Origin of the sequence: Streptomyces sp. NRRL B-3229, from assembly GCF_000719505.1 — a bacterium.
Lineage (GTDB): Bacteria > Actinomycetota > Actinomycetes > Streptomycetales > Streptomycetaceae > Streptomyces > Streptomyces griseorubiginosus.
Map to the genome: position 1 here is coordinate 56,210 of NZ_JOGP01000019.1, position 57,671 is coordinate 113,880.

General features: G+C 71.9%; 44 protein-coding genes (2 of these 44 running past the window's edge). 27 read left to right on the forward strand and 17 right to left on the reverse strand.

Annotated features, from left to right (window positions below; translation table 11 throughout):
* Positions 1 to 83: the 5' portion of a DUF1330 domain-containing protein gene (locus IF54_RS0127930; RefSeq protein WP_030323563.1), read on the reverse strand. 262 nt of this gene lie to the left of the window's left edge; only the first 83 of its 345 coding nucleotides appear in the window; its start codon is at positions 81 to 83; its stop codon lies beyond the left edge, outside the window.
* A gap of 212 nt (positions 84 to 295) precedes the next feature.
* Here IF54_RS0127930 and IF54_RS0127935 point away from each other — a divergent pair, with 212 nt between their 5' ends.
* Positions 296 to 781 carry a hypothetical protein gene (locus IF54_RS0127935; RefSeq protein WP_037820699.1) on the forward strand — a complete coding sequence of 162 codons (486 nt, stop codon included), beginning with the start codon at positions 296 to 298 and terminating at the stop codon, positions 779 to 781.
* A 41-nt stretch (positions 782 to 822) separates the two neighbouring features.
* Here IF54_RS0127935 and IF54_RS0127940 read toward each other — a convergent pair whose 3' ends face one another.
* Positions 823 to 1,293, reverse strand: a complete 471-nt coding sequence (locus tag IF54_RS0127940) for an ATP-binding protein (RefSeq protein WP_030323567.1) — start codon at positions 1,291 to 1,293, stop codon at positions 823 to 825.
* Positions 1,294 to 1,463: 170 nt separating this feature from the next.
* Here IF54_RS0127940 and IF54_RS0127945 point away from each other — a divergent pair, with 170 nt between their 5' ends.
* Positions 1,464 to 2,249: a helix-turn-helix domain-containing protein gene (locus tag IF54_RS0127945; protein ID WP_234439071.1), complete on the forward strand. Its 786-nt coding sequence runs from the start codon at positions 1,464 to 1,466 to the stop codon at positions 2,247 to 2,249.
* Positions 2,246 to 2,446, forward strand: a complete 201-nt coding sequence (locus tag IF54_RS0127950) for a DUF397 domain-containing protein (RefSeq protein ID WP_030323573.1) — start codon at positions 2,246 to 2,248, stop codon at positions 2,444 to 2,446. The genes IF54_RS0127945 and IF54_RS0127950 overlap by 4 nt, the downstream gene beginning before the upstream one ends.
* Before the next feature lie 27 nt (positions 2,447 to 2,473).
* Here IF54_RS0127950 and IF54_RS0127955 read toward each other — a convergent pair whose 3' ends face one another.
* Entirely contained in the window at positions 2,474 to 2,770 is a 297-nt protein-coding gene (locus tag IF54_RS0127955) for a hypothetical protein (protein ID WP_030323576.1), read from the reverse strand.
* A 146-nt stretch (positions 2,771 to 2,916) separates the two neighbouring features.
* On the opposite strand from IF54_RS0127955, the gene IF54_RS0127960 reads away from it, so the two are divergent.
* Entirely contained in the window at positions 2,917 to 3,696 is a 780-nt protein-coding gene (locus IF54_RS0127960) for an intradiol ring-cleavage dioxygenase (protein ID WP_030323578.1), read from the forward strand.
* Positions 3,697 to 3,758: 62 nt separating this feature from the next.
* Here the strand turns inward: IF54_RS0127960 and IF54_RS0127965 are convergent, their stop codons facing one another.
* A complete protein-coding gene (locus IF54_RS0127965) occupies positions 3,759 to 4,409 on the reverse strand; it encodes a DUF4360 domain-containing protein (RefSeq protein ID WP_030323580.1) in 651 nt (216 codons plus the stop codon).
* Between the two features lie 193 nt (positions 4,410 to 4,602).
* Positions 4,603 to 5,061, reverse strand: coding sequence for an RrF2 family transcriptional regulator (locus IF54_RS0127970; RefSeq protein ID WP_028809423.1), 459 nt, complete (start codon positions 5,059 to 5,061; stop codon positions 4,603 to 4,605).
* Between the two features lie 120 nt (positions 5,062 to 5,181).
* Between IF54_RS0127970 and IF54_RS0127975 the strand changes: the two genes are divergently transcribed.
* Entirely contained in the window at positions 5,182 to 8,178 is a 2,997-nt protein-coding gene (locus IF54_RS0127975) for a beta-galactosidase (protein WP_030323582.1), read from the forward strand.
* A 54-nt stretch (positions 8,179 to 8,232) separates the two neighbouring features.
* On the opposite strand, the gene IF54_RS0127980 is transcribed toward IF54_RS0127975, so the two are convergent.
* Complete coding sequence (locus IF54_RS0127980; protein WP_030323584.1) at positions 8,233 to 9,747, reverse strand: alpha-N-arabinofuranosidase; 1,515 nt, start codon at positions 9,745 to 9,747, stop codon at positions 8,233 to 8,235.
* Positions 9,748 to 9,949: 202 nt separating this feature from the next.
* On the opposite strand from IF54_RS0127980, the gene IF54_RS0127985 reads away from it, so the two are divergent.
* Genes IF54_RS0127985 through IF54_RS0127995 form a run of 3 tightly spaced genes read left to right on the forward strand, consistent with a single transcriptional unit; the run spans position 9,950 to position 13,174 of the window.
* On the forward strand, positions 9,950 to 10,540 hold the full coding sequence (locus IF54_RS0127985; protein ID WP_030323587.1) for a hypothetical protein: 591 nt from the start codon (positions 9,950 to 9,952) through the stop codon (positions 10,538 to 10,540).
* The gene (locus tag IF54_RS0127990; RefSeq protein ID WP_030323588.1) at positions 10,537 to 11,769 is read left to right on the forward strand and encodes an MAB_1171c family putative transporter; all 1,233 of its coding nucleotides are present in this window, start codon (positions 10,537 to 10,539) and stop codon (positions 11,767 to 11,769) included. Before IF54_RS0127985 ends, IF54_RS0127990 begins: the two co-directional genes overlap by 4 nt.
* Positions 11,762 to 13,174: an NAD(P)/FAD-dependent oxidoreductase gene (locus IF54_RS0127995; protein WP_030323590.1), complete on the forward strand. Its 1,413-nt coding sequence runs from the start codon at positions 11,762 to 11,764 to the stop codon at positions 13,172 to 13,174. Before IF54_RS0127990 ends, IF54_RS0127995 begins: the two co-directional genes overlap by 8 nt.
* Before the next feature lie 7 nt (positions 13,175 to 13,181).
* Here the strand turns inward: IF54_RS0127995 and IF54_RS0128000 are convergent, their stop codons facing one another.
* Positions 13,182 to 14,036 (reverse strand): SMP-30/gluconolactonase/LRE family protein, encoded by an 855-nt coding sequence (locus IF54_RS0128000; RefSeq protein ID WP_030323591.1) that lies wholly within the window; start codon positions 14,034 to 14,036, stop codon positions 13,182 to 13,184.
* A complete protein-coding gene (locus IF54_RS0128005) occupies positions 14,033 to 14,806 on the reverse strand; it encodes an IclR family transcriptional regulator (RefSeq protein WP_030323592.1) in 774 nt (257 codons plus the stop codon). Before IF54_RS0128005 ends, IF54_RS0128000 begins: the two co-directional genes overlap by 4 nt.
* Before the next feature lie 254 nt (positions 14,807 to 15,060).
* Here IF54_RS0128005 and IF54_RS0128010 point away from each other — a divergent pair, with 254 nt between their 5' ends.
* Positions 15,061 to 17,115, forward strand: coding sequence for a TerD family protein (locus IF54_RS0128010; RefSeq protein WP_199821256.1), 2,055 nt, complete (start codon positions 15,061 to 15,063; stop codon positions 17,113 to 17,115).
* Between the two features lie 22 nt (positions 17,116 to 17,137).
* Here the strand turns inward: IF54_RS0128010 and IF54_RS0128015 are convergent, their stop codons facing one another.
* Both IF54_RS0128015 and IF54_RS43095 read right to left on the reverse strand, forming a co-directional pair.
* Complete coding sequence (locus IF54_RS0128015; RefSeq protein WP_030323596.1) at positions 17,138 to 18,361, reverse strand: PucR family transcriptional regulator; 1,224 nt, start codon at positions 18,359 to 18,361, stop codon at positions 17,138 to 17,140.
* Positions 18,362 to 18,364: 3 nt separating this feature from the next.
* Entirely contained in the window at positions 18,365 to 18,517 is a 153-nt protein-coding gene (locus IF54_RS43095) for a hypothetical protein (RefSeq protein ID WP_020136392.1), read from the reverse strand.
* A 203-nt stretch (positions 18,518 to 18,720) separates the two neighbouring features.
* On the opposite strand from IF54_RS43095, the gene IF54_RS0128025 reads away from it, so the two are divergent.
* The 10 genes from IF54_RS0128025 to IF54_RS0128070 all read left to right on the forward strand — a co-directional run bounded on the left by IF54_RS0128025 (position 18,721) and on the right by IF54_RS0128070 (position 30,631).
* Positions 18,721 to 19,710 (forward strand): DUF3068 domain-containing protein, encoded by a 990-nt coding sequence (locus tag IF54_RS0128025; RefSeq protein ID WP_030323598.1) that lies wholly within the window; start codon positions 18,721 to 18,723, stop codon positions 19,708 to 19,710.
* A gap of 192 nt (positions 19,711 to 19,902) precedes the next feature.
* Positions 19,903 to 21,117 (forward strand): glycosyltransferase family 4 protein, encoded by a 1,215-nt coding sequence (locus IF54_RS0128030; RefSeq protein WP_030323600.1) that lies wholly within the window; start codon positions 19,903 to 19,905, stop codon positions 21,115 to 21,117.
* A 101-nt stretch (positions 21,118 to 21,218) separates the two neighbouring features.
* The gene (locus IF54_RS0128035; protein ID WP_037820706.1) at positions 21,219 to 21,896 is read left to right on the forward strand and encodes a class I SAM-dependent methyltransferase; all 678 of its coding nucleotides are present in this window, start codon (positions 21,219 to 21,221) and stop codon (positions 21,894 to 21,896) included.
* Positions 21,893 to 26,023, forward strand: coding sequence for an alpha-(1->3)-arabinofuranosyltransferase (locus tag IF54_RS0128040; RefSeq protein ID WP_030323604.1), 4,131 nt, complete (start codon positions 21,893 to 21,895; stop codon positions 26,021 to 26,023). The genes IF54_RS0128035 and IF54_RS0128040 overlap by 4 nt, the downstream gene beginning before the upstream one ends.
* Positions 26,020 to 27,285 (forward strand): condensation protein, encoded by a 1,266-nt coding sequence (locus IF54_RS0128045; RefSeq protein WP_030323606.1) that lies wholly within the window; start codon positions 26,020 to 26,022, stop codon positions 27,283 to 27,285. The genes IF54_RS0128040 and IF54_RS0128045 overlap by 4 nt, the downstream gene beginning before the upstream one ends.
* Complete coding sequence (locus tag IF54_RS0128050) at positions 27,282 to 28,055, forward strand: class I SAM-dependent methyltransferase (RefSeq protein ID WP_234439072.1); 774 nt, start codon at positions 27,282 to 27,284, stop codon at positions 28,053 to 28,055. The genes IF54_RS0128045 and IF54_RS0128050 overlap by 4 nt, the downstream gene beginning before the upstream one ends.
* 24 nt (positions 28,056 to 28,079) lie before the next feature.
* Positions 28,080 to 28,985 (forward strand): hypothetical protein, encoded by a 906-nt coding sequence (locus tag IF54_RS0128055; RefSeq protein WP_030323616.1) that lies wholly within the window; start codon positions 28,080 to 28,082, stop codon positions 28,983 to 28,985.
* Positions 28,982 to 29,239 carry a Trm112 family protein gene (locus IF54_RS0128060; RefSeq protein WP_030323618.1) on the forward strand — a complete coding sequence of 86 codons (258 nt, stop codon included), beginning with the start codon at positions 28,982 to 28,984 and terminating at the stop codon, positions 29,237 to 29,239. Before IF54_RS0128055 ends, IF54_RS0128060 begins: the two co-directional genes overlap by 4 nt.
* On the forward strand, positions 29,236 to 30,069 hold the full coding sequence (locus tag IF54_RS0128065; RefSeq protein WP_030323620.1) for an FkbM family methyltransferase: 834 nt from the start codon (positions 29,236 to 29,238) through the stop codon (positions 30,067 to 30,069). The genes IF54_RS0128060 and IF54_RS0128065 overlap by 4 nt, the downstream gene beginning before the upstream one ends.
* Positions 30,044 to 30,631, forward strand: coding sequence for a hypothetical protein (locus IF54_RS0128070; protein WP_199821257.1), 588 nt, complete (start codon positions 30,044 to 30,046; stop codon positions 30,629 to 30,631). The genes IF54_RS0128065 and IF54_RS0128070 overlap by 26 nt, the downstream gene beginning before the upstream one ends.
* On the opposite strand, the gene IF54_RS0128075 is transcribed toward IF54_RS0128070, so the two are convergent.
* Positions 30,542 to 31,237 carry an O-methyltransferase gene (locus IF54_RS0128075; protein ID WP_030323624.1) on the reverse strand — a complete coding sequence of 232 codons (696 nt, stop codon included), beginning with the start codon at positions 31,235 to 31,237 and terminating at the stop codon, positions 30,542 to 30,544. The genes IF54_RS0128070 and IF54_RS0128075 overlap by 90 nt on opposite strands.
* A 20-nt stretch (positions 31,238 to 31,257) precedes the next feature.
* A complete protein-coding gene (locus IF54_RS0128080) occupies positions 31,258 to 32,334 on the reverse strand; it encodes a MerR family transcriptional regulator (protein ID WP_030323625.1) in 1,077 nt (358 codons plus the stop codon).
* A gap of 123 nt (positions 32,335 to 32,457) precedes the next feature.
* Between IF54_RS0128080 and IF54_RS0128085 the strand changes: the two genes are divergently transcribed.
* The 4 genes from IF54_RS0128085 to IF54_RS0128100 all read left to right on the forward strand — a co-directional run bounded on the left by IF54_RS0128085 (position 32,458) and on the right by IF54_RS0128100 (position 37,431).
* Positions 32,458 to 33,327, forward strand: a complete 870-nt coding sequence (locus IF54_RS0128085) for an ATP-grasp domain-containing protein (RefSeq protein ID WP_030323626.1) — start codon at positions 32,458 to 32,460, stop codon at positions 33,325 to 33,327.
* A gap of 95 nt (positions 33,328 to 33,422) precedes the next feature.
* A complete protein-coding gene (locus tag IF54_RS0128090; RefSeq protein WP_030323627.1) occupies positions 33,423 to 34,868 on the forward strand; it encodes an acyl-CoA synthetase in 1,446 nt (481 codons plus the stop codon).
* Positions 34,861 to 36,186: a carboxyl transferase domain-containing protein gene (locus IF54_RS0128095; protein ID WP_030323628.1), complete on the forward strand. Its 1,326-nt coding sequence runs from the start codon at positions 34,861 to 34,863 to the stop codon at positions 36,184 to 36,186. The genes IF54_RS0128090 and IF54_RS0128095 overlap by 8 nt, the downstream gene beginning before the upstream one ends.
* 207 nt (positions 36,187 to 36,393) lie before the next feature.
* Complete coding sequence (locus tag IF54_RS0128100; RefSeq protein WP_030323630.1) at positions 36,394 to 37,431, forward strand: rod shape-determining protein; 1,038 nt, start codon at positions 36,394 to 36,396, stop codon at positions 37,429 to 37,431.
* Positions 37,432 to 37,474: 43 nt separating this feature from the next.
* Here IF54_RS0128100 and IF54_RS0128105 read toward each other — a convergent pair whose 3' ends face one another.
* A complete protein-coding gene (locus IF54_RS0128105) occupies positions 37,475 to 38,413 on the reverse strand; it encodes an anti-sigma factor RsbA family regulatory protein (protein WP_030323632.1) in 939 nt (312 codons plus the stop codon).
* A 329-nt stretch (positions 38,414 to 38,742) separates the two neighbouring features.
* Here IF54_RS0128105 and IF54_RS0128110 point away from each other — a divergent pair, with 329 nt between their 5' ends.
* On the forward strand, positions 38,743 to 39,414 hold the full coding sequence (locus IF54_RS0128110) for an ANTAR domain-containing response regulator (RefSeq protein WP_030323635.1): 672 nt from the start codon (positions 38,743 to 38,745) through the stop codon (positions 39,412 to 39,414).
* 628 nt (positions 39,415 to 40,042) lie between these two features.
* Positions 40,043 to 41,587 carry an APC family permease gene (locus IF54_RS0128120; protein WP_030323636.1) on the forward strand — a complete coding sequence of 515 codons (1,545 nt, stop codon included), beginning with the start codon at positions 40,043 to 40,045 and terminating at the stop codon, positions 41,585 to 41,587.
* A gap of 185 nt (positions 41,588 to 41,772) precedes the next feature.
* Here IF54_RS0128120 and IF54_RS0128130 read toward each other — a convergent pair whose 3' ends face one another.
* Both IF54_RS0128130 and IF54_RS0128135 read right to left on the reverse strand, forming a co-directional pair.
* A complete protein-coding gene (locus IF54_RS0128130) occupies positions 41,773 to 43,347 on the reverse strand; it encodes a hypothetical protein (RefSeq protein WP_159002219.1) in 1,575 nt (524 codons plus the stop codon).
* Positions 43,348 to 43,559: 212 nt separating this feature from the next.
* Complete coding sequence (locus IF54_RS0128135) at positions 43,560 to 45,038, reverse strand: ricin-type beta-trefoil lectin domain protein (RefSeq protein ID WP_030323639.1); 1,479 nt, start codon at positions 45,036 to 45,038, stop codon at positions 43,560 to 43,562.
* A 425-nt stretch (positions 45,039 to 45,463) separates the two neighbouring features.
* Between IF54_RS0128135 and IF54_RS0128140 the strand changes: the two genes are divergently transcribed.
* Positions 45,464 to 47,749, forward strand: coding sequence for a glycoside hydrolase family 36 protein (locus IF54_RS0128140; protein WP_420790633.1), 2,286 nt, complete (start codon positions 45,464 to 45,466; stop codon positions 47,747 to 47,749).
* Here IF54_RS0128140 and IF54_RS0128145 read toward each other — a convergent pair.
* Together IF54_RS0128145 and IF54_RS0128150 are read right to left on the reverse strand one after the other, a co-directional pair.
* Positions 47,746 to 48,297: a hypothetical protein gene (locus tag IF54_RS0128145; protein WP_030323644.1), complete on the reverse strand. Its 552-nt coding sequence runs from the start codon at positions 48,295 to 48,297 to the stop codon at positions 47,746 to 47,748. The genes IF54_RS0128140 and IF54_RS0128145 overlap by 4 nt on opposite strands.
* On the reverse strand, positions 48,297 to 56,651 hold the full coding sequence (locus IF54_RS0128150; RefSeq protein ID WP_159002221.1) for a DNRLRE domain-containing protein: 8,355 nt from the start codon (positions 56,649 to 56,651) through the stop codon (positions 48,297 to 48,299). The genes IF54_RS0128145 and IF54_RS0128150 overlap by 1 nt, the downstream gene beginning before the upstream one ends.
* A 487-nt stretch (positions 56,652 to 57,138) precedes the next feature.
* On the opposite strand from IF54_RS0128150, the gene IF54_RS0128155 reads away from it, so the two are divergent.
* Positions 57,139 to 57,671, forward strand: partial view of a class II glutamine amidotransferase gene (locus tag IF54_RS0128155; RefSeq protein WP_030323648.1) — the 5' portion only. Its footprint extends 304 nt past the window's final position; 533 of the gene's 837 nt are visible here — the first part of the coding sequence; it begins with the start codon at positions 57,139 to 57,141; the stop codon falls past the right edge of the window.

The window sequence follows — 57,671 nt, forward strand, 5'->3', positions numbered from 1 at the left end:
GTCCCGCTGATGCGCTCGATGTACTCGGCGACCTCGGGGTGCGGGGTGGCTTCGCGGAGGTGGGCGATGGCGTAGGCGGTCATGGTGTCCTCCCTCGTGGACCGGCTGGCTACGGGGACGAGCCTGGCACGGGGGTACGGCGGGGGCGATTACCGCGGAGGTAAGGGGGTGCGAGGTGAGCCCCGGAGCAGGGACGGAACCGGCCATCGACGAGCGGGCCGCCTTGATCGCCCTGCCATACTGCCCGTCGCCCACCACTCTGGCGCGGATCCCGCCGCACCCCCTGGAGCCGTAGATGTGGTCCACGATCGTCGCCGTCCTCGGCACTCTCGCCGGTGTCGCCCTGGCGGGGTACGCCCAGCGGTCAGGAGACCGGCAGGCCCGGGAGCACGCACACCGCCAGGACGTGACGCACGCCGTCGCGCAACTGCTGGAGGCGATCGTCCGGCACCGTGAAGTGCACTGGCTGTCCGTCGAGTCCCGGCGCACCGGCGCCGCCGAGACAGCGGAGGACCGGACCGCCCTGGCGACCACGCGTAGCGCGGCCACGGTCGCCCGCGACCGGGTCGGACTCCTCGTCGACTCGGACCCGGCGCTGCTGACTGCCGCCGAGACCGCGTGGCGAACGGCCGTGAAACTGCCGGACCTCGTCCTGGGCCCGGTGACCGACGGCCGGTTCTCGCCCGAGGTGGAGGTGGCCCTGGAGACCGCCCGAGAGCAGTGCCGGGCCGCCCACACCGCGCTCCGGATCGCGGGCTCCGCCTACGTGCACGGCCGTTGAGCGTGCTCGTCGAAGCGCGAACCGGCGAACGGCCTTCCGCACTACGACCGCACAACCGGCGTGCGCACTGCACCGACCAGGCCCAGCCACCCCGTCACGTCCACCTCCGCCCGCACTGTCTTGCCCGGCGGCGGTTCCCGGTCGAGCACCTCCCACCGGTCGGCGAGCGCCTCCACGAGGACGAGACCACGACCGCCGTCGCCCAGGGGATCCGACGACCGTACGGCGGGCAGCGGTTCGGCCCGGGTGTCGGTGACCTCGATCCGCACGCTCCCCGTGACCAGGGAGAGCCGTAGCTCGAAGTCCCGCCCCGGAACCCGGCCGTGGGTCACCGCGTTCGCGGCCAGCTCGGCCACGATCACCGCGACCGCTTCGGCGACCGGGGTGTCGTACGGCAGCCCCCACGTGCGGAGTTGGTCCAGGGCGAGGTGACGGGCCAGGCGGGCGCCTCTCGGGGTCGCGCTGAGTCGCTGGGTGAACGTACGTACGGTCACCGGAGGTCGTGCAGTCATGGGGCCCAATCTGGCGCCTCCGAGGGCGACTTCTCCAGGTCGGCACCGCGTACGCTGCGGCAGCGTACGCGGTCACGGGCTGGACAGTACGCGTGACGGAACGTGACCATGGGTCCGGGAGGTGACCGACTGTGGTCGATGGTGGCGGTGAGCCGGAGTCCTCGGACAGCATGCGGACGTTCGGAGCGGTACTTCAAGCCCTGCGGGAGCATCAGGGGTTGAGCCGGGAGGAGTTCGGCGATCTGGTGCGGTTCTCCAAGCACACAGTGGCGTCGGTGGAGTTGGGCCGCCGGATGCCCGACTCGGTGCTCGTGGAGCGGGCGGAGGAGGTGCTGGGGAACACGGGTGCCTTGCGCAGGGCGTTCCCGAACCTGGCTCGACAACCGGGGCTGGCGGCCTGGTTCCGGCGGTGGGCGGGGCTGGAGCAGCTGGCGATCACCCTGTACACGTACGAATGCCATCTGATTCCAGGGCTGTTGCAGACCGAGACGTACGCGCGGACGTTGTTCACGAGCCAGCTGCCACCACCGGACGACGAACAGATCGAGGCTCAGTGGATTGCGAGGGCCGAACGCCAACGCCTGCTGCGGGAGCGGCCGAACACGGCTTTCGACTTCATCCTGGAGGAGCATCTGTTCCGACGACACACGGGCGGAGTCGAGGTCACACGAGAACTCATCGACCATGTGCTGGAGATGGCCGAGCTACGGAACGTCGAGATCCAGATCATGCCGACGAAGCAGGAGAACCACGCCGGGCTGGACGGGCCCATGCAGTTGCTGGAGACACCGGAGACCCAGTGGTTCGCCTACTGCGAGGGGCAGCGGGCCGGCCTGCTCCTCTCCGATCCCAAAGAGGTCAGCGTCCTCCAACGGCGATATGCCAGGATGCGTTCACAGGCTCTCACTCTCCCGGACTCGGTGAGCCTGTTGCAGCGGATGCGAGGGGACCTATGAGCAGCACCGAACTGGCCTGGTTCAAGTCGAGCTACAGCAGCGGCGGCGACGGCGACTGCGTAGAGGTCGCCCTCACCTCGCCCACCATCCACATCCGCGACTCCAAGAACCCGCAAGGCCCCCGCCTCACCACCTCCCGAACCCCGTGGACCGACTTCCTCGCCCACCTCACGGGTGACCCGGGCGCAGGAGCCTGACGGCGCCCGCGCCGGTTCACCCGGGCGTCACTTCTCCGGACCGAAGTCCGCCTCCAGTCGCTCCTTCCATCCCGAGTCCGCCAGTCCCGCCCCGACGAGGACGTCCCGCCAGTCCTCCTTGGCCAGCTGGACGGCGTCGAGCAGGCGGTCCACCCGGCCCTGGCCGCACAGCAGGGTCGCCGCGGCGATGCGCTCCTTGTCCTCCTGGTCACCCCGGTCGGTCAGGTGGTTGACCAGCTCGGTGAGGAGATCGCCCACCACCTCGCCCTCCCGGCCGGGAAAGTCCTCCGCGATGCGCCGTTCGACCCGCACGGTAAGCCCCATTTACCCTCCTTGTCGGCATACGCCCCGGTACGGTACCGCGCCCACGCCTCGCGACGGCGCAACCTGTCTCGCAAGAAACTTGACCGCCCCTCTTTTTGCCGAACTGACAGCTCATCAACAGCGAGCCCTCCTACGGTGCCGTGTTCATGACAGACACCCCCATGAACGAGACCCCGTCGAACGCGACCCCCGTCGCCCGCAGGACCGTCCTCGTCGCCACCGGCGCCACGGCCGCGGCCCTCGCCGTGGGCGCCGCCGTGCCCGACACCCGGACGTCCCCCCACACCACCCCCGTGGCCGCCGCCGCAGCCGTCTGCACCCTCACCAAGGAGCTGACCGAAGGCCCCTACTACCTCGACGGCCAGTACGTCCGCGCCGACATCACCGAGGGCAAGACCGGCTTCCCGCTCAAGCTCGCCCTCACCGTCGTCGACGACGACACCTGCGCCACCATCAGCAACGCCCTCGTCGAGATCTGGCACTGCGACGCGCTCGGCGAGTACTCGGGCTACGTCGGCAACAACGGCCACCAGGAGCCCGACGACGGCACCTTCCTGCGCGGCGGCGTCCTCACGAACGCCGGCGGCGTCGCCGCCCTCACCACGGTCTACCCGGGCTGGTACCGGGGCCGCTGCGTCCACATCCACGTGAAGGTGCACGTCGGGGTCACCCTCACCTCCGACGGCTCCTTCACCGGCGGCACCGAGCTCCACACCGGCCAGCTCTTCTTCGACGAGACGGTCACCGCGAGAGTCGGCGCGCTCTCGCCGTACTCGGCCAACACCGTCCCCCGCACCACCCTCGCCCAGGACTCGATCTACGACGACGGCGGCGCCGCGTCCGGCCTGCTGACCCTGACCGCGCTCGGCAGCTCCCCGTCCGCCGGCTACGCGGGCACGCTCACTCTCGGCGTCGAACGCGGCTGACGCGACACCACGGACGGTCCGCCACCCGTCACCTCCGGGCGGCGGACCGTCCCCTCAGAGCGTCACTTGCCGGGGCACTCCTTCCACGCCATGTGGTAGATCGTGCTGATGTCGCCGTCCGTCGAGTCCATCGTCATGAAGCTGACCTTGGACGGCGAGGAGGTGCCGGCGTTGACCCGGATCTCCGTGTTGATGTTGAAGTTGCGCTGGACCCCGCACGGCGCCCAGACCAGCTGGGCCCAGTCGGTGGTGTCGGTCGCCTGCCAGTTGTCGTTGAGGGCGCCCGAGAAGGGGTGGGTCTTGAAGACCGTCTGGGAGGAGCCCTGGAAGTAGTACGAGGCCCTCTGGACGGCGTTCGCCCCGGACTGGAGCGAGGCGAAGCCCCGGTAGTCCGCGCTGGCGATGGCGTACGTGAAGCCCGACGGGACGTGGACGATCAGGTTGAGCTGGCAGTTCTTGCGGAACGCGGTGGGGTCGGAGTTGCCGCCGACCTGGGCGAGGTAGTCGCTGTAGGTCACCGTGAACGCGGTGTTGTCCTCGGAGACCGCGACGGCCGCCGTGCCCGCGGGACAGCCGGAGCCGTTCACCGTGGCGATGTTGATGACGATCTTGTCCGGCGGCGGGTCGACGAACCCGCCGGACGGGTTGTGGGCGGGTATCGCCGCGGTGAGCAGGGCGGCGACGGCACCGCCCAGGAGCAGTCCACTGGCCATGGGGGGTCTCTCCTCTGCGCTGAAGGCGCTGATGGTTGAAGCATGGAGAACCTGTGTGGTTTCTGTGAAGCACCGCGGCGTGGGAATCGTAGGGAGCACGTCATGGGCATGCCAGAGCGAACTCCAGCCATTCCCACGATGGCTGAACTCACGTGTAAATGGCTGGAGTTGAGCGCAAGCCGATTGCTGTGCCCTACGGGTTCTCCCAGGCCGCCGGTTCCGCCGCGAGGCGCTGCACCGGCTCGGGCAGCGCGTCGCCCGCGATGTCGGCGATGGTGACGCCCTCCAGGATCTTGCGCACGTTGGCGCGCAGCGCGATCCACAGCGGGAGCAGCGGCTGGGCGGAGCCGGTGTACTCCAGACCGGTGGGGCGCTCGCCGCGCACCGACACGATCGGGCCGTCCACCGTACGGATGACATCCGCGACCGTGATGGCCGAGGCGTCCCGCGCGAGCCGGTAGCCGCCGCCCCCGCCCCGCCTGCTGTCGACGATCCCGCCCCGCCTCAGGTCGCCGAGGATCCCCTCCAGGAACTTGTGCGGAATGTCCTGGACAGCGGCGATGGACTCGGCCTTCACCGGCTCCGTGCCCTGCCGCACGGCAAGCTCCAGCACCGCCCGTACCGCGTAGTCCGCCCGCGCAGAGATCCTCATACGACAATTGTGCGTCGTCCGGCCATAGAGAATGGCCACACCACAATGGCCTCACCACTCACATCCCGGCGAACGGGCCGGGCACGGACACGAGGACAGGCACGACCAGGAGGCGCTCCCTTGGAGCTGAGCAGACGTACATTCAGCGCCCTCGCCGGCACCACGGCGCTCGGCTTCGCGCTGAGCGGCAGTGGTGGGGAGACCACCCGGGCCTACGCCTCCCACAGCGTGCCCACCGGGCCCGCGCCGGGCACGCCCGCCGCCGACCGGGCCCGGCACACGGTGGGCTTCGACGGGTACTCGCTGCTGGTCGACGGCCGCCGCCTGGTGCTGTGGTCGGGCGAGATGCACCCCTTCCGGCTGCCGAGCCCGTCGCTGTGGCGGGACGTCCTCCAGAAGATGCGCGCGCACGGCTTCAACGCGGTGAGCGTGTACGTGGCCTGGAACTACCACTCCCCCGGCCCCGGCCAGTACGACTTCACCGGTGTCCGCGACCTCGACCTGTTCCTGCGCACCGCCGCCGAGACCGGCCTGTACGTGATCCTGCGTCCGGGCCCGTACATCAACGCCGAGGTCGACGGCGGCGGCTTCCCCGGCTGGCTCACGGCGACCGCGGGCCGGGCCCGCACCTCCGACCCGACCTATCTGTCGTACGTCGACGAGTGGTTGAGCGCGGTGAACGCCATCGTCGCCCGGCACCTGTTCACCAAGGGCCGGGGCACCGTCCTGCTCTACCAGATCGAGAACGAGTACGACGCCTTCGTCGACGAGCCGCTCGGCCAGGACTACATGTCCCACCTCTACAAGAAGGTGCGCGCCGACGGCATCGACGTACCGCTGTTCCACAACGACAAGGGCCGGAACGGCTACTGGGCGCCCGGCTCCTTCAACACCGGTGGCGAGGAACACGGTTGGCTGTACGGCTTCGACGGCTACCCCGACCCCGGCGAAGTGCCGCCGGACTGGGGACACTTCGGGGAGGGCGGGCTCAAGGGCGGGGCGACGGCCAGTCCGCGCACGCCCGGGTTCATCCCGGAGTTCGGCGGGGGCTGGTTCGACTCCTGGGGCGGGGCCACCTTCGACGGCAAGGGGTACGCCGAGGCCCGGTACAGCCGGGACGCGGCCTACGAGCGGCGCTTCCAGCTGACCAACCTGGCCAACGGCATCACCGTGCACAACGTCTACATGACCTTCGGCGGCACCTCGTGGGGCTGGCTGCCCGCGCCGCAGGTCTACACGTCGTACGACTACGGGGCGGCGCTCGACGAGGCCCGCAGGCAGACACCGAAGCTCGCCCCGGCGCACCAGCTCGGCCATCTGCTGCGGACCGTGCCGGACTTCGCCAAGCTGGACCGGGCGGACCCGGTGCGGGCCGCCGACGAGCGGCTGAAGGTGTACCACCTGACCAACCCGGACACCGGCTCCCAGGTGTACGTGGTGCGCAACGACACGGACGCGCCGATCACCACGACCATCCCGGACGCCGGGATCGACGTGGCCTTCACCGTCGCCGCCCATGACGCCAGGCTGCTCACCGCCAACCTGCAACTGGGCGGCCGTACCCTCAAGTTCGCCACCGCGCAGCCGATGATGTGCCTCAAGGTCGGCCGGCTGGACGTGGCCGTGTTCACGGCCCCGCACGGCGAGATGGCGCAGGTGCTCCTGGAGTGCCCGGAGGAGCCGCTGGTCACCCGGGGCGACGCGGAACCCGCCTGGAACTACGACCTCGGCGTCCTCAGGATCACCACACCGATCGGCGTCGGCGGCCTCGCCCGGGTGCGGATCGAGGGCGGCGGCGGCACGGGCGGCGACACCCCGCTGCTGCTGATCTTCGCCGACGACCCGGGCGCGCTGCGGCTGTTCCCGTTCGACACCCCGACCGGCACGGTCCTGGTCTACGGCCCCTCGCTGCTGCGCGAGGCCCGGCTGGACGGCGTGACCGCCCAGCTGACCGGTGACACCGTCGAGGGCACGGGCCTGGAGGTGTGGGGGCCGCGCGGCCTCGGGCAGATCACCTGGAACGGTCGCCCGCTGCGCACCTCGATCACCCCCATGGGCAGCCTGCGGGCCGAGATGCCCGCAGCCCCGGGGCAGCTGCCCATCCCCGCCGTGGGCGAGGTGCGGCTGCCCGCGCTCGGCGGCTGGCGGCGCCGTACCGAGAACTTCGAGACGCTCCCGGACTACGACGACTCCGGCTGGACCCGGGCCGACCGCACCGGCTCGTACAGCATCACCCCGGTCCCGAGGGGCGGGCCGGTGCTGTTCGCCGACGACTACGGCTTCCACTACGGCGACGTCTGGTACCGGGCGCGGCTGACGGACGCGGCGGACCTGGAGTCGGTGTCGCTGACCTACAGCACGGGCACGCAGGGGCTGCTGATGGCGTGGCTGGACGGCAAGCCGCTGGGCACGCACCGGATGCCGGTGCCGGACAAGTCGACTCTCAGGAAGGGCAGTTGGACGGCCACGGCCACCTTCCAGACGCCACGGCCCACCGGGGAGTCGCCCCGCGTGCTGTCGGTCCTGGTCCGGCGCATGGCGCACGACATGGACGGCAGGTCGGCCGACTCCCACAAGGTGGCCCGGGGGTTGACGGGCGTCTCCTTCAAGGGCGGTGCCCCGAAGGCGCGTTGGCGCATCCAGGGCGAGACCGCGCCGGACCCGGTGCGCGGCCCGCTCAACAACGGCGGGCTGTACGGGGAGCGCAAGGGCTGGCACCTGCCGGGATTCGCCGAGGAGCACTGGGAGCCCGCCGAACTGCCGCGCGCCGACCGGCGCCAGGGGGTCACCTGGTACCGGACCACCTTCCGGCTCGCCGTGGACGCCGACATCGACGCCTCCGTCGGCCTCGTCCTCGACGACGACCCCAAGCGCGCCTACCGCGTCCAGATCTTCCTCAACGGCTGGAACATGGGCCAGTACATCAACGACGTGGGCCCGCAGCACACCTTCGTCCTGCCTAACGGCATCCTGCGCACCCGGGGCACCAACACCCTTGCCCTGGCGGTCCTTTCGGACGGGACGACGGAGTCCGGGCCCGGCGACGTTCGGCTGAGACTGCTGGGGACGTCGGCCGGGGGCGTACCGGTCGCCCCGGTGCCGTCACCCGGCCGCTAGCCTGCCGTGCCCGGACCCGGGGGCCGACGCCCCCGGGGACGCCGGGGACCCCGGTCAGCCGAGCCGGATCACGTTCCAGGACAGGGGCTCCAGTACGGCGGTGAGGGTGCCGTCCGCCAGCGCGGTGCCCTCGGCCGGGTGCGGGGCGACCCGCTCGGGCTCGGCGAGGGTGTTGCGGGCGTCCGGGTCGGCGTCGGCGAGGACGCTGTGCTCGACCAGCTCCGTCAGGTCGAGGCCGTTCAGGGCGACTTCGAGGGGCAGGGCGTCGGTGCGGCTGCGGTTGACGGCGAAGACGGTGACCGAGCCGTCCTCGGCGCGTACCGCGGTGGCGTGCAGGAGGTCCGTCTCGCCGTACTTCTTCGTGTCCTGGGTCGGCGAGTCGACCCGGACGTCGAGGACCTCGCCGCGGCCGTACTTCGAGGCCTGGGCGAACGGGAAGAACGTGGTCTGGCGCCAGGCCGGGCCGCCCGGCTCGGTCATGATCGGGGCGATCACGTTGACCAGCTGGGCGAGACAGGCGACGGTGACGCGGTCGGCGTGGCGCAGCAGCGCGATGAGGAGGGAGCCGAAGACGACGGCGTCCAGGACGCTGTAGTTGTCCTCCAGGAGGCGGGGGGCCTCCGCCCAGTCCCGGGCACCGGAGTTCTCGATCTCGTGCCACTTCGACATGTACCAGACGTTCCACTCGTCGAAGGAGAGGTTGATCTTCTTCTTCGACTTCAGGCGCGCGCCGATGTGGTCGGCGGTGGCGACCACGTTCTCGATGAAGGACTCCATGTCGACGGCGGAGGCCAGGAAGGAGTCGAGGTCGCCGTCCTCGGGCTGGTAATAGGCGTGCAGGGAGATGTAGTCGACGAGGTCGTAGGTCTCGGCGAGGACCGTCGCCTCCCACTCGGCGAACGTGGGCATGGACTGGCTGGAGGAGCCGCAGGCGACGAGTTCGACGCCCGGGTCGATCTGGCGCATCGCGCGGGCCGTCTCGGCGGCGATCCGGCCGTACTCCGTCGCCGTCTTGTGGCCGGTCTGCCAGGGGCCGTCCATCTCGTTGCCCAGGCACCAGAGCCTGATGCCGAAGGGGTCCTTGTCACCGTGCGCGGCACGCAGGTCGGACAGGGCGGTGCCGGCGGGATGGTTGGCGTACTCCTGGAGTTCGAGGGCCTCGGCGACACCGCGGGTGCCGAGGTTGAGGGCCATCATGGGCTCGGCCTGGGGGCCGACCTTCTTCAGGAAGGCGATGTACTCGGAGAGGCCGAAGCGGTTGGTCTCGGTGGAGCGCCAGGCGAGGTCGAGGCGGCGGGGGCGGTCCTCGACGGGGCCGACCGAGTCCTCCCACTTGTAGCCGGAGACGAAGTTGCCGCCGGGGTAGCGCAGGGCGGTGACGCCGAGTTCGCGGACGAGGTCCAGGACGTCGGTGCGGATGCCGTCCTCGTCCGCGGTGGGGTGGCCGGGTTCGAAGATGCCGGTGTAGACGCAGCGGCCGAGGTGTTCCACGAAGGAGCCGAAGACACGGGGGTCGACCTTGCCGATCCGGAAGGCGGGGTCGAGGGTGAAACGGGCGGTGGAGCTCATGTGCGCCTTTCGGGGTGGAGGGTGCCTGGTTCGTCGGCGGGTGACATGTCGAACGATGTCCGCCACCCCGGACGGACCGTAGGCAGGAAGCGCTTTCCAGTCAATGGGGTATGCAGCAAAATCGGATCGCGTGACGGGGCGGTTCGGGGGCGCGTACTCTCGAACAGCCCGTCCTACGGCGGCGGGAGGCTCAGGGGGTGGGATGGACATCGCGGGCGCGCGCAGGAGTGCGGCCCGGATCGCCTCGGCGCTACGACGCAACCGGGCGACCCCGGCCATGCGCGATCTGGTCTCCCACCTCACCGCCGCGGTCCGGGCCCGACCCCGTCCCCCGGCCGACGTGCCCGAGCTGTGCCGGGCCCTGTGCCAGGCGATGAGCGGGCGGCGCGGCGGACGCCCCGTCGACCTGCGCTTCGAGCGCTTCCCCGACGAGATCGCCGTCACCGGGCTCTGGGTGGAGTTCCAGGACTTCGACCTCGTCATCGTCGAGGAACGCGCCGAGGCGATGCAGCAACTGGTCATCCTGGGCCACGAGCTGTGGCATCTGCACGCGGGCCACGCCCACCATCACGCGGCCGCGGCGGACGCGCTGGCCGGTCGGCCCGGCTGGGACTCCGTCGCCCTGACGGTGGCCGCCCGCAACGGCTCCCGGGCGGCGGACGAGGCCGAGGCGGACGATTTCGGGCATCGGCTGGCGGCGGCGTTCCGGCCGTTCGTCGCGGGCCGCGGCTGCGGTGCCCGGCCCGACACGGTCCAGAGAACCCTCGGCTACCGCGGAGGCGGAGCACGGTGACACACCCCCAGCCGGCCGCAGTGGCGGCCGGGTCCCTCACCGGACTGAGCATCCCCTACTGGCTGCCCGGCCTGGTCCTCGGAGCGGCCCTGGCGATCAAGCTGCCCAGCATCGTCAAGCTGTGGCGGGACCCGCTGCTGCGGGCCGTGGGGGGCCTGCTGCTGTTCGCCTGCGCGGTGTTCCTGTTCGCGGCCCCGAGCACCATCGCCTGGACGAACCGGGTCACCGGCGTCCCGAACATCGCCGCCCCCTGGGTGTACACGCTGCTCACCGCGCTCTGCGCGTCCTGGCTGCTGCTGGTCGTGCACTGGCGCGACGGCCACAGCGAGCACCATGCCCGGATCCGGCGGGCGACCCGCTGGGTGATCTGGGTGTACGCGGCCGTGGTCGTAGCGATGTGGGTGCTGTTCGCCCTCGCCGACGTCCCCGTGGAGCGAATCCGGGACCTGGACACCTACTACGCCGACACCCCGTTCATGCGTGAGCTGATCCTGCTCTACCTGCTCGCGCACACCGTGGCCAGCCTGATCACGTCCGGGCTGGTGTGGAACTGGATCCGCACGACCGGCCTCGACGCCTGGCTGCGCTGGGGGCTGCGGTTCCTCGGGATCGGCTTCGCGACGAACCTGCTCTTCAGCGCGGCCAAGCTCACAGCCGTCGTGGCCCGCTGGACCGGGCACGACCTGGACTGGCTGAACACCAACATCGCCCCGGCCGCCGCCTGTGTCGCCGCCACCCTGGTCGCGATCGGCTTCATCATCCCGCACGCCGGCCAGTATCTCCACGAGCGCTGGCTGGTCCGCCGTCGCCACCGCGACCTCAGGGCCCTGGCCCGGCTGATGCGGACCGTCGCGGGCAGCCGCGAGCCGCTCGCCCTGCGCGCCACCGCCGAGATGCGGCTGATCCGCCGCGAGACCTTCATCCGCGACGCACTGCTCCAACTGTCCCGGTTCATCGACGAGGACCTGCGCGTGCGCGCCTACGACACCGCGCTCGCCCTCGGTTTCGAACGCGGCCGTGCCCAGGCCCTCGCCGCCGCCGTGACGATCCTGGACGCCGTCGAGGCGGGGCGGCAGGCGCCGGACACCGAGGGCGACGGCGACCCCGACACCACTTACCTGCTCCAGGAGATCGCGGCCGTGTCCGAGGTCCTGCGCAGCCCCGACGAGATCAAGGCGGTACGCGCCCACGCGACCGTCCCGGCAGAGAGCATGTCCACGCATGACTGAAAGCCCCTCCCCCGCGAGAGTCGCCGTCGTCCTCGGGGGATCGCACACCGGCATGCTCGCGGCGGCCGCGCTGACCGGCCTCGCCGACCGGGTGGTCGTGGTGGAGCGCGACGAACTGCCCGAAGGGCCCGTCCCGCGCAAGGGGCTGCCGCAGGCCCGGCACGCCCACATGCTGTGGTCCGGCGGGGTGCGGGCGATGGAGGAGCTGCTGCCGGGCATCACCGCCGCGCTTCTGGACGCCGGGGCCCGCCGGGCGCCGGTCACCACCGACATGGTCGTCCACTCGGCCCACGGCTGGTTCCGGCGCTGGCCCGAGTCCCACCACGTGATCCTGGCCGGCCGGGACCTGCTGGACGCCACGGTCCGGGCACGGGTCCTCGCGGACGAACGGGTCGAGGTGCTCGGCGGCGTGGAGGCCCTGGGGCTGGTGGGCGGTGCGGAGGCCGTCACCGGGGTCCGGGTGCGGGAGGCCGACGGCCGTGAACGGACCGTCGAGGCGGGAACCGTCGTGGACGCGACCGGGCGGGCCTCCGGAACGCCCCGTTGGCTCGCGGGCCTCGGAATGCCGGCACCGGAGCGCCGCGAGGTCGACTCGGGCCTGGCGTACGCGAGTCGCCTCTACCTCGCCCCCGAGCAGGCCCGCGACGGCTTCCCCGTCGTCAGTGTCCAGCCCGACACCCGCGAGCCGGGACCAGGCCGGTCGGGCTTCCTGCTGCCGATCGAGGGCGGCCGCTGGATCGTCACCCTCAACGGCACCCGCGGCGGCGAACCCACCGCCGCCGATGCCTCGGGCGAGGACTTCGTACGCTTCGCCCGCGAGGAGCTCAGACATCCGCTGATCGGCGACCTGCTCGCCCGCGCCGAGCCGCTGTCCGAGGTCTCCTTCACCCGTACGACCGTCAACCGGCGGTACTTCTACGAGCGGGCGGCGGCCTGGCCGGAGAACTTCACGGTGCTGGGCGACGCGTTGGCCGCGTACAACCCTGTCTACGGACACGGTCTGGCCGTCGGCGCCCAGAGTGCACTGATCCTGCGGGACCTCACGCGGCGACACGGGTTCGGGGCGGCCGGGCTGTCCCGTCGGGTGCAGAAGGCGGTGGCCCGGCCGGTGGGGGCCGCGTGGGACCTGGCCACCGGACAGGACGTGTTCTATCCCGGGGCGACGGAGGCAGGCCCGACGGCCCGGGACCGGCTCGTGGCCGCGTACGTCTCGCGTCTCATGCGCACGGCCACGGGGAACGGCCGGATCGCCCGCCGGGTCACCGACGTGACCTCGCTGGAGCGGCGGGCGGAGGTGCTGCTCACGCCGGCTGTGCTACTGGCCGCCATACGGGGGCCGTTGAAACCGGCGTTGAGCGAACCACCGCTGACCGCCGAGGAGTTGAAGAAGGCGGGTTTGCAGTAGCCGTGGGTCAGCCCGCGAACGGCGGCTGGGGCAGGCCCTTGCCCGCGCCCGGCACCACCAGCAGTGAACCCGCCACCGGATGCGGCGAGTTGAGGCCCACCCGGGCCGTCGTGACGTACAGGTCGGTGAGGTCCGGGCCGCCGAACGCGCACGCGGTGACCCGCGGGGCGGGCAGGGTGATCACCCGGTCCAGCTCGCCCTGAGGGGTGTAGCGGCGCACCGCCGCCCCGTCCCACAGGGCGACCCAGACACAGCCGTCGGCGTCGACGGTGAGGCCGTCGGGGAAGCCGGCGCCGTCCTCGATCGCGACGAGGGTACGGCGGCCGGTGATCCGCCCGTCCTCGTGATCGAAGACGTCGACCCGCCGCATCGGCGAGTCCACGTAGTACATGAGCCGTCCGTCCGGGCTCCACCCGGTGCCGTTGCTGACGGCCACGTCGTCGAGGACCGTGGTGTGGGTGCCGTCGGCGGTGATCCGGGACAGGGTGCCGCCACCGGGCGCCTCGTCGTAGCGCATGGTGCCGGCCCAGAGGGAGCCGTCGGGGGCGACGGCGGCGTCGTTGGCGCGGCGGCCGGGGACGGGCTCGCGGTGCAGCCAACGGAAGGCGCCGTCCGTGTCGAGCACGGCCACGCCGTCGCGGAGGTTGAGGACCAGGCCGCCGTTCGCGCGGGGCTTGGCGGCGCCGATGTGCTGGTCGAGGACGCGGACGGTGCGCCGGCCCGTGGCGGGATCGTACGTGTGCAGCCGGGCACCGAGGATGTCGATCCACAGCAGGCGGTTCCCGGCGGCGTCCCAGGTGGGCCCCTCGCCGAGGGTGGCCTCGGCCCGGACGGCGACGTCGTACCTGCGGGAGCGGGTCATGCCGCGCCCCGGTGGCCGAGGCGCTCGGAGAGTTCACCGGCGCCCTTGAGGGCGAGCTGTTCGAGCTCGGCGCGCCGGTCCTCGCTCCAGCGGATCATCGGCACGGAGATGGAGAGGGCGGCGACGACCTGCCCGGAGCGGTCTCGGACCGGGGCGGCCACGCAGGAGACGTCCGGGTTGGACTCCCGGTTCTCGATGGCGAGGCCGCGCCGGCGGATGTCGTCCAGGGCCTCGCGCAGGGCGGTGGGGTCGGTGATGCTGTTGGGTGTCATGGCGACGAGCGGGACGCCCTCCTGGATACGGGAGGCGAGCTGCTGCTCGGGGAGGGAGGCGAGGAGCATCTTGCCGACCGAGGTGCAGTGGGCCGGGAGCCGGCGCCCCGCCGCGGAGACCATGCGCACCGCGTGCGTCGAGTCGACCTTGGCGATGTAGATGACGTCGGTGCCCTCCAGGATCGCCACGTGCACGGTCTCGTCACAGGTCTCGGCGACGGCCCGGGCGACCTGCTGCCCCTCGGCGGCGAGGTCGAGCTGCTCGGCGTAGCGGCTGCCGAGCTGGTACGGCCGGACCCCGAGCCGGTAGCGTCCGGGCTGACCGGGGACCTGGACGATGTACGACCGGGCGGCGAGAGTGGTCACCAGCTCGTGGACGGTGGTGCGGGGCAGCTGGAGCCGGCGCACGATGTCGGGGGCGGAGAGCGTGCCGTCCCCCTCGAGGAAGAGCTCGAGAATGTCGAGAGCCCGGGTCACGGCAGGTACGAGGCGTCCCACAACCTGCCCCCTCTCTTGTGTCGTCTAAGGCGTCTGCGTTCGAAATTTCAACAGACGATCGGCATGACGAACACAGGCTAGCGACAGGCCGTTTCCTGCGGCAATGGCTCTGCACGTCGCGCATGCCCTGCCCGGTCCGTTTCCGCAGGAAGGGCACGGGTGGGACGCGCCGGGGCTACTGTGTTCGTGTGCGACACGTCACACAGCGTGCGTGTTCTGGGGGATGCGGTTCCAGGGGGGATCTCGTGCTTGAAATGACCAAGGGGTCGAACACTGCCCTGTCGGCCCTGAGCGAGCACACCGGTTCGGTGATCGTGAGCCTGGGCTGGAGCAGCCCGGCGGGTGACGGCGACGCGGACGTCTCCGTCTTACTCCTCAGCCCGGACGGCAAGGTCCGCAGCGACTCGGACTTCTACTTCTACAACAACCCGGTGGCCGCCGACGGCAGCGTGCAGCTGCTGGACAAGACGCCCACGGAGGACGGCAACGAGGACCGCATCGGCTTCGACCTGACCGCGGTCCCGCCCGAGGTCGACCGCATCGTCGTCGCCGCGAGCCGGTACGGCGGCGCGAACTTCGGGGAACTGGACGACCTCCGGGTCACCCTGTCCGACGCGGTCGGCGACGCGCTCCTGCGCTTTCCGATCCGCGACGCCGGCACCGTGAGCGCGATCATCTTCGGCGAGCTGTACCGGAGGGGCGAGGACTGGAAGTTCCGCGCGGTCGGCCAGGGCTACGACTCGGGGCTGGCGGGACTGGCGACGGACTTCGGGGTCGACATCGACGACGACGCGGAGACCTCCGACCAGGCCGGGGACGACCCGGAGACGTCGGCCGCACCGGAACAGGCCGGGAGCGGTGAGCCGGTCGACGGGCGGGCGGACGCGGTCGCCGCGACGGATCCGTCCGGGTCGCTGGACGGTGTCCCGGCCCCCCGCCGTGCCGCCGACGAGACAGGACCACGCCGACCGGCTCCGCGGCCACGTACCGCCAAGAAGAAGGCGCTGCCCAGCACACCGCCGAAGTCCCTGGCGGAGAACGACTCCTGGAAGCCGGCCAGGCTCTTCCCGGTCTCCGCGCTCAAGAGCGACCGCGACCGCGAGATGCGCGCCACCTCGGTGCTGTTGTCGGTGATGACCCAGGTGCCGCGGTTGGGCAGACGGCTCACCGCGGCGTTCGGGGCACCCTCCGGCCGGATGGAGACGTTCACCGAGGTGTCCCTGCCGCACGGGGACACACCTCGGCGTCCCGACGGGGTGATCCGCATCGAGCGCGCGGGCAAGCTGTGGACGGCCCTCGTCGAGACCAAGACCAACGGCAACGCCCTCAGAGCCGACCAGGTGCAGGCCTACATGGACATCGCCGCCCGGCGCGGCTACGAGGCCGTGATCACGCTGTCGAACGACGTGGCGCTGGAGGGCAGCCCTCTGGTGGACGTGAAGATCGACCGGCGGCGGAAGCACCAGGTGGCGCTGTGGCATCTGTCCTGGGCCGAGGTGGCCCATCAGGCACAGCTTCTGATCCGGCACGAGGGCGTCGGCAACGCGGCGCGCACCTTCCTGCTCCAGGAGCTGCTGCACTACCTCCAGCACGAGAACTCCGGTTGCCACGGATTCCAGAACATGGGCTCGGCGTGGGTACCGGTACGCAACGGCATCAGCGACGAGACCCTGTGCCAGGGTGACCCGCGCGCCCTCGAGGTCGTCGAGAGCTGGGAGCGCCTGGTGCGCCAGGTGTGCCTCAGGCTCGGGGGCGAACTCGGGCAGAAGGTGCTGCCCGCCCAGCGCGCCCGACGCGGCACCGATCCCGGGACCCGCCGGGTGCAGCTGGCCGACCGGCTGTGCCTGGAGGGCAGGCTCCAGGCGGAGCTGCGCGTCGAACAGGCGCCCGGGCTGCTCACCATCGGCGCCGATCTGCGCACCGGAAAGCTGCGCACCTCCATCGAGATCCCCGCACCCGAGCAGGGCTACCCCCTCACCTGGGCCAAGCGCCTGGTCCGGCGTCTCGCCGAGGCACCTGCGGACCTGCACGTGGAAACCCTGGTGGAGGGCCAGACGGGCGGTCCGCGCGGCACTCTGGAGCGGCTGCGCCCCGAACCGGCGGACATGCTGCCGAAAGGTGGAGCGGCCACCATCACGGGATTCCGCTTGTCGCTCTTCAAGAACATGGGGAACAGCCGCGGCAACGCGGAGTCCAGCTTCATCCGCAGCGTCGACGACGCAGTGCAGCGCTTCCACACCTCGGTGATGGTCCATCTGGACGCTCCTGCCGCCAGGCGGACAGGCGCGAGGGAACGGGTCAGGGCCTGACCCTCCGGGGGGGTGCCGCCCATCACGCCAGCTCCCCCCGCAGCCGTCGGGCCCGTAGGACCAGTTCCAGTTCGAAGCGGCGGTCCGGGTCGTCTATCTCGTCGCCCCAGAGTTCCCGGATCTGGCGTAAGCGGTAGCGGACGGTCTGGGGGTGGACTCCCAGGCGGGCGGCGACCTCGGGGGCGCCGCCGCGGGTCTCCAGCCAGGCGAGCAGGGTTTCCGCGAGGCGGCGGGCGTGGGTGGGGCCGCAGTGCTGGAGGGGGGAGAGACAGCGCAGGGCCAGGTCGTCCATCAGCTCCTCGGGCTGGAGGAGGACCAGGGCCTCGGTGTGTTCCGTGCAGTACAGGACCTCGCCGCCCGGCAGCAGGTCCCGTTCCATCAGGTGCACGGCCGCCTCGGCCCAGCGCAGTGACTTCGCCGCGTCCGCCAGCGGGACCGGCGGTCCGATCGCACCCGACCAGCCGGTCAGGGCCCGGTGCAGGAGCTCGGGGCGGCCGGCCGCGTCCGGTTCCGGGACGACCATGCGGGGCTGCTCGTAGTCCATGTCCAGAAGGACGCCCTGGGTCACCGCGGGCGGTACCGCCTCCCGGGCGGGGCGGATCAGGACGCCGACCGCGACCTTCCTCGGGAGCGGCCAGCCGATGCGGGCCGCGCGTTCCGTGAGCGCCTCGGCCGGGTCGCCGTGGTGCCGGTCGGCCAGCAGCAGCTCCATCAGGCGCCGCTGGAGGCGCAGGCGCTCACCGGCCTGCCGGGCCGCCGCCTCCGCGTAACCGCGCACCGACTGGTCGACCAGGCCGTCCAGGTACTCGTAGCCCGCGTCGACCAGCTCGTACATCGCGGGCGGCGGGATCTCCACGCGCTGGCCGATGTCGGCGAAACGGCGCCAGGCCAGGCGTACGCCCATGCGGTAGATCGCCTGGAGGGAGTCGAGACTCCGGCCGTTCAGGCCCTCGCCCCTGCCGAACTCCTGGAAGACCCCGGGCGGGACCGTAGGGCGGCCCTCCGCGGTCTCCAGGTGCTGGACGAAGACCTCAATCGCGCGGCGGATGCCGACCAGGGCCATCGGCTCTCCGGACTCGTCGAGGACGACCGGAAGATGCGGGTACTCGCGGCGGATCTCGCTCAGGATCTCCTCCGCGAGCGCCGGCGCCTCGGACAGGGCGATGGCGGCGAAACGGCGGACCTTCGGACGCGGGACGTCGTGCCAGGCCGAGCGGGTGTGCACGGCTGCCGGGCGGGCGGCCACCGGTCAACTCCCCTGGTCCGGCTGCTCGTAGGTGATCAAGGGGGTGTTGGGCTGCTCGGGCGTCGCCTCCAGCAGCGCCACGATGCCGAGCGCGGCACCGAGGGCGAGCAGGGCGGCGGCCACGACGGTCAGTGCGGCGGCGAGCAGTCTGGACATCGCAGGGGCAGCCTCTCTCGAGCGGCTCGATCCGGCGTACGTCCCCACCCGGAACCCGTCCCGGCACCCACCTGCCTGTCGACCCAGTGTCGACAGGACCCTGATACCCCGTCAAGACGTTGACACTCCGTCAATGAACGCCTACGGTCTCCGGCCCATAGAGCGGCCCGAACTCCGTCATCTCACGCCCCTGGAGTGTCCGGATGCGCCGTACAGCCTCTCCAATCTCCCTGATCCTGCTGGGACTCGGCACGTTTCTGCTGGTACTGGCACCCCTGCTCGCGTGGTACGTGGAACCGCGGGCCGCCGTGAACCCGGTCGACATCGACCAGACCGCCGTCTACCGCGGGACGGGCAGCGTCTTCGACACCGAACAGGTGAGGACGGTCCCCGACCAGCGCATCACCGTCACCCAGCGGGTGCGCGGCAACGTCGAGGACAGCGAGCGCAGCGGCCGGGCCGCGGTGTGGGACGTGACCACCACCGTCGACACCGACAAGTCGCTGCCGGCCGCGGACCCGCACGACGCGCTGGAGTTCGTCCCGCACCGCTGGGTCATGGACCGCAGGACGACCAAGCCGGTGCACTGCTGCGGCGAGAAGCCGTACATCGAGGGCGAGGCCTATCTGAAGTTCCCCTTCGACGTGCAGCGACGCTCCTACCAGTGGTGGGACAACTCGCTTGGTTCCACCGTGACTCTGCACTACCGGGGTACGAAGAAGGTTCAGGGGTACACGGGTTACCGGTTCACCGGCACCGTGGCCCCGGCGAAGGTCGGGACCCGCCTGGTGCCGGGCACGATCGTGGACGAGCCCGACCGGCCGCAGGTGCTGGCCGAGGAGTGGTACTCCAACCACGGCATCGAGCTGGTCGTGGACCAGCGCACCGGCCGGGTCGTCTACGCGCAGGTGGGCCCAAGGCGCACCCTGCGGGCACCCGGTGCGAAGAAGGACGCCGTGGTCCTGCTGGACAGCCGCAAGATCGCGTTCACTTCCGCGACCCAGAAGGAAGCGGTACGGCTGGCCGAGCGGGACAGCGGACAACTGCGCGCGGTGGGCACGACGTTGCCGATCGGGGCTGCTGTGGCCGGATTCGTACTGGCGGCCGTGGGAGGCGTTTTGGTGGTACGGGGGCGCAGGCGTCCCGAGTCCACCGATATGAGCGGTACGCCCGAGCCCGTCCTCACGATGTGACTGGACGTCAGCTCTAATAAGCCCGGAAATTGTCACGTACGTGAGTAGCCACGGCGTTCCGGTGGGCGAAAACTGTGCCACCCCACCCGAGCACAGCCCGCCCACACCCACCTCCCAGGAAGCGCACAGTCCCCCCACAAGCAGGCGGAAAACACCGCTGAGTTCCGCACCCTGAGACGAGTTGGAGCACCCATGCCCCAGCACGTGCCCCATCCGCTGCGGTCGTCTTCCCAGGCGTCGCAACGGCAACCCTCATCGCATGCACCGCACGACGTACAGCATGATGCGCAGCACGACGCACAGCACCCTTCGGCGCTCCCCCCACCTCCGCGCCGCATCGTCTTCCTCGCCCACCGCGACCTCGACAACCCGTCCGCGGGCGGCTCCGAGCTGCTCGTCGACCGGCTCGCCGACGGACTGACCCGACTCGGCCACCAGGTGACCCTGCTGTGCGGCGGGCCCGCCTCGTACCGGGACTACCGGGTCGTGTCGGCGGGCGGCGAGTTCGGGCACTACCTGCGCGCCCGTACGGCCTTCACCCGCCAGGTCGGCGAGACCGACCTGCTGGTCGAGGTCTGCAACGGCATGCCGTACCTCGCTCCCCTGTGGCACCGCGGCCCCACGCTCTGCCTGGTCAACCACGTGCACACCGACCTGTGGAAGATGCGGTTCGGCGGCCCGCTGGCGCCCGCCGCACGGCTCGGCCGAAGACTCGAACACTGGGCACTGGCCGGTGCGGCGGCCCGCGGGCGCAGTCTGCTGGTGGCCGTCTCCCCCTCGACCGCGCACGCGCTGCGGGCGATCGGGGTCGAGCGGGACCGGATCCGGGTCGTGCACAACGGGGTCGAGGAGCCGGAGCCGCTGGTGCGGCGCTCGCCGGAACCGCTGTTCGTGGCCGTCGGCCGGCTGGTCGAGTACAAGCGGATCGATCTGCTGCTGCGGCTGTGGGAGCGGGTGCGGCCGGTGACCGGTGGCCGCCTTGTGATCGTGGGCGACGGTCCCGAGCGGGCCCGTCTGGAGCAACTCACCGGTCCCGGTGTGGAGTTCGCCGGGCATGTGTCCGAGGCGGAGAAGCACCGGCTGTTGTGCGAGGCGTGGTTGCTGCTGCATCCGTCCGCCGTGGAGGGGTGGGGGCTGGTGGTGACCGAGGCGGCCACCCGGGAGACGCCGACCATCGCCTTCGACGTGCCGGGGCTGCGGGACTCCGTCGTGGACGGGGAGACGGGTGTGCTGGCGCGGGGGGAGTCGTCGTTCGCCGCCGCGTGGTGCACGCTTGCCCTGTCGGGACATCGCCGGGAAGTCATGGGCAAGGCTGCTCGTGACAGAGCTGCTCGATTCCGTTGGCATCGGACTGTCAGACAGTTCCGGGCCGTGGCCTCCGAGGCGGTGAGGGGCTGGGGGCCGTGAGGAGGGTGCGGCGCCGTGGGGGCTGGTCGCGCAGTTCCCCGCGCCCCCAAAAATCCAGGGATCCCTCGTTTCGACGTTCCCTCGCTCTCTTCAAGGCCTTCATGCACGAGCAGGAGGACCCTGAGTCCTGTTACGCACTGCTCGCTCGTGACGCCGTCGATCAGGTGGAGGCCTACGACGGGCCCGTCGCCGGGCGTACCGTCGTGGACGTCGGTGGTGGGAGCGGGTACTTCACCGAGGAGTTCCGCAGGCGGGGGGCCCGGGCGTTTCTCTTCGAACCCGACCCCGGCGAACTCGGCGAGAAGGCCCCGGACTCCACCGTGATCGCCGACGGCTACCTGCTCCCCCTCCAGGACGCCTCCGCCGACGTCACCTTCTCCTCCAACGTGCTGGAGCACGTGGCCGATCCGCAGACCTTTCTCAGTGAGCTCGTCCGGGTCACCCGGCCCGGCGGGCTGATCTACGTGTCGTTCACCAACTGGCTGTCCCCGTGGGGCGGTCACGAGTGGGCGCCCTGGCACTACCTGGGAGCCGAACGGGCCCGCGCCCGCTATCGGCGCCGTACCGGGAAGGCCGCCAAGCACACCCTCGGCGAGAACCTGTTCGCCGTGCACATCGGCCCGACCCTGCGGCAGGTGCGTGCCCGGGACGACGTCACGGTCGTCTCGGCGCGCTCCCGCTACTGGCCCTTCCTCGCGGAGACCGTCGTCCGGGCTCCCGGCATCCGCGAGGTCGCCACCTGGAACCTCCTCCTCATCCTCCGGCGGTGTCCACCATGACGACGTCCACGGTCCAGGCCCCTCCTCCGGCAGCCGCCGCCGGCACCGCGATCATGTCGGGGCCGCCGGAGGGCCCCCGGTCGCGACGCTGGCTGCTCGGGTTCTGGGCCGTGGTCCTCGTGCTGTTCCTGGCGGTGCACCCGGGACGGCAGACCTTCGACACCAAGCTGGGTGTCACCACGGACCCCGGCCGGTTCCTCGCCGGTCTCGGGCAGTTGTGGCACGACCAGGGGTCCTTCGGCGGGATCCAGGACCAGTACGTCGGCTATCTGTGGCCGATGCTGCCGTTCTACTGGCTGGGCCACACCCTCCAGTTGCCGGTGTGGCTGGTGGAGCGGCTGTGGCTGTCGCTGGTGGTGTCGGTCGCGTTCTGGGGCGCGCTGCGGCTCGCCGAGCGGCTGCGCGTCGGCAACGGGGCCGGGAGGCTGCTCGCCGCGGTCGCCTACGCGCTGTGGCCGACGTTCACCATCGTCGTGGGCTCCACCTCCGCCGCCGCGCTGCCCGGCGCCTTCCTGCCCTGGGTGCTGCTCCCGCTGACGAACGAGCGCCACAGCGCCCGCATCGCCGCCCTGCGCTCGGCGCTGGTCGTCCCCTTCATGGGCGGTGTGAACGCGGCCTCCACCCTTGCCTGTCTGCTGCCCGTCGGGCTGTACCTGCTGTCCCGGCCGTCCGGACCACGGCAGCGCAAGCTGATCTCCTGGTGGGTGCCGGGGGTGGTCCTGGCGACCGCCTGGTGGGTGATCCCGCTGCTGCTGCTCGGCTTCTACGGCGAGAACTTCCTGCCGTACGTCGAGAACGCGCGGACCACCACCGAGACGATGTCGGCGACGGAGGCCCTGCGTGGCGCCGGGAACTGGGTGGCGTATCTGCATCTGACGGAGGCGTGGCTGCCGGCCGGCTGGACCGTGGCCTCTTCGGTGATCGTGATCCTCTGCTCGGCGTTCGCGGCCGGGCTCGGCCTCGCGGGCCTGGCGCGACGGGACATGCCGGAGCGGCGCTGGCTGGTGCTGACCGTGCTGACCGCCGTCCTGGTGCTGCTCGCGGGGTACGGCGGCGCGTTCGGCGCCCCCTTCCACGGGCTGGTGCAGGACTGGCTGAACGGCTGGCTCGCCCCCTTCCGCAACATCTACAAGTTCCAGCCGGGCCTCGCCCTCGCGCTGGTGCTGGGCCTCGCCCATCTGGTGGGGGTGGCCACCGAGCCCCGCGGGGCGAGAGAGGTCAGGGGGCGCCGGTACGCCCCGCTCGTGGCGGCCGTCCTGGTCCTGCCCGGGCTGATGTGGCCGTATCTGAACGGCTCGATCCTCAACCCGGGTTCCTTCCAGGAACTGCCGAAGTACTGGCACGCCACGGCCGACTGGCTGGAGAAGTACTCCCCCGACTCGCGCGCCCTCGTCGTCCCCGCGACCGCGCACGGCATCTACACCTGGGGCTCCCCCATCGACCAGCCGCTCGACGTCCTCGCCGAGTCCCGCTGGGCGCAACGGGACTACGTCCCCTTCGGCACCCCCGGCAACCGGCGGGCCATGGACGCGGTCGAGCAGGCGCTGATGACCGGCGGCGACATACCGGGTCTGGCGGACTACCTGAGCCGGGCCGGGGTCTACTACGTCGTCGTCCGCAACGACCTCGACCCCGACCAGATCGGCGCCGTGTCGTCCTCGGTGGTCAAGCGGGCCCTCGAACAGTCCGGCTACGAGCGGGTGACGGGCCTCGGGCCGCTCATGACGGGCGGGAAGATCGCGAACGACACCCCGCTCCAGATCGAGGGGCTGTACCCGAGGCAGCGGGCCGTGGAGATCTACCGGCCGACGAGCGAGAGCGTGCCCAGGCCCGGCCAGGCCCGGCTGCTGCCGGTCGCCGACACCGCCCAGGTGTCCGGCGGCCCCGAGTCCCTGCTGCCGTCGGCCACCCAACTTCGCGGCCGGGCCACGGTGTTGACCGGCGACAACCACCCCGGGCTGGGCACCCCGGCGCTCCAGATCGTCGGTGACGGGCTGCGGCGGGCCGACACCCGGTTCGGACTCGTCAACGCGAACACGTCGTACACGTACACCAGCGACGAGCGGAACGCCTCCGGGGCCGCGCAGGACGCCGGGGAGAAACCGCACCAGATCCTGCCCACGAAGGGCCTCGACCACCAGACGGTCGCCGAACTGCGCGGCGCCCGTGCGGTGACGGCGTCCTCGTACGGCAACTGGCTCTTCCACCTGCCGCAGTTCGACCCGGTGAACGCCTTCGACGGCAACCCCGACACCGCGTGGGCGGAGGGCGTGGCGGGCTCGCCGGACGGGCAGTGGGTGCGCATCGACTTCTCCGACCCGGCGTACGACATGCTCTCGTCCTTCAAGGTCACGCCGTTGCCGCAGGAGAGCGTGCGGTCGGCGGCGACCGAGGTGCGGGTGGAGACGGAGAACGGGTCACAGACCAGTTTCCTGCGCGCCGACGGCTCCACGCAGAGCATCAAGGCGCCACCCGGCACCACGGGGTGGATGAAGCTGACGATCACCGACTCGGTGGCACGGCGGACCGGGCTCGCCGGGGCCGGATTCTCGGAGATCGACCTGCCGCACGTGCAGGTGACCCGGCTGCTGCGGCTGCCGACCGACGCCGACTCCTCCGACGCGTCCGCCGAGACCGTCTCCCTGCACCGGGTGCCCGACCCGGCCGGGATCTCCCCGACCGGCACCGAGGCAGGTCTGCACCGCCGCTTCACCACCGAGGCCCAGGGGACGTACACGGTGAAGGCGAGCGCGGTGCCGGTGAGCGGGGAGGCCCTCGACAAGCTGCTGTACGAGGTCGCCCCTGACCAGCGCAACCGCATCACGGCGACCGCCGACTCCACGGCCACGCTCGGCACCGGCCTGTCCGCCCGCAACCTCACCGACGGTGACCTCACGACGGCCTGGATCGCGGGCGACCGCCCCACCATCCACCTCAGCTGGAACGGCAAACAGCCCATCTCCGAGATCGTGCTGGCACCCGCGGGCGGCCTCTCCACCCGGCCCACCGAGGTCGACATCGCCTCGCCCGACGGCGCGACGGTCGCCGGGGTCGACGAGAACGGCGCGGTGCGCTTCCCGGCGATCACCACCGACCGCCTCGACATCACGATCACCGAATCGGCCCCGCTGACCCTGCACAACCCGGTCGCCGACGAGGACCTCCAGCTCCCGGTGGGCCTCACGGAGGCGTACCTGCCGGCCCTCGACCAGTACCGCACCCCGCAGCCCAAGGCCTCCCGGACGTTCTCGCTGCCGTGCGGGAAGGGCCCGGTGGTGGCGGTCGACGGCAAGCTGTACCAGACGGGCGTGTCGGGCCGGATCCGCGACCTGACCGACCGACGGCTGCTGTCGGTGACGCTGTGTCAGAGCAGCCGCGCAGAGGACGAGTTGACCCTCGCCTCCGGTGAACACGTCGTCGAGGCGGGCGACGCCGGACCGCTCACCCTCACCGACCTCACCCTGACCCGCGGCACGGTCGCCGAACCCACCGCTCTCACACGTGAGTTGCGCATCCAGGACTGGCTCGGCGACAAGCGCGAGGTCACCGTCGGCTCGGGAGCGTCCTCCTACCTGACGACGTACGAGAACTACAACGACGGCTGGAAGGCCACCCTGAACGGCAAGACCCTGTCGTCGGTACGCCTGGACGGCTGGCAGCAGGGCTGGCGGATCCCCGCGGGCGCGGGCGGCACGGTGAAACTGTCGTACGGACCCGCGACGACGTACGACGGCGCGCTGATCGGCAGCGGGGTCGCCCTCGCGGTTCTGGTGGGCCTGGTCCTGTGGCGCAGGCGCTCCCCGAACCCCGACGAACCGCAGCGGGTGCCTCCGGCGCCCGGGCTGTGGCTCGGAGCGGTGGCGCTGACGCTGGTCGGCGTGGTCATCGCGGGCTGGTTCGCCCTGCTGGTCCCGGCACTGGCGCTGCTGGCGTCGAGACGGCACGGCCTCCTGGTGCCGATCGCCTTCGTGGCCCTGGCGGGGGCGGGGATCGCCGCGGCGGCAGGAGCCGGTGAGCCGGTGGGGGCCTCGCACGGGGCCTTCGGGCATGTGGCCCAACTGCTCGCTCTGATCGGCTTGTTCGCGGCTCTGGTGAGCGTGCGAGAGAAGGGGGACGACCCGGCATGACCAGCCCCGCACGGATCCCGTTCCCGGTGGTGGACGAGGTCTCCCGCCACTGCCTCCAGGAGGAGGAACCGGAGACGGTCCACATCGAGGTGCATCTGCCGGGCCACCTGGACCCGGCACGCATGAGGAAGGCGTTCACGGAGGCCCTGCACCGACATCCCCGGATCCTGATGCGGGAGGCGGCGGGGGGTTGGTACCGCCGCCGTTACGAGTGGGAGCTGACGGCCGAGCCGGACGTGGAGGTGGTGAGCTTCCCGACTCCGGGACGGAACGCATTGCGGGACGCGAGGACAAGGGCCCTGGCAGAGGCACCTCCACTCTCACTGTCCCCACCGATCCGGCTGGAGGTGGTCGAGGAAGCGCACAACACAACCGTCCTCTTCCTCACCATCAACCACACAGCCCTGGACGGCCCCGCCTGCCTCCGTATCCTCGCCACAGCCGCGGAGATCTACGGCGGCAAGGACAACTCACCGACGCCCGCGCCCATCCGCCCCCCGGACCCCCCACAGTCCACGGACACCCCCTCCAACTGGACCCGCCCCGCCCGCGTGGCGCCAGGCACCCCGGAAATCTCCCCCGGCAACGGCCTCCTCGTCACGGAACTCCCGCTCCCCCACCGTCCCAAGGGCTCCCCCTACACGGTCAACGACCAGCTCATGGTCACCACCGCCCTGACGATCGCCCACTGGAACAGGGAGCACGGACAGTCCGCCCGCCCCCTCCGCATCACCATGCCCGTGGACGACCGCCCCAGGGACATGACGATGCCGATAGGAAACGGCACCCGCCTGGTCGAAGTCCCCTTCTCGCCGACGGAGTTGACCCGCAAGCCCGAGGACATGCCCGACCTCCTGCGCCGCACCGCCCAGCGAACCCGCGCCCTCAAGTCCCTCACCCGCCCCCAACTCGGCCACGGTGCGGGCCTGCTCACCGCCCCGGTCACCCCGGTGACCTGGCGCGCGGCACTCACCAGAGGTCTCCGCAGGGCAGCCGCGCCCTGGACCTCCACCACCCTGCTCAGCAACATCGGCCGCATCCCGTACCCCCTGGACTTCGGCGAGGAGGCCGGCCGCGCGCACGCCGTGTGGTTCTCGGCGCCCGCCAGGATGCCCCGCGGCCTCACGGTCACGACCGCCTCCACCGCGGGCCGGCTGCATCTCGCCCTGCGCTGGTCGCGCACCCTGCTCGGCCACGGCGACGGCCACCACCTGCGGGACCTGTTCGAGCACTACCTGCACACCACGGAGGCAGCCCCGTGAACACCCCCGCGCCCCCGAGCATCCCCGCACCGCCACGCCACCCCGGCCTCCGGGACTTCTACGAGAACCCCGCCGTCCCGGTCGCCTCCGGCACCCCCCGCTCCCTGCGCCAGGCCCGCATGCTGGCCAAAGCCCTCGAAACGCCCGGCACCTCCGCGGCCCGCAGAGCCACCGCGGCCACCGTCCTGGACATCGGTTGCGGCGACGGCACCGCGGCCGCCACCGCCGCCCCGCTGCTGCCCGGTCACCGGATCGTCGGTGTCGACTGGTCCCAGGACGCCCTCAGGCGGGCCCGCGCCCGGCTGCCGTACGCGATTCGCGGTGAACTGAGCGGCACCGGACTGCCGTTCAGGGACGGCTCGGTGGACGCCGTGCTGTTCAGCGAGGTCGTCGAGCATCTCGTCGACCCGGACTCGGCCCTGGACGAGATCCGCCGCGTCCTGCGCCCCGGAGGTCATCTCATGCTGTCCACACCGAACCTGGCCGCCTGGTACAACCGCGGGCTGCTCCTCGCCGGGGTCCAGCCGGTGTTCTCGGAGGTGAGCCTGCGGGCGATCCACGGGCGCCCGGGCCGGGAGGTCGTGGGGCATCTACGGCTGTACACGGCGCGTGCGCTCCGGGAGTTCGTCGCGGCGGCCGGCTTCGAGATCGTACGGCTGGAAGGGGCCCCCTTCCACGGCGTGCCGCGTCCGCTGCGGGCGCTGGACCGGCTGGCGTGCGCCAGACCCTCGCTCGCGTCGATCCTGCTGCTGCACGCGCGAAAGACCTAAGGGGCGTGGACCATGTGGTGGGGAGTGGCGGCGGCCCTGTTGGCGAACACCCTGTACAGCGTCGGATTCGTGCTGGAGAAGCGGGCGTTGACCTCCCTGCCGGAGGTGTCGATCCGTCAACCCGTCAAGCTGCTGGGGCTGGTGCTGCGCAGTCCGCTGTGGATCGGCGGGTCGCTGGCGCTGGCGGCCGGGTTCGGGGCGCAGCTCGCGGTGTACCGGACGCTGCCGATCGCGGCCGCGCAGGGCATCTTCGTCTCCGGTCTGGTGCTGCTGGTGCTGCTGTCCGCGCGGCTGCTGGGCGAGGAGACGACCGGGCGGGAGCGGTACGCGCTGGGTGCCATCCTGCTCGCGCTGCTGATGGTCGTGCTGTCCCTGAAGGAGGGCTCGGACCGGGTCAGCCGGGACGCCCCCTACCAACTGATCCTGCTGGTATGCGTGCCGTCGCTGGCGGCGGGCGTGTGGCTGTACGGCTCCGCCGAGCGGCGCACCCGGCACCGGCACCGCATGCCGACGACCGGTGTCGAGTACGGCGTGGCGGTGGGCCTGCTGTACGGGGTCAGCTCGCTGGCCATCAAGGGCGTGTCGAGCTACCTGACCTCAAGCGGCCTGGGCAGCGCGGTGATCGGTCTGTTGCGCTCCCCGTATCCGTATCTCCTGTTGTTCACCGGGGCGTTCGGCCTGGTGATGTCGCAGGCGGCGCTGCAACGCTGCCGGGCCTCGCTGATCGTGCCGGTGTGCACGACGGTGACCTCCCTGTACACGGCGGTGCTGGGCACGCTCTCGTTCGGCGAGTCCCTGCCCCACGACCCGCTGCGGCTCGCGCTGCGTCTCGCGGGCACGGTGCTCGCCGTCGCCGTGCTGCTGGCCATGCCCAAGCACGATCCGGCTCCTCAACCCCCCATCGGCGCCAAGGAGTTGACTCCCCCATGAACCCCGACGACCCGTTGCTCCAGATCCTGGCCTGTCCGCTCGACAAGGGCCCCCTGCATCTCGTACCGCCGGACGAGGCCCTCTACAACCCGCGGCTGCGGCGCCGCTACCCGATCGTCGACGGCATCCCCCAGCTGCTGCCGGCCTCCGGTGAGCAGGTGTCGGACGACGAGCACGAGGACCTGCTGAAGCGCTGCACCGGCGCCTCCCCCGGGACCCCCGAGAACCCCGGGACCCCGGGGACGACCTCATGACCGGGCCCGCGCGCACCTGGGCGGCGAGAGTGGCCCCGCTGCTGCCCACCCCTCTCGTCGCGGCGGCCGCCCGGGCCGTGTACCCGCGCTTCGAGCCGGAGCTCGCCCGGCTGGCCGAGCTGTGCCCGGCGGGCTGCGGGACGGCCGTGGACGTGGGCGGCTGGTACGGGCCGTGGACGCGACGGCTGGCCGGGCGGGCACGGCGGGTGGTGACCGTGGAGCCGGTGCCGCATCTGGCCCGGCTGCTGACCTCGGCGGCCCCCGCGAACGTCCGGGTCGTGCAGGCCGCCGCCTCCGACAGCCCGGGGATCGCCCGGCTGTGGCTGCCGCCTGGCGACGAGGGCGACCGCGGGGTGTCCTCGCTGGTCCGGCGGGACATCCACGGCCGGGCGCTGGACGTGCCCTGCGTCACGCTGGACGAACTGGCCCTGACGGACGTCGGGTTCATCAAGATCGACGTGGACGGCAGCGAGCTGGCGGTGCTGCGCGGGGCGACCGGCATCCTCGCGCGCGACCGGCCCGCGCTCTTCGTGGAACTGGAGTCCCGGATCCAGCCGATCGCCCCGGTGGTGACGTACCTCTCGCTGCTCGGCTACGACGGCTGGGTGCTGCCCCGCGCCACGTGGGTCCCGCTCTCCGGCTTCCCTCTGGAGGCGCACCAGGCGCGGGCCTCGTACGTCGTCTCGCAGGGTCTGCTGCGCCGGGTGCTGCCCTTCGTGCACCGGCCGCGGTACATCAACTCGGTGCTGTTCCTGCCGGACGGGCGCAGGCCCGGTGTCAGTGCCGTCGGGGACGATGGGGAGCATGCCCTCCGGAAAGCCCCCGGCTAGCCCGTTCACCGTCGACGACTTCCAGCTGGTCCTGCTGCGCCGCATGGCCGACCACAACCCCGGCCCGGTGGAGGACGCCCGGCGCGCCCTGGGTGTCTCGATCGCGGAGATGCGGGAGGCCAACCGGCGCTGGCAGGCGATGGTCCGCTCCCCGCGCGCCCGCGCCGCCGCCCCCCGGTACCGCTCGGTCCTCGGCCCCCCGGAGACCGTCCTGACCCGCACGGTGGGTGACCTGGAGTGCGAGGCGTGGCTGTGGCCCGTGCCGCTCTGGCCCGACCTGCGCTTCGAGGTCCTGCTCGCGCCGGCCGGCGCGGTGTGGAACGAGTGGCTCATCCGGGCGCCCGGCGCGGCCGGCCCCGCCCTGCGCACCCTCGCCGACCTCACCCCCTGGTCCTGCACGGTCGACGAGGCGGCCCGCGCCTTCGCCCCGGCCCGCCCGCTGGAGGGCACGGCACCGACCCGCTGGGGGCTGTCATTCACCGCCCCGGACGAGGAGGGGGTCCGGCGGGAGGTGGTCGCCGAGTTCACCTGGGGCCTGCTCCAGAGATGGCAGCCGCGCTGATGCGCTCCGCCGGCGCGTCCCCACCAGTGTGACCAGGTCCGCCGCCAGGGGTATCTCGATCGTGTCCAGGGCCGGGTGCTCCAGCCAGTGCAGCCGGGGCCGGTCCACCGACTCCCCGTGCCGGGGCGGCCAGTGGGTCGCCGGGCTGAAGTCGTCGACGACGATCCGGCCGCCGGGGACGAGGAGACGCGCCGGATCGGCCGGGGTGTCGTCAGGGGCCTTCCCGGTGCCGCCGCCGTCCAGGACCAGCAGGTCGTAGGGGCCGTCGGCCTCGACACGGGTCCAGTCGCCGCACAGGACCCGCACCTGGGGACGGTCGGCGAAGACCTGCGCGGCCACCCTCGCCCGCTCCGGGTCCCGCTCGACGCTGACCAGCCGTACGCCGTCCCGCGCCCCCGAGGCCAGCCACGCGAGGCCGACCCCGCAGCCGGTGCCCGTCTCCCCGACCGCCTCGCGCGCCCCGCCCGCCAGGGCGTGCAGCAGGCGGCCCTGTTCGGGTCGGCAGGAGTACGGGAAGCCGTGTGCGCGGGCCGCGGCGAGGGCTCGCTCGACGAGCGGCGGGAGCCCGGTCTCCTGGTCGTACGCGTCCGTTCCGGAGAGCGACATGGCCGTGATGCTGCCAGTCGTCAGACCGCCGTCGCCACCGGATCAGCCACCGGATCCGCCACCAGGTCCGCGACCACACAGCTGACGTTGTCCGGGCCGCCCGCCGCGTTCGCCGCGTCCACCAGGGCGTGCACGGCCGCCTCGGGGTCGGCGGCCGAGGTCAGCAGCTCGCGGACGGTGGCGTCGGGGACGCCGGCGGAGAGCCCGTCGGAACACAGGAGGTAGCGGTCGCCGGGTGCCGCGTCCCGCAGCCTGAGGTCGGGTGCCGCGGTGGTGAGGGCCTTGAGGAGCAGGGCGCGCTGCGGGTGGGTGACGGCCTCCTCGGCGGTCAGCCGGCCCTCGTCGACCAGCGACTGCACCACCGTGTGGTCGTGGGTGATGCGGAAGAGCGCGCCGCCGCGCAGGAGGTAGGCGCGGGAGTCCCCGATGTGCACCAGGGCGAGACGAGAGCCGGTCCACAGCAGGGCGGTCAGGGTGGTGCCGGTCTCGTCGGTGCCGTCGCCGGCGTCCCGTGCCGCCTCGGTCGCCCCGTGCACGGCGTCCTCCAGGACGTTGAGGACGTCACCGGCCGGAAGCTCGGCACTGTCCAGGAACCGCAGGGCCGCCACGGCCGCGCTGCTGGCGGGCGCGCCGGCCGGGCCGTAGCCGTCGGCGACCGCGAGGAGGCGGGCGCCCGCGTAGGCCGTGTCCTGGTTGGCGGCACGGACCCGGCCACGGTCCGAGTGGGCGCAGTAGCGCAGTTCGAGCATGGTGGTGTCCTTCCTCGGTGGAGCGGTCAGCTCGTCGACGAGGAACGCGGCGAGATCCCGCCGCACGGCCGTCTGCGCCTCCACCTCGGCCCAGTACGCCCGGATCTCCCCGGCGGCCGCGGCGGGCGGCAGGGCGCACACCGTGCGGATCCGGGCCAGCGGCATGCCGAGGCGGCGCAGCCACGCCACCAGGCGGGCCTGTTCCAGCTGGGCCGGGGCGTAGTAGCGGTAGCCGGTGTGCGGGTCGACACGGGCCGGACGCAGCAGCTCCAGCTCGTCGTAGAGCCGCAGTGCCTTCGGCGACAGGCGGCACGCCCGCGCGAAGGCACCGATCGTCAGCCACTCCATACGGTCTCCTCCGTTCCTCGATCCCGATGGTGGGGGTTCACCGAGGGGGAGGGTAAAGGGGTTGCCGGGGTTTCCCCCGCGCCGGTTAGCCTGCCGGACGTGCCCCCGTGGAAAGGAACCGCTGTGCCCCGAGTCGCCCTTGTCACCTACGACCCCCGGCCGGAGCCCAGCAAGGACTCCGATCTGCCCGTGCTGGTGGAGGCGCTGCGCGCGGCCGGGGCCGAGGCGGAGGCGGTGTTCTGGGACGCCGACGTCGACTGGTCCGGCTACGACCTGGCCGTGATCCGCTCCACCTGGGACTACAGCTGGCGGGCGGCCGAGTTCACGGCGTGGGCGGAGCGGTGCGGCAAGGCGACCCGGCTCGCCAACCCGGCGCAGATCGTGCGCTGGAACACCGACAAGCGCTACCTCGGGGAGCTGGACCGGGCGGGCGTGCCGGTGGTGCCGACCGGATACATCGCGCCCGGGGACCCGCTCTCCCTGCCGACCGACCACGAGTACGTCGTCAAGCCCACGTCCGGGGCGGGTGCGCGGTACGCCGCCCGGTACACGCCCGAGCGGCACGGGGATGCCGTACGGCAGCTGGAACGCATGCACGCCGAGGGGCTCACGGCGATGGTCCAGCCGTACATGCGGGGCATCGACGCGGGCGGTGAGCGGGCGCTCCAGTTCTTCGGGGGCCGGCTCCTGCACGCCAGCCGCAAACGGGCCGTCCTCAGCCCCGGCACCGCCTTCGACGCGGACAAGGTCGCCCACCCGGGCCTGGAGCCCTGGAGCCCGACCCCGGCCGAGGTCGCCGTCGCCGAGCGGGCCCTGGCCGCCGTACCGGAGGCGCCGGAACTGCTCTACGCGCGCGTGGACCTCGTCGACGGGGAGGACGGGCAGCCTCGGGTGATGGAACTGGAGCTGGTCGAGCCGAACCTCTTCCTGTTCCTGCATCCGGGTTCGCTGCCGCGGGTGGTGGAGGCGGTCCTGGCGGCCGCGCGACGGTGAGCGGCCGGGGCCGGTGAGGTCGGGGCCTTGATCGGGTAGGACCGACAGGCGAGGACAGCCACGGACTGGTGACGGCAGCTTAGGAGTCTTGAAGCATGAGCTCTCTCTTCCCGGCCCTCAGGGGTGCCACGGCGGACCGTCCCGCTCTGCGGTTCGGTGACCGCTCCCTGACGTACGCCGAACTCGCCGCCGCAACGGGCACGCTGGCCGACCGCATCACGGGCTACGACCGGGTGGCCGTCTGGGCGACCCCGGAACTGGAGACCGCGGTGGCCGTGGTGGCGGCGCTGGAGGCCGGTGTCGCCGCGGTGCCGCTCAACCCGAAGTCCGGGGAGAAGGAGCTCGGGCACATCCTCGGCGACAGCGCGCCGGGCGTGCTGCTCGCCGCGCCGGACGCGGAACTCCCTTTCGCCGTAAGGCACTTGGAGCGCATCGAGGTCGAGGTGCACGGCACCGGCGGCGCGGCCCCGGAGAGCCGCGCCCTGGACGGCGACCCCGCCCTGGTCGTCTACACCTCCGGCACCACGGGTCCGCCGAAGGGTGCCGTCATCCCCCGCCGGGCCGTCGCCGCCACCCTGGACGCCCTCGCCGACGCCTGGCAGTGGACGGCGGACGACGTCCTCGTGCACGGCCTGCCGCTCTTCCACGTCCACGGCCTGGTCCTCGGCATCCTCGGGCCGCTGCGCCGCGGCGGCTCGGTCCGCCACCTCGGCCGCTTCGGCACCGACGGGGTGGCCCGCGAGCTGAACGCCGGCGCGACCATGCTCTTCGGCGTCCCGACGATGTACCACCGCATCGCCGAAACCCTGGAGCGGGACCCGGAGTTGGTGAAGGCACTCGCCGGTGCCCGGCTGCTGGTGTCCGGTTCGGCGGCGCTCCCGGTGCACGACCACGAGCGCATCGCGGCCGCGACCGGCCGCCGGGTCGTCGAGCGCTACGGCATGACCGAGACCCTCATGAACACGGGCGTGCGCGCGGACGGCGACCCGCGCCCCGGGACCGTGGGCCCACCGCTGCCGGGTGTGGAGCTGCGGCTGGTGGAGGAGGACGGGACCACTATCCCGTCGTACGACGGGGAGACGGTGGGCGAGATCCAGGTGCGCGGCCCGAACCTGTTCACCGAGTACCTGAACCGGCCGGACGCGACGGCGGCCGCGTTCACGGCGGACGGCTGGTTCCGTACGGGGGACATGGCCGTACGGGACGCGGACGGGTACGTCCGGATCGTCGGCCGGAAGGCCACCGACCTGATCAAGAGCGGGGGGTACAAGATCGGGGCGGGCGAGATCGAGAACGCGCTCCTCGAGCACCCGGGGGTGCGCGAGGCGGCCGTGACCGGGGAGCCGGACCCCGATCTGGGTGAGCGGATCGTGGCGTGGATCGTCCCGGCGGACCCGGAATCACCCCCGGAGCTTGCGGAGTTGGCGGATCACGTGGCCCGGCGTCTCGCCCCGCACAAGCGGCCCCGGGTCCTCCACCGTCTCGCCGCCCTCCCCCGCAACGACATGGGGAAGATCATGAAGCGGGCCCTGCGTGCCTGAGCGCCGGTCCGCCCGCGAGGTCATCGCCCTCGTCGCCGACGACTTCGCCGAAATCCCCTCCCCCGCACGGCAGTCCGGGCCCGACGGCCCGCTCGCCTGGCAGGGCTACGACGCCTCGCTCGCCCGTGCCGCCGAGCGCACCGGCGAGGCGGAGTCGGTCGTCTGCGGCACCGCGCACGTCGAGGGCGTCCGGGCGGTCCTGATCGCCTTCGAGTTCGGCTTCCTCGGCGGCTCCCTGGGCGAACGCACCGGCGACCGGCTGGAGGCGGCGTACACGTACGCCCGGGAACACCGGCTGCCCGTCGTCCCGTTGGTGGCCACCGGCGGCAGCCGGATGCAGGAGGGCATGCTCGCCCTGACCCAACTCCAGCGGGTGGCACGGCAGTCGGCGCTCACCAGGGAGGCCGGGCTCCCCCAGATCGCGGTGCTGCGCGACCCCACCACGGGCGGCGGCTGGGCCACCCTCGGCGCGGGTGCGGACGTGGTCCTCGCCCTCCCGGGCGCCCAGGTCGGCTTCGCGGGCTCCCGGGTCCGGCCGCCGGACGCGGACCCCTCGGCGTACACGACGGAGGCCCAGGTGGCGGCCGGCGCGGCGGACGCGGTGGTGGCGGAGGAGGAGCTGCGGGACACGCTGGGCCGGTGGCTGCGACTGTTGACGTCCGCGTCGAGCGAACCCGCCCCTGTGCCCGCCCCGCTCGGCGCCACCGAGCCGCCCGCCACCGGCTGGGACGCGGTGCGGCGCGCCCGGTCGCCCGAGCGGCCTCGTGCGCGGGCCTATCTGGACGCCTACTTCAGCCACCGGATGGCCGTCTCCGGCGACCGGTGCGGCGGCACCGACCCCGGGATGCTCTGCGGCTTCGGGGAGCGGGACGGCCGTACGGTCGCGTACGCGGCGCAGACCGGCACGGCCACCCGCCCGGCCGGCTACCGGACGGCCTCCCGGCTGATCCGCCTCGCGGACCGGCTCGGCATCCCGGTGCTCACGCTGGTGGACACCCCGGGCGCCGCCAACGACGCCGAGGCCGAACGGCAGGGCGCGGGCGCGGCGATCGCCGACCTGTTCGTCACGGTGGCCGCCGTCCGGACCCCGGTCACCACCCTGCTGATCGGCGAGGGCGGCTCCGGCGGGGCACTCGCCCTCGCGGCGCCCGGGAACACGTACGCCACCCCGGACAGCTACTTCTCGGTCATCGCCCCGGAGTCGGCGGCGGCGATCCTCAAGCGCCCGCCGCAGGAGGCCGAGGCGACGGCGGACCAGCTCCGCATCCGTCCGCAGGACCTGGTGGAACTGGGGGTGGTCCGGGAGCCCGGTACGTGACGGACCCTCACTGAGGCCTGCGCTCCCGATGACCCTGTGTCAGAACATTTACCTGAACCTTATATCGGGCATAAGGGACAAAAACCCCCATTCAGCGGCACCCCGGCCGGCCCCCCAGGAAAGGCGCCCCCTCCCCCGCCCCCGCACGATGCCACTAGGCCCGCCACCCGGCGCGGCCCACGGTCTGTGCTCTCGGGAGGACCTGCCATGACCGCCAGTCTGGAGCAGCTGCGCCGCTGCCACTTCGCCGTCGACCTGGGCGCGGCGAGGACCCGGGTGTACGTGAAGGGGGCCGGGCTCGTCGTCGACCAGCCGTCGGCCGCCGCCGTGAACACCAAGACCGGCGCGCTGATCGCGGTCGGGGAGTTCGCCGAGAAGATGACCGGCCGTACCCCCGACTACATCCGGGTCGTCCGGCCCGTCTCGGGGGGCACCGTCGTCGACATCGAGATGGCCCAGCGGATGCTGCGCCATCTGCTCGGCGACAAGATTCGCCGGGCGCTGCGCCGCAAGCCCATCCTGCGGGCCGCCGCCTGCACCCCGCACGACGCCGACCCGCTGGCCCAGCGCGCCGCCATCGAGACCCTTGTCGGACTCGGCGCGCGCCGCGTCGAGCTCGTCGACACCCTGATCGCCGCCGCCGTCGGCTGCGGACTGCCCGTCGAGCGGCCCGAGGCCACCATGATCATGGTGTGCGGGGCCGCCGCCACCCAGGTCGCCGTGCTCTCCCTCGGGTCGATCGTGACCGCCGAGCGCATTCCGGTCGGCGGCGAGGCCGTGGACCACGCGATCGTCCAGCACCTGCGCCACGAGCACGAACTGATGCTGCCCAGCCAGTCCGTACGGCCGCTCCAGCTGGCCCTGTCCGGCAACGGCCTCACCTCACAGGGCCCCGCCTCCACCGAGATCCACGGCCGGGACGTCGCCACCGGGCTCGCCCGTTCCGTGCAGGTCGACACCGCCGCCGTCCGGGACGCCATCGAGACGCCGCTGACCGCCGTCCTGGACGGCATCGGTCGGGTGCTGCGCAACTGCCCGCCGGACCTGGTGGCCGACCTCGCCGACCGCGGGATCATGATGGTCGGCGGCTCCGCGCTGCTCCCCGGCCTCGACCAGATGCTGCGGCACGCCACCGGGATGCCGGTGCACATCGCCGAGCGACCCGACGTCTGCGCCGTACAGGGACTGGGGTACATGCTGGAGGGCCGTATCGAGCCACTCTCGCTCGACCCGCTGGCGGGCTGAGAGCCGGCCGGAACGCCGTCCGGTCGGCATCGAGTCGTCCGGATCAGAGGGCGAACCAGCAGCGGACCGTGGTGCCGGCCGGGCCCGTGTGGACGCGGACGAGGTCGGCGACGAGGTTGACGATGAGCAGGCCACGGCCGCCCCGCTGGTCCCGGGAGGCCGGCCGGCGGCCCGCCAGCAGGTCGGAGAGGCGCCCCTGGTCGTGGACCTCGCACACCACGTACCCGTCCTCGGCCCACACCCGCAGCCGACCCGAACCGCCGCCGTGCACCACGCTGTTGGTGGTCAGCTCGGCGACGGCCAGCGCCAGGTCGTCGAGCCGGGGCGACACGAGCCCGAACCGCGCGGCCGCGTCGGTGGCGAGGTGCCGCACCTCGCCGAGCACGTCGGAGACGAAGGTGTGCGCGGGAACCTCGGGCGCAGGGGGCAGGGGTTCGTTGTAGCGGGCGTGGACCGCCTCGTAGTCGTACGGCGGGCTCTGCTGCTCCCGCCCGGAGCCCGCGTCCAGGATCACGGGGTGGGTGCCGTAGGCGTCGGCGACGACCTGCGGATCGAGGCGCTGGATGTCGTACGGGCACAGGATGGTGACGGTCCGCCCCTGGAACGCGGCGTTGATCAGCGCCTCGTGCTGCACACAGGCGGGGTACTCGGTGGCGCTGCGGCCCGCCCAGATCGGCTCGCCGACGATCCGCACCCGGGCGCCGGGCGGCTGGGCGTCGGCGAAGGCGCTCAGCACCCCGGGGATGATCCGGCCGGGGTTGCGCCCGACCTCCCGCATGTCGAGGAACCGCACACCCTCACCGGTGCCGATCTCCCGCTTCAGCAGCCGCAGGTTCTCGGTCGGCACGGCCACGGCCACCGGCTCCCCGGCGGCGAGACCCTCCTGGACGAACGGCACCACGCCGGCCAGGTACTCCTGCTGGTCACGGTAGAAGAGCGCGGGATGCACGAACGGGCCCGCGGGCTCGGTCACGGCGGTCACTGCGGCGTCACCGCGTTCCCGTGCACCCGAAGGCCGCGCCGTGACGCTCCGTACCCGATGTACACACCCGCTCCCCACTGCCGTCCGGACGCTCTCTCCTCCGATACGTCTCCCCTCCCGGGAATTCTCTCAGCAGTACCTCGACGATTCCGCGTCTACCCCCGGCGGACGCCGCTCATTCCCCGGCGAGCCGGGGGTGTAGGCCACGGACCTCAGGGCAGCCGCACTCCAGTAACGCCGATCCAGCACGGCCACACCCAGGGCCGGGACGGGCCGGCGGTGATCGGTGACTCAACGTCGTGACGACTGTGGGGAGCAGCGAGGCGGACATGAGCTCAGCGACACACACCACGCTCGCGGGGCAGCTGAACGCCCTGACCGTCGAGGGCCGCGTGGACGGGTCCACGGCCGTGCTCACCCCGCACGGCAACCTGGTCCACGGTTGCGCGGACACCCTGTCCAAGGCCCTCGCCCGGCTGCCGGAGGGCATCGACCGGGTCGAGCTGGACCTGCGGGGCGTCACTTTCATGGACACGGCGGGACTCCAGCTGCTGGAAGTGCTCGACACCTACGGCCGCCGTCGCGGCGTGCCGGTGTCGGCGACGGGCTGGAACGAACAGCCGCAGCGCGTCCTGAAGACGGCGGGTCTGGATCCCGAGGACCCGCTGAACGGACCCGGGACGCGCCGCGAGCCGGTGCCCTCCGTGGTGCTCCTGGAGCGCACGCAGCAGCTGGACCTGCTGCGCACGGAGGTGGAGCAGCTGCGCCGGGCGATCGTGACGCGCCCGCTCATCGACCAGGCGCGCGGGGTCCTGATGGCCACCCACACCTGCTCGTCCGACCAGGCGTGGGACATCCTGCGGGAGGCCTCGCAGCTCTCCAACACCAAGCTGCGCAAGGTCGCCGCGGTGGTCACGGCCGGGGCCGTGGGCGAGGAGCCGGACGCGTCGCCCGCGGTACGGCGGGCGCTGCGCACGGCGATCGACAGATACCTGAACTGACGTCCGCTCTGTATGAGTTGACGTCCGCTCCGCTTGAACTGAAGTCCGACTGAACCGACTTCGGCTCGAACTCTGCCTTGCCTGAACCAACCTCCGCCTGAACCGACCTCCGCCTGAACCGACTTCGTCGTCGGCCGGCGGGGTCGTCAGGGGCCGTCAGTACGGCAGGAGCCGCCCCGACGGGGTCCGGCGGTCGATCTCGGGCTGCCGGGTGTCACGGGTGGACGAGGGCCGACGGGTGACGCGAACACGGATCTGGCGGTTCATGGCGCCCTCCTCGGGCTGCATTGCTGTTCCCCGACACGGACCAGCCTCGCCCTCGAGACCCGCCCGCACATCGTGCCCACGGAGGCACCTGCACTGCCGCCCCGGGACGACCGCCCGCCCTCTCGCTACTCCCGGGGGAGGACAACTACCCCCGAGAGACCCCGATCAAGCCTGGTCCGGTCCGCACGGCGGGGACATGTGGAGACACGGACCCGCGCAGGGGGCGCACGCCGGAGCCTTATCCCAGTCCATTTTCGGCAATATCCGGTCAAGACTTCCCAATGAACGCTTGTGAGCTTGTGCGACGGCCCCGATCATTGGCCGAATCCCGCCTGTCCCGCTCATTCCGCAGGAGCCCCTGGTGACCGCTGGCCCCCTGACCAAAGAGCCGGCCGGCCCGCCGGCGGCAGCCCAGTCGGAGCGGCAGAAGCTGCGCAAGCACTTCGGCCGGTTCGACATCCTGTTCTTCCTGCTGTGCACGATCGTCGGCGTCGACACCATCGGCACGGTGGCCTCCTCCGGCGCGGAGGCGTTCACCTGGCTCATCGTGCTGGCCCTCGTCTTCTTCGTCCCCTCGGCGCTGCTCACCGCCGAACTCGGCGCCGCCTTCCCCGACGAGGGCGGCCCCTACATATGGACCAGCCGCGCCTTCGGCCGCCTGGCCGGCGCGGTCAACAACTTCCTGTACTGGATCACCAATCCGGTGTGGCTGGGCGGCACCCTCTCCGTCTCGGCCGTCACCGCGTACACGACCTTCTTCAACGACGGCAAGGACCTGAGCACCCCCGCCTTCTACGTCTTCACCCTGGCGTTCGTGTGGCTGGGCGTGCTCGCCGCGATCCTCTCCTTCGACGTCGGCAAGTGGATCCCCACCGTCGGCGCCTGGAGCCGCTTCCTCCTGCTCGGCCTGTTCACCGTCACCGTCGTGGTCTACGGCGTCCAGCACGGCCTGCACGGATTCGGCCTCGGCGACTTCTCCCCCACGTACGCGGGCTTCGTCGGTCTGGTGCCGGTCCTGATGTTCAACTTCGTCGGCTTCGAACTGCCCAGCACCGCGGGCGACGAGATGACCGACGCGCAGAAGGACGTGCCGTACGCCGTCTTCCGCAGCGCCGCCCTCTCCGTGCTCCTCTACGCCCTGCCGATCCTCGGCATCCTGCTGGTCCTGCCCGTCAAGGCCATCTCCGGCCTCGGCGGTTTCATCGACGCGATGCGGCAGGTCTTCACGGTCTACGGCGGCCATGTCGCCGGCGACGGCACCGCGTCCCTGAGCGGGGCGGGCAGCGTGCTCGGGGATTTCGCCGCGATCCTGTTCATCCTGACGGTGCTGTCCTCGGGCGTGACCTGGGTGATGGGTTCCGACCGCGCGCTCGCCGTCTCCGGGTACGACGGCGCGGCCCCGCGCTTCCTCGGCGTCATCTCCAGCCGCTTCGGCACCCCGGTCCGGGTCAACGTGCTCAGCGGCCTGGTCTCGACCGCCGTCCTGGTGCTGGCCCACGAACTGACGAACGGCAGCGCGGCGAAGCTCTTCGGCGCGGTCCTGGGCCTGGCCGTCTCCACGACGCTGGTCAGCTATCTGGGCATCTTCCCGGCGCTCGCGGTGCTGCGCCGCAAGGCCCCCGGTGTCCCGCGCCCCTACCGGGCCCCGGCTCCGCTGCTGATCAGCATCGTGCTCACGGCGCTCGTCCTGTACGCCTGTGTGCAACTGGTCGCGCCGGGCGCCCCCTTCAACTGGTTCAGCTCCGCCTACGCCCCGGACGGCTGGAGCCACGCCGAGCGCGGGAAGTACCTGCTGACCGAGCTCGTCCCCCTCGTCGGGTTCATGCTCCTCGGCGTGCTGTTCTGGGCGCTGGGGCGGCCGACGCGCAGGGCGGAGGCGGAGGCGCGGGAGACACCGGTGGGGTGACCCGCCCGCACCGCGCCGGGAGTGCTCCTCCACGGCCCCGGGGGGATCGGCAGGTCCACGCTCCTGGCCGCGCTGTCGGCCACCACGGGACGGGGCTCGCACAACGCGGGGACCCTGGCGGCGAAGCTCCTGGACTGACGCCGTACGGGCCGGGGATCACCTCACCCCCGGCCCGTACGTCTGTCTCAGCCGATGGCGTAGGCCCGGTACACCGTCTCCACCGAGCGGTCGCCCGCCGCGTCGGTCACCTCGGAGCGCAGGGCCACGGCGCCGGAGGCCGGGTTGTGGACAGTGGCCTGCCAGGTGGAGCCGGCGTGCCCGACGGTGGCCGCCTTCCAGGTCTTGCCGCCGTCCGCGGACGACCAGACCCTGACGGCCCTGGCCGTGACCTTGGTGAACCTGAGGTCGGGGCCCTGGGAGCCGCGCCCGGCGCTCACGTCGACGGTCGTGGTGCTGCTCGGCGCGGCCTGGTTGCGGCTGTTCAGCCCGGTGGGCAGGAAACGGGTCAGGAAGACGGGCGCGACCATCGACTTGGCCGGATCCGCCGTGAAGTGCCAGTCGAGGGTGACACGCGAGGAGAGCATGCCGGCCGGGAAGGTGATGCCGGGACGGTAGCGGTGAGCGTCCACGGTCAGGTCGTACCAGCCGGCCGAGCGGATCCCGGCGGAGAACTCGGCGTCACTCGTGCCCCAGTTGGTCAGGGTCTGCTTCCTGACGGTGGCGCTGCCCTTGGTGAGGACCATCGTCTCCTTCGTCGGGTCGGCGCCGAACACGCCGACGTCCGGGTCACCGATCAGGGAGTCCGGGTTGAAGGTGACGGACTTCTGCCAGGTCACCGGCAGATAGTGCAGCGGGCTCCACGCGGCCCGGCCGAAGGACTGGGTGAAGCTCTGACCCGCCTTCAGCGTCCTGGCCGGCGGGAACGCACCGGCGACGTCCTCCCCGTTGCCCGCGACGACGTCGTCGCTCGGCTGCCAGGTACCGGGCGTCACATGGACGGTGGAGCTGTACGGGGCGTTGTCGTCGCGGACATCGGTCCTCAGGGACGTCGTGCAGTCGCCGGTCTTCGGCGCCGGCTGGAGCGAGGTGTCGTTCTCCCGGGCCATCTGCGTGCCGCTGCGCACGGCGAAGCGCATCGTCGCCAGGCCGGCCCGCTTGTACGACCCGCCGGGCGCGGCAGGGATGCCCGTGGTGTTCTTCGCCGCAGCGTAGCTGTCGTGGCCCGTCCATTGCGCCAGGTACCCGAACTGGAGCTGCCTGGAGGAGTTCGGGACGGCGTAGAGGGACCCCTCGTTGTTCCAACCCATCACGCTGTAGGCGGAGGGCATGTCGCCGACCGCGCCCGCGCAAAGCTGGGCGCTGATTCTCGGCGGGCCGGTCACGTCGGCGGGCGTGTCCAGCGAGACCTTGACGGCCTTGCCCTTGCGCGCGTCGAGCGTCACCGACCTGGTGCCCGAGACGTTGAGGTCCAGCGCGCCGAAGGTGTCCGTGCCCAGACCCTCCGTACCGTGCTCCCAGATGTCGGTCATCGCGATGTAGCGCCCCGCGGGCAGGCTGAGCCGCTTGCCGGACTGCACGGTGTACGTGTGCCCGGACGGCAGGGCGACGACCGTGACCGTCGTCGCGACCTTGGCCCCGTGCCGCCCCAGCGTGGTGACCGTCAGCGAGCTCGAAGCCGCCTGCGCGGCACCGCCGGCGGCGGCCAGCGACAGCAGCGCGCCCACCCCCGCGAAAGCGATCGATCTCCGTCGCACCCTCATCAAAACCCCCTCCTGGCCCCGAAGTCGGCCAAGCCTAGGCAGCCCATCCCCATGGCGAGCCCAAGCGAGGAGCTACGCCTGATCAAGCTGTGACAAAGAAAGGGATGCACACGCGGGGGGGGGGACGCGCGTACGGGCCCCGCGAGGGTGCTCGCGAGGCCCGTACGGGTGGGGGCGGGATCAGCCGTCGAGGCCGACGGACGGTGCCGGGGTCAGCTCCTGGTCCACTGCTGGTTGCTGCCGCCGTTGCAGTACCAGACGTCGACCGAGGTGCCGTTGCCGGTGCCCGCTCCGGCCGCGTCCAGGCAGAGCGCGGGGTTCGCGACGCTGGTCACCGAGAGGTCCGCGTTGACGTTCCACTGCTGGGCCGCCGCGCCGGTGCAGTCGGAGATGACCACGGGGTCGCCCGCCGAGGCTCCGCTGCCGCCCAGCGTCATGCACTTGTTGCCGTAGACGGTGAGTTGCTTGTTCGCGTCCCAGTTCCAGGTCTGGTTGCCGCCGCCGTTGCAGTCCCAGAGGTCGAGCTGGGTGTTGTCGGCGGTGCTGAAGCCGGGCACGTCGACGCAGCGGTCGGAGCCGACTCCGCGCAGGACCTCACCGGGCGGCGCGGGCGGCAGGTCGTTCACGGGCGGGGTCTTGCCGAAGCCGTAGCCCCAGCGCAGCAGCGCGACTCCGGTGGCGCTGTTGTCCACCAGGTTGCCGTCGGCGTCCAGCGACTCGATCGAGTAGGCGTCCCCGAACCGCAGTCCCGGCCAGTACACCAGGCCCATGCCCTTGCTGCGGGCGGTGTTGGCCACGGCCGCCAGGTAGGACGTGTACACGTTGCCGTTCCAGGCGCCGTAGTTGAGGCCGATCGTCATCGGGGAACCGGCCTCGTCGATGACGGTCCGGCCGGCGTACGCGCCGATCCGCGCCTCGAGGTCGGCGGTCCAGTCGGCCTGCGTGGTGTGGCTGGCCCAGTAGCCGTAGAAGTGCAGCGACAGCAGCGTCCCCTTCAGGGCGCGGGCGGCGCCGACACCGGTGACGTTGTCGTTGTAGCCGGTACCGCTGATCACGACACGGCCGCGCGGGACGTCCTTGTGCCGGGCCAGCCAGCCGCTGGTGACGGAGACCCACTGGTCCAGGGTGTAGCCGTGCGGCTCGTTCATGGGCTCGAAGTAGACCCGCGGGTTGTTCCGGTACGCCCGCACCACGGTGTCCCACATGGTGTTCCAGGTGGCCGGGTCGTCGACCAGGCCGTCCTTGCTGGTGTCGGCCTCCCAGTAGCTGACGACGACCTTGTCGCCCTGGGCCGTGGCCGCGTCGATCGTCGCCCGGTACGACTTCCACCAAGTGGTGCCCACGCTCGCCGGGTTGATCGGCAGGCGGAGCGTGTTGGCGCCCAGGTTCTTCCTGAAGCCGCGCACCATCTTCTCCGTCGTGCGGTACACGGTGCGGTAGCTGTCGGTCACCTTCAGGCCGCTGGGCACCACGGCGTCACTGGCGTAGTTGTCCCGCGGGTCCGCCCAGTTGACTCCGCGGAAGTCACTGGTGCCGCCCTTCGGAGCGGGCTTGACCGAGGCGGGCCGGGCGGCCGGGGCGGCGGTGGCCGGCTGGGTGAGGGCGGGGGCGGTCAGCACCATGAGTGTCGCGCCGAAGCCGGCCATGAGCACGCTGGCCAGTCTTCTCGACCTCGTCCGGGTCTCGGTCATGTCGTCTCCAGTGACGGGAAATGCTTGTGCGGGGTGCGGGTTCGCCACCTGAGCCGAGCCATCGACGAGCCGGAGAGTCCGTGAACGAACGCCCCAGATCCGCGCAAACCGGCCATGGTTACGTAACCATCGCCCGGACACTCGCATGACGGCCCCTTCGGGGGCAAGACCCTTGACGGTCATGAATCACGTGACATGCTCTGGCGGGACCGCGAGGGACGGGAAGGCGGTCGGGGGATGATCGGGGCCGATCGGGGACTTATGCCCCCATGGCGGAAGCGGGCGACGATCTTCATCCCGGGGCCAGGGGTGTTGTGTGACCGGTCACTCGCATGCCAGGATTGTGAGCGGTCACATTGGGGTCGGTCTTGCGACCGTGAACGCCGAGCCTCGCGGAGCCGAACCGTCCCGGAAGGGGAATCACGTTGACCGCTGCCGTTGCCGAGCGATCCCGTATCTGGGCGTGCCCGGAACTCGGACTGCATGCCGTGGTGGACACCACCGGCTCGGTGAGACTGGGCAGACCCGACCAGGACACGGCCTGTCTCGTCCCCCTGGTGGAGATCACGGCGACGGGACACGGGCGCCTGTGGTCGGGCGAGCGCTTCATCGAGACGGCCATCGGCGAGCGGCTGGCCTACCGCGACCACGAGACGGTCGAGCTGGCGGGCGGCGGGAAGCGGACGACGATCCGGCTGACGGACGCGGTGACCGGGCTGGTGGCTGAGGTTCTGCTGGAGACGGGGGCGGGGAGCTCGGGCGGGACGGGCTCTGCGGGGGCGGTTCTTGCAGGGGCGGGTCCGGCCGGTGATGCGGGGCGGGCTGGTGAGGCGCCGGGGGGCGTAACGCAGTCGGCCGACTCGGAAGACCCCTCCGCTCCCCCGCAAAGCCCCTCCCCCCATCCGCGGACCCGCCCCGCCCCCGCCGGTTTCCTCAGGGCCCGGGTGCGGCTGGTCAACGAGGGCCGCGCACCGGTCCGGCTGGAGAGCGTGAGCACTCTGACCCTCGGCGGTATCGCCGAAGGCGCCCTCGACGGCCTCACCCTGCACTGGGCGGACAACGACTGGCTCGCCGAATGCCGTTGGCGTCAGGCTCCCTTCCGCGACCAGGTCGTCCCGTTGAGCAGGTCCGCCCACGGTCACGAGGGCCGCGGCTGCTTCGAGCGGTACTCGCAGGGCGGTTGGTCCACCGGCCGCCACCTGCCCGTCGCCGCCCTGACCGACCGGGACGGCCGCGCCTGGCTGTGGCAGATCGAGTCCAGCGCCGGCTGGCGCTTCGAGACCGGTGAGCGCGAAGGCGCCGCGTACGTCGCCCTGTTCGGCCCCGACGACGCCCATCACCAGTGGTGGCACACCCTCGCCCCCGGCCAGGAGTTCACCACCGTGCCGGCCGTCCTCGTGCGGGCGGAGACCGGTGGCCTGGACGCCGCCTTCGGGACCCTGACGGACTACCGCCGGAGCCTCCGCCGCGACCACCCCGACCTGCACGCGCTGCCGGTGATCTACAACGACTACATGAACACCCTCATGGGCGACCCCACCACCGAGCGGCTGCTGCCCCTGATCGAGTCCGCGGCCGCCGCCGGCGCGGAGGTGTTCGTCATCGACGCCGGCTGGTACGACGACGACGCGCAGGGCTGGTGGGACGCCGTGGGAGCGTGGGAGCCCGCTCCGAACCGTTTCCCGGGCGGGCTGCCGAAGCTCCTCGACACGATCGGCAGCCACGGGATGACCCCGGGGCTCTGGCTCGAACCGGAGGTCGTCGGCGTCCGCAGCCCGCTTGCCCGCGCCCTGCCCGACGAGGCGTTCTTCCGGCGCGGGGGGCTGCGCGTCACCGAGCACGGGCGCCACCACCTGGACCTGCGCCACCCGGCCGCGCGTACCCACCTCGACGAGGTGGTGGACCGGCTGGTCGACGACTGGGGAGTCGGCTACCTCAAACTCGACTACAACATCAACATCGGCCCCGGCACGGAGAACGGCCCCGAGAGCCCGGGAGCGGGCCTGCTGGGACACCACCGCGCCCATCTCGACTGGCTGGCCTCGATCCTGGACCGGCACCCCGGTCTGGTCGTGGAGAACTGCGGGTCCGGCGGACTGCGCATGGACTACGCGCAGTTGGCCCTGGCCCAGGTGCAGTCCACCAGCGACCAGCAGGACTTCCTGCGCTACCCGCCGATCGCCGCGGCGGCACCGACCGCCGTGACACCGGAACAGGCAGCGGTGTGGGCCTATCCGCAGCCGCACTTCAGCGCGGACGAGGTCGCCTTCACCCTCACCGGCGCGCTGCTCGGCCGTGTCCACCTCTCCGGCTTCCTCAACCTCATGAGCGCCGAACAGTTCGCCCTCGTCCGCTCGGCGATCTCCGTCTACCGGGACATCCGGCGGGAGATCCGGGACGCCCAGCCCTTCTGGCCCCTCGGTCTGCCGGGCTGGGAGGACTCCTGGATCACGCAGGGCCTGCACACCGACGCGGGCACGCTGCTCACCGTGTGGCGCAGGGAGCCGCCCAGCGGCGGATCCGCCCCCGCCGACCTCACCATCCCCCTCCCCCACCTGCGGGGCAGCCACCCGGGCCCGGTCGTCCTCTTCCCCACGACCTCCGACTGCACCACGCGCTGGGACCCGGACCGAGCCCTCCTCACCGTTCACCTGCCCCGCCCGAACACCGCCGCACTCCTCCGACTCGCGACCGATGCGGCACGGTTCTAGACGGTCACGTGGGCGTAGACCAGCGGGGTCGCAGCGTCCGTCTCGTCCACGGTGAGCAGAGCGGTTCCGACCGTGTCGCCCTGTTCGGGGAGGTCCGCGGAGAGGCCGGCGAGGTGGTCCTCAGGGCCGATCTTCCAAGGCAGTCCGACGGAGTCGATGTCGTCCTGGTCGAGGTCGGCGTCGCCGGCGACCAGGTCCCCGGTGGTCTTGCCCAGGGAGGTCAGGAACTCCTTGAGGCCCGCGGGGGTGGTGCGGAAGCGCAGGTAGAGATCCTGGCCGCTGTCCGCACTGCCGTCACCTGGGACCACCAGGTAGGAGCCTGCCCTGGCACCGGCCGGCACGGTGAGCCGGAAGGCCTTCTGCACCGTGGCGGCGGGGATCCCCTGCTTCCCCTGCGGGGCCTTCGGCGGCGCGTCATCCCTGAGGCCGAAGAACCCGAGCGGTACCGCCACGATCGCCCCGGCGACCAGCAGGAGCACACAGCAGGCCACCACGAGGAGCGCGACGGGCAGCCGCTTCTCCCGCTCCTGGCGCACGGTCTGTGTCATCACGGCTTCTTCCTCATCTTGGACGTTCCCCGGACGTTGTAGTCCCGGGCGAGTCCGACGGTGTGCAGATGGGCGATCTCGGGCTGGGCGATGTCGTAGCTGAGCACCCCGGGGATGCTGATCTTCAGATTCGCCCGGTGCTCACTGGGAACGCCCCAGTCGTAACGCTTCCTGACCCTCAGGTTGTAGGTGAACCCGTACTTGGTCTGGAGCGAGCCGTCCGCCCGCCACTGGAAGTGGTTGAGGGCGTAGTACCAGTCCAGGGTCTTCCACTTGCCGCTGTAGTCGGCATGGGTCTTCCTCCAGCCCGAGTCGAACACCCCGCGCTTCCTGCCGTCGAGGTAGGCGCGTACGTCGTGCCGGAAGCGGGGGATCTCCTTGAGCATGCTGGAGGGGTGCAGGTTGAAGGTGGTTCCGACGTTGTCGAGCCAGTGGTCCAGAAGAGCATAGGCATTGTCCCAGCCGTGGTACGCGAGACCCCGGGAGACGTTGGCCATGCGGTTGAAGATGACCTGGTCGTGCGAGGTGGGCCGCTCCTTCTTGTACTTTCGGTCCTCGGTGTCCTTGCAGGTCCCGCAGCCGGGGTACTCGCCGGTGGGGTCGCTGAGGACGGTGGGACGGTCGAGGGCGTAGTCGTAGGGATCGGCGTAGGCCGTGCCCTCCGTGGCGGGCAGCGGGTCCACGGCGGTGAAGCGGCCGGTGCCGCTGTCGTAGTCGCGGGCGCGCATGTCGTACAGACCGGTGACCGAGTCGAGGTACTGGCCCTGGAAGCGCAGCGGGTTGCCGGTCGCGTAACCGCCGCTGGTGCCGGTCGGCTCGCCGAAGGCGTCGAAGGTCGCGGTGCCGGTGACCCCGGCCGAGGTGGCGGTGTCCTCGATCGTGCCGTTCGGGTCGTCCAGCAGCCAGGTGAAGGTGCCCGTGCCCGCGCCGGTGTCGGCGGCCGCGGTGCCCAGCGAGTTCGCCGGGTCGGACCACCACTGGTGGACGGCGCTGCCGCCGCTGTCGTTCTCGGCCACCCGGGTGGCGAGCTGGTCCACGGTGTCCCAGGTCCAGGTGGCGTCGGTGCTGCCGGCGACGGTACGGCTGACGCGGTCTCCGGTCTCGTCGTAGCCGTAGGAGACGGTACGGCCGTCGGCGAGCGTCACCGTCTGGAGGTTGCCGTCCAGTCCGTAGGTGTACGTCCGCTTGCCGGCCCCGGTGGTCTCGGAGGCGAGGCCGCCGTTCGCGTCGTAGGTGTAGGCGGTGGCGGCGGCGCCGGTGGACTCGCTGGTGAGGTGGTCGTCGGTGTCGTAGCCGTACGTCGTCGCCACACCGTTCCTGGTCATGGTGGTGCGGTTGCCGTTGCCGTCGTACGTGTACGTGGTGGCGGGCGCGGACGACGTGCAGGTGGTGCCGGAGGCGGGTGAGCACTCCTTGGTGAGCCGGCCGGAACGGTCGTAGCCGTACAGGGTGGTGGCGGCCGTCGAGCCGCGGGTGGTGGTGAGGGTCGCGGGGCTGCCGGCGTCGTTCCAGGTGACGTCGTACCGGGTGAGGGTGGAGCCGCCCTTCGTGTGGGTCAGGGAGGTGAGTTCGCCGGCCGCGTCGTAGGCGCGGGTGGTCGTCGGGCCGTTCTGGCGGGTGGTGGTGAGAGGGTTGCCCGCGGCGTCGTAGGTGTAGTCGACCTTCGCGGTGGTGCCGGAGGGGGTGGTGAGGGTGGTGCTGGAGAGCAGGTTGTCGTCGCCGTAGGCGTAGCTCTGGCTGCGGCCGTCCGGCAGGTCGCGCTCAGTGATCCGGCCCCGTGCGTCGCGTGCGTAGGCGAAGGCGGCACCGGCCCGGTTCACCGAGGTGATCCGGCCCGCCGCGTCGTACTGGGTCGCGGTGGAGGTGACGGTGGAGTCGGTCGACGTCTGGACGGTGACGACGGGGCGGTCGGCACCGTCGTAGACGTAGGCGAGGTCGTCGCTGCTGTCGCTGTGGGTGACGGACGTGGCCCGGCCGAGGCTGTCGTAGCCGTAGTGGACGGTGCCGCCGGGCAGTGCCTTGTCGGTGAGCCGGCCGCTGATGTCGTAGGTGTAGGTGGTGGTCCGGCCGCTGGGGGTGGTGGCGGTCCTCAGACGGCCGGTGGGGTCGTAACCGAAGGTCTGCGTACGGCCCCTGGGGTTCTTCGTGGTGAGGAGTGCGCCGGACTTGTCGTAGGTGTAGGCGGTCACCGCGCCCTCCGGGTCGGTGACCTCGGCGACCTTGCCGACCGGGGTGTACGCGTAGGCGGTGCTGTCGCCGGCCGGGTCGGTGGACTTCGTGAGGTGTCCGAGGGCGTCGTAGTCCGAGGCGGTCGACCGGCCGAGCGGATCGGTCACCCTGGTCCGGTCGCCGTCGGCGTCGTAGGAGTAGGTGGTGGTCCTGCCACGAGGATCGACCATGGACAGGCGCCGGCCGTCCTCGTCGTAGGTGTACGTGGTGGTCGAACCGCCGCCCGTGACGGTACGGACGAGCCGGCCCACGCCGTCGTAGGTGTTGGTCGTGGTCACCGTGGAGCTCTGCCGGGTGACCCGGCCCAGCTCGTCATAGGTGTAGGTGGTCGCCGCGCCACCGGCGTCGGTCTGCTTCAGCACGTGGTCGAGGGCGTCGTAGGCGGTGGTCGAGGTGTCGCCGAGCGGGTCGGTGACGGCGACGCTGCGGTCCTGCCCGTCGTAGGCGGTGACGGTGTCGAGGTACTGGTCGGTGTTCTGGGGGTCCACCTGGCGTTGGCGGACCTGGAGTCCCGCCTCGTCGTAGGTGTACAGGACCGTGTTGACCCGCTTGGTCTCGGCGTCGGCACCGGGGACGTTGCCGGCCGGGGTGGTCATCGACAGGACGTCGTGGCCGGGGCCGAAGGTACGGGTGGTGGCGCCGCCGCCGGGCTCGACGGTGGCGGTCTCGTTGCCCACGGCGTCGTAGGTGTGCGAGGTCACCCGGCCCATCGGGTCGGTCTCGGTGAGCACCCGTCCGCTGCCGTCGTAGGTGTACCCGGTGACGGCGCCGGACTCGTCGGTGCTGCTCAGCAGCTGTCCGGTGTCGTCGTAGACGCTGGACTCGGTGTGGCCCAGCGGGTCCGTCCGGGTGAGCTCGCGGTTGGCCGCGTCATAGGTGAACGTGGTGGTGTGCGCGGCCGGGTCGGCGCCCGTCACGTTGCCGGCCGGGGAAGTCTCGGTCAGCTCGTTGTGCGCGCTGTCGTAGGTGTAGGTGGTGGTGCGGCCGCCCGGGCTGGTCTCCGAGATCTTGTCGCCGGCCTGGTCGTACGCGTACGTGGTGGTGTGCCCGAGCTGGTCGGTGCCGCTCTTCGGCAGGCCGAGGTCGTTGTACGCCGTCGAGGTCTCGGTGCCGTCCGGGAAGGCGGTGCGGGTCAGGCGTCCGGAACCGTCGTAGGTGTAGGAGGTCTTCCTGCCGAGGGCGTCCGTGGTGGTCGCGGGCTGGCTGCCGCGGGTCCAGTCGTAGGTGGTGCTGTCGGTGGCCGTGTCGGCGTCGGTGAGGTAGCCGGGGATGCGGATGCCGGTGGTGCGGGAGGTGAGGAGGTTCTTCACCACCGCGGTGCCGTCGGTGGGCCGCCCCTGGTCGTAGTGGTTGACGGTGTGGGTGCGGGCGGCGACCACGGTTGCCGCGTCGAGGGCGGGCATGCCGCCGGAGGCCGGGACGCCACCGGAGAGGGTGACGGGGTGCAGCGGTCCGAGCGTCTCCAGCTGGTTGACGCCGTCCTGGTCGTAGACGGTGGTGTCCGACAGCAGGTCGGCCCGCTCGGCGGTGGTCAGCGCGGACAGGCCCAGCTCGTCCAGACGGTCCTGGACGTCGTCCCCGCCGAGCGCGAGCCGTCGGTTGGCGGCGGTCAGGGTGCGGACCGGGTTCCCGTGGGCGTCGTAGTCGGTGCCGGCGATGTCGCCGCCGGGTTCGGCGGTGTCGGTCTCCCGGCCGGAGGCGTCGAGGTAGTGGACGGTGGCCCGGCCGTAGTCACCGGCCGTCAGATGCCCCGCGCCCGTGTGGTCGGACGGTGTCTGGCTGGGCGGGAAGACGGCCGTGGCGTCGGTGGGCACCACCGACTGGCCCCAGGAGGCCACCGCGGCGGCGCCGAGGGCGTAGGGGGCGGCGATGCCACTGGTGGGCACGGCGTAGACCACGGAGGTGGTGGCCACACCGCCGATGTCGCTCTGCGAACCCGCGGTCACGGTGGGCCTGGAGGCGCTCAGCAGCATGCCAGGATCCGCGGTGGCACTGTCCCCGGCGCTGCCGTAGGCAAGGGTCCAGGGGAGTTCGCCGGGCGGGGTCAGGGTGGTGACGCGGCCGGCGTCGTCGTAGCCGTAGGACGTCGTCGAGGTCGCCGAGGCACTCTGTGCGACGACGGCCTGGCGCAGCCGGCCCTTGTCGTCGTAGCGGTAGGTGGCGAGCACCCGGGCGCCCGGGGGGCCAACGGACGGCGTGGGCGACCAGGCGGTGACCGAGTGGAGACGGCCGCTGTAGGTGCCGAGGGAGCCGGAGCCGGCCGTCGTCGTGGTGTCGTAGCCGAAGTCGACGGTCACACAGCCGGCCGCGGGGGCGCTGCCGGGGTTCGTGGCGCAGGTGGTCGCGGGGGTGGTGGCGGTGGCGGACGGGGAGACGATCCGGACCAGACGCTGGTGCGCCGAAGTGCCGCTGCCGACGGTGTCGTAGACGTAGGTCGTGGCGTCGCCGGGTGCGGGGGTGCTGGCGTGCACGAGGTAGACCGAGGCGTCGGCGGCGGACCGGGCGAACGTCGTGGTGCCGCCGTCGCTGTCGGTGAGGGTGACGACCCCCTTGGTCCTGTCGAGCGTCAACGCCATGGACTCGGCGCCCGGTTCGGGGGTCCAGGTGCCGTCCTTGGCGAGGGTGAAGCCGATGGTCGTGCCGTCGCCGAGGACTGCCTGGGCGGCGGTGGCCGAGGGGGTGCGGACCATGGCGTAGTCGGCGGAGGTCAGTTCGGCGACACCGGAGACCGTCCACTGCGGCCCGAACGGGGAGACCAGTCCGTCGGGCTCGCTGCCGTCGTCGGGGGTGCGGGAGTTGGCGGTACGGCTGAGGGTGACGTCGTAGGCGGAGACGTCGGTGGCGTCCACCTGGAAGTCGCCGGTCAGCAGGTTGACGTTGCCGGGGCCGACCTCGGCGGTGGCGGCGGCGCCCGCGTCGCGGTCGACGACGACGTCGACGGGGTCGGACGCGGGAGGCGAGCCGGCCCCGTCGAAGAGGGCGGCGATCTGGATCGGCCCGTCGGCGGTCAGGGTGTGCGTGACCTTCCAGACGAGCCGGGGCGAGGCACCGTCGGTCATGGCCACCGGCCAGCCGACCGCGGACCCGTCGGACGCCCTGACCGTGTCGGAGGCCGGTACGGGGGTCCACGCGGCGGACTCGCCGACCCGGTAGGCGAAGGTGACGCCGGTGAGGTCGGAGGGTCCGGAGGCGGCGAGTTCGACGCTGGCGGCGGGACGGTCGCCGCTGCCGGGCGAGGTGACCCGGGCGGTGCCGACGTGGAAGGTCCGTACCGTCGCCGAGGAGGTGTTGCCCGCCAGGTCGACCGTCCAGGCGGTCATCGTGTGGCTGCCCTCGGCGGCCGGGGTCACCTGTATCTCCGCCGGGTCGCCGGCGGTGCCGACGGTGACCGTGGTGCCGGAGTCGACGCGGTAGCGCAGCGCGACCGCGTCGCTCGCCGGCGGGGTGAGGGTGAACAGGCCGGGGGTGCCGGCCGCGCCGGCCCAGGCGGTCGCCGGGTAGTCCTCGGAGGCGATCGAGGGCGGGGCCGGGGCGGTCGAGTCGACGACGAACCGGAAGTGGGCGGTGGCTCCCCAGTTCCCGGCGCTGTCCTTGGCCCTGATGTGCAGGTACCAGGTGCCGTCGCCCTTGGTGACGCGGTACTCGGTGCCCGTGGTGTCGGCCGTGGTGTCCGGGACGGTGGTGGCGCTGCCGTCCACCAGCAGGCTGTACGCGGTGGCGCCGCCGGTCGGCGCGGACCAGGTGGCGTGGAAGTCGCCGGAGGGGTAGGCGGCGGACTGGTCGGGGTGGGTGTCGGAGCCGACGGTGGGGACGGCGGGCAGGGTGGTGTCCACGGTGAACTTGAACTGGGCCGCGTTCGCCGACCAGTTGCCCGCCTTGTCCTTGGCCCGGACGTGCGCGTAGTAGGTGCCGTCGGCGCTCACGGTGGCCGTGTACGCGGTGCCGGTCTGATAGGCGTCGGTGGTCGCCGGCAGCGTCCCGGAGGTGGTGTCCACCTTGATCGCGTAGCCGGCGGCGCCGGACAGGTCTGCGGGTGCGGTCCAGGAGAAGGACGCCGTACGGGAGTTGTAGGCGCTGGTGCTGAGCGGGTGGGTGCCGGAGGTCAGTCCGGTGGGCGCGCCGGGGGCGGTGGTGTCGACGTTGAAGGCGAAGTGCCGGGTGGCCGACCACAGCCCGGTGTTGCCCTTGGCCGCCGCGTGCACGTACCAGGTGCCGTCGGCCCTGCCGGTCGCGGTGACCGCGGTGCCGGTCTGGGTGACGGTGGTGCCGGGCGCGGTGGTCGGCGACTGGTCCGTCCTGACCGCGTAGCCCGCGACCCCGCTCGGGGCGGAGGCGGCCAGGGTGCCGGCGAAGTCGCCGGTGGAGTACCAGGACGACGAGGAGGGGTGGCTGCTGCTGGTGACGGTCGGGGCGGTGGGTCCGCTGCTGTCGACGGTCAGGGTGTTCCAGGCGGACCAACTGCCGGAGTCGGTGCCGTCAGAGGCCTGGGCGCGCCACTTGTACGTGCCGTCGGCGAGCGCCGGGGGCGTCCAGGACGCGGTACTGCCCGAGGTGACGTACGCGGAGGTGCCGCTCGCCTTGCGGGTGGTGCCGGTGCTGTCCCAGACCTCGAAGGTCAGCCGGACGGTGTTGGCGTCCGCGTCGGTGGCCTTGGCCTGAAGGGTGGGAGTGGTGTCCGCGGTCGCGGTGCCGCTCGTGGGGGCGACTGCGGTGGGCGTGCCGGGCCTGGTGTTGTAGGTGACGGTGAGCTTGGGCGCGTAGGCGCTGTCGGAGTAGTTCGCGGACCGGAAGCGGCGCCAGGTGGTCGAGTCGGTCTCGTCGGTGCCGTAGACCACCAGGCCGTAGTTGCTGGAACCGTCGGCCCAGGCCTGCACGATGGCGTCGATGTCCCAGTTGGACCAGGCGGCCGGGCAGGAGGACGAGGAGTAGCCGTGCGCGCCGGTGTTGACGACCGCGCCGGTCGCGGTGGACGAGGGGCGGGTCGCCCAGGTGACCGAGGACGACGACCAGGAGGAGGTGATCCGGCGGACGGTGGTGCCGGATCCCGAGGTCGAGCAGGTCGACGAGTAGTACGAGTACAACGCGAGGTTGGTGTCGGTGATGTGCTTGCCGGCGAACTTCGACACGTCGAACTTCAGGTACGAGCGGGCCTTGTCCGAGCCCGCGTCATAGGTGCCGGACTTCAGCTCCGTGGAGGAGACCTGCGAGTCGGGGTAGTCCGGTGTCTGGAGCCAGGTGTCGGTGGTGACCGCCAGTGTCGAGGTGGGGTCGATGGTGACCGGGTAGGTGATGTCGCCGGCGAGGAAGTCCGGGTCGGGGGTGAGGACGAGGGTCTGGGAACCGTCGTCGGCGGTCTCGACCTTCGTGGCGACCCGGGCCCGGTGCTTCGGCTCCCCCGATGCCTTGTCCTTGCTGGAGTCCCACATCATCGGCGCCGGGGCCTCGGCCACCGGCTTGCCGTCGGTGTCCTTCAGCAGCAGGTGCCCGGAGTCGGCCTGGGAGAGCGTCAGGGCGTCGGTGTGCAGCGGTATTCGGTAGACGGCGGGTTCGGTGGGCGCCTTGTCCAGGACGACCGACTGCTCGAAGCCCTGGGCGAGGGCCTTGACGGTGAGCGTGGCGTCGTCCCCGACGTCGTAGGAGGCGGTGTCCCCGTCCACCGTGGGGGCCGGCAGTCTGTCCGGCCAGTCCAGGCCGAAGACCTTGCTGCCGCGGGTGACCGAGACAAGGGCCTTGTCACCGCCGTCCGAGACCGTGACGTCCGCCGGGGAGACCTGCGGTTCCAGGTGGGCGCCGACGTCGGTGAGGTCGGTGTCGACCGTGCGCCAGGTGCCGTCCGCCTGCTTGACGCGCACGGGGCCGGCGTACGCCTCGGCCGTGGTCGTACCGTTCGGGTTGGCGTAGACCGACTCGTCCGCCGTCCGCTCGGAGAGGATCTCGACCCTCCGGCCCAGCAGCGTGGCGGTGAGCCGCGCGGACTTCTCGTCGGGGGCCTGGGCCGGCCCTGTGCCCTTCGCGGGCGCGGCCGCGGACGTCGGGAGGGCGGACGCCGCCGGAACGCCCATGACCAGGACGGCCGGTACCGCGACGCTCAGGGCGAGCAGCCCTGCCAACCAAGGTGCGGACACACGAGGGCCCCCGCTGAACACGCTGCGCACCACTTACTCCTGACGACCGCTCAAGATCAGCCAACCGGGGACGCATCTTGTCAGCCATTGACGATTTCATGAAGATCGCCATATGGGCGGAGCGGCCTGTGAGGTCATCCAAAATCCCTGTAAAGGTCTCCAAAAGACCTGCGGACATGGAGAAATCTTGATCATTCCATGGCAATCGGTGAAGCGATCGTGGAGGCGGCCGAGGGCGCGGGTGACGTGCGAGGCGTCCTGGCGTCCTTGAAACCGACCGCGTAGGCGGCTCGCGTCCCTGAGGAATGCCGGGGCACGCCCCTCTCGTACTCGACGAGCGAGAGGCTCCGCCTCTGACGTCCTGGCGGCCCGGTCGCCCGGTTTCCGCGTCCGCGTGGCGAGGCGGCAGGGAGGAGGCGAAAATGGGACCCGGACCAGAACCAGGACCTCCGGCCGCGGACGCGGGCAGGAACACAGGTGATCGTTCATGTGCCGATGGCTCGCTTACTCGGGAACCCCCCTGCTCCTCGACACCATCCTCTACAGACCGGCCCACTCGCTCATCGACCAGAGCCTTCACTCCAAACTGGGGGTCGAGACGACGAACGGCGACGGCTTCGGCGTCGGCTGGTACGCGCAGGAGAGCATCGGCACCCCGGCCCTGTTCACCGACGTGGGCCCCGCGTGGAACAACCGCAACCTGAGGGAGCTCGCGGACCACGTCCGCTCCCCGCTGTTCTTCGCCCACATCAGGGCGACGACCGGCACGGCGGTGCAGCAGACGAACTGCCACCCGTTCCGGCACGGCCGCTGGATGTGGATGCACAACGGCGCCATCGCCGACTTCCACCTCCTGCGCCGCGACCTGACCCTGCTGGTCTCCCCCGAGCTGTACGCGGACATCGAGGGCACGACGGACTCGGAGGTGATGTTCTACCTGGCGCTCACCTTCGGCCTCGACCGGAACCCGCCGGAGGCCGTGGCCCGGATGGTGGGCGCGGTGGAGCGCGTCGGCCGCGC

What these genes read in the sequence shown, in the direction of transcription:
- IF54_RS0128030 (WP_030323600.1), top strand. Translation starts at nt 19,903, where the DNA reads ATGCCCCAGCACGTGCCCCATCCGCTGCGGTCGTCTTCCCAGGCGTCG.
- IF54_RS0127940 (WP_030323567.1), bottom strand. Translation starts at nt 1,293, where the DNA reads ATGACTGCACGACCTCCGGTGACCGTACGTACGTTCACCCAGCGACTC.
- IF54_RS0128010 (WP_199821256.1), top strand. Translation starts at nt 15,061, where the DNA reads ATGACCAAGGGGTCGAACACTGCCCTGTCGGCCCTGAGCGAGCACACC.
- IF54_RS0128080 (WP_030323625.1), bottom strand. Translation starts at nt 32,334, where the DNA reads ATGGAGTGGCTGACGATCGGTGCCTTCGCGCGGGCGTGCCGCCTGTCG.
- IF54_RS0127980 (WP_030323584.1), bottom strand. Translation starts at nt 9,747, where the DNA reads ATGAGCTCCACCGCCCGTTTCACCCTCGACCCCGCCTTCCGGATCGGC.
- IF54_RS0127965 (WP_030323580.1), bottom strand. Translation starts at nt 4,409, where the DNA reads ATGGCCAGTGGACTGCTCCTGGGCGGTGCCGTCGCCGCCCTGCTCACC.
- IF54_RS0127970 (WP_028809423.1), bottom strand. Translation starts at nt 5,061, where the DNA reads ATGAGGATCTCTGCGCGGGCGGACTACGCGGTACGGGCGGTGCTGGAG.
- IF54_RS0128090 (WP_030323627.1), top strand. Translation starts at nt 33,423, where the DNA reads ATGAGCTCTCTCTTCCCGGCCCTCAGGGGTGCCACGGCGGACCGTCCC.
- IF54_RS43095 (WP_020136392.1), bottom strand. Translation starts at nt 18,517, where the DNA reads ATGTCCAGACTGCTCGCCGCCGCACTGACCGTCGTGGCCGCCGCCCTG.
- IF54_RS0127960 (WP_030323578.1), top strand. Translation starts at nt 2,917, where the DNA reads ATGACAGACACCCCCATGAACGAGACCCCGTCGAACGCGACCCCCGTC.
- IF54_RS0128040 (WP_030323604.1), top strand. Translation starts at nt 21,893, where the DNA reads ATGACGACGTCCACGGTCCAGGCCCCTCCTCCGGCAGCCGCCGCCGGC.
- IF54_RS0128110 (WP_030323635.1), top strand. Translation starts at nt 38,743, where the DNA reads ATGAGCTCAGCGACACACACCACGCTCGCGGGGCAGCTGAACGCCCTG.
- IF54_RS0127935 (WP_037820699.1), top strand. Translation starts at nt 296, where the DNA reads ATGTGGTCCACGATCGTCGCCGTCCTCGGCACTCTCGCCGGTGTCGCC.
- IF54_RS0127950 (WP_030323573.1), top strand. Translation starts at nt 2,246, where the DNA reads ATGAGCAGCACCGAACTGGCCTGGTTCAAGTCGAGCTACAGCAGCGGC.
- IF54_RS0128135 (WP_030323639.1), bottom strand. Translation starts at nt 45,038, where the DNA reads ATGACCGAGACCCGGACGAGGTCGAGAAGACTGGCCAGCGTGCTCATG.
- IF54_RS0128045 (WP_030323606.1), top strand. Translation starts at nt 26,020, where the DNA reads ATGACCAGCCCCGCACGGATCCCGTTCCCGGTGGTGGACGAGGTCTCC.
- IF54_RS0128145 (WP_030323644.1), bottom strand. Translation starts at nt 48,297, where the DNA reads ATGACACAGACCGTGCGCCAGGAGCGGGAGAAGCGGCTGCCCGTCGCG.
- IF54_RS0128065 (WP_030323620.1), top strand. Translation starts at nt 29,236, where the DNA reads ATGACCGGGCCCGCGCGCACCTGGGCGGCGAGAGTGGCCCCGCTGCTG.
- IF54_RS0127985 (WP_030323587.1), top strand. Translation starts at nt 9,950, where the DNA reads ATGGACATCGCGGGCGCGCGCAGGAGTGCGGCCCGGATCGCCTCGGCG.
- IF54_RS0127945 (WP_234439071.1), top strand. Translation starts at nt 1,464, where the DNA reads ATGCGGACGTTCGGAGCGGTACTTCAAGCCCTGCGGGAGCATCAGGGG.
- IF54_RS0127995 (WP_030323590.1), top strand. Translation starts at nt 11,762, where the DNA reads ATGACTGAAAGCCCCTCCCCCGCGAGAGTCGCCGTCGTCCTCGGGGGA.
- IF54_RS0128130 (WP_159002219.1), bottom strand. Translation starts at nt 43,347, where the DNA reads ATGAGGGTGCGACGGAGATCGATCGCTTTCGCGGGGGTGGGCGCGCTG.
- IF54_RS0128025 (WP_030323598.1), top strand. Translation starts at nt 18,721, where the DNA reads ATGCGCCGTACAGCCTCTCCAATCTCCCTGATCCTGCTGGGACTCGGC.
- IF54_RS0127955 (WP_030323576.1), bottom strand. Translation starts at nt 2,770, where the DNA reads ATGGGGCTTACCGTGCGGGTCGAACGGCGCATCGCGGAGGACTTTCCC.
- IF54_RS0128060 (WP_030323618.1), top strand. Translation starts at nt 28,982, where the DNA reads ATGAACCCCGACGACCCGTTGCTCCAGATCCTGGCCTGTCCGCTCGAC.
- IF54_RS0128035 (WP_037820706.1), top strand. Translation starts at nt 21,219, where the DNA reads ATGCACGAGCAGGAGGACCCTGAGTCCTGTTACGCACTGCTCGCTCGT.
- IF54_RS0128070 (WP_199821257.1), top strand. Translation starts at nt 30,044, where the DNA reads ATGCCCTCCGGAAAGCCCCCGGCTAGCCCGTTCACCGTCGACGACTTC.
- IF54_RS0128000 (WP_030323591.1), bottom strand. Translation starts at nt 14,036, where the DNA reads ATGACCCGCTCCCGCAGGTACGACGTCGCCGTCCGGGCCGAGGCCACC.
- IF54_RS0128075 (WP_030323624.1), bottom strand. Translation starts at nt 31,237, where the DNA reads ATGTCGCTCTCCGGAACGGACGCGTACGACCAGGAGACCGGGCTCCCG.
- IF54_RS0128100 (WP_030323630.1), top strand. Translation starts at nt 36,394, where the DNA reads ATGACCGCCAGTCTGGAGCAGCTGCGCCGCTGCCACTTCGCCGTCGAC.